The organism is Bacillus sp. FSL K6-3431 (assembly GCF_038002605.1).
Lineage (GTDB): Bacteria > Bacillota > Bacilli > Bacillales > Bacillaceae_C > Lederbergia.
Genome location: NZ_JBBOCT010000001.1, coordinates 57,672 through 115,342 on the forward strand (window position 1 = coordinate 57,672; position 57,671 = coordinate 115,342).

53 protein-coding genes and 2 riboswitches (2 of these 55 cut by a window edge) are annotated in these 57,671 nt (G+C 36.5%); of the genes, 49 read left to right on the forward strand and 4 right to left on the reverse strand.

Features of this window, described 5'->3' with window-relative positions:
- From MHB53_RS00280 to MHB53_RS00345, 14 genes are all read left to right on the forward strand, one after another.
- Positions 1–530 carry the final stretch of an endonuclease Q family protein gene (locus tag MHB53_RS00280; protein WP_340914878.1) on the forward strand. The gene continues 634 nt to the left of window position 1, outside the view, so only the last 530 of its 1,164 coding nucleotides appear in the window; its start codon lies off the left edge, out of view; it ends in the stop codon at positions 528–530.
- Between the two features lie 282 nt (positions 531–812).
- Positions 813–1,460 carry a stage II sporulation protein M gene (spoIIM, locus tag MHB53_RS00285; protein WP_340914880.1) on the forward strand — a complete coding sequence of 216 codons (648 nt, stop codon included), beginning with the start codon at positions 813–815 and terminating at the stop codon, positions 1,458–1,460.
- A 433-nt stretch (positions 1,461–1,893) separates the two neighbouring features.
- Complete coding sequence (fur, locus tag MHB53_RS00290) at positions 1,894–2,364, forward strand: ferric iron uptake transcriptional regulator (protein ID WP_340914882.1); 471 nt, start codon at positions 1,894–1,896, stop codon at positions 2,362–2,364.
- A 283-nt stretch (positions 2,365–2,647) separates the two neighbouring features.
- A complete protein-coding gene (locus tag MHB53_RS00295; protein ID WP_340914884.1) occupies positions 2,648–2,875 on the forward strand; it encodes a YqzK family protein in 228 nt (75 codons plus the stop codon).
- A gap of 6 nt (positions 2,876–2,881) precedes the next feature.
- Positions 2,882–3,775, forward strand: a complete 894-nt coding sequence (gene xerD, locus MHB53_RS00300; RefSeq protein ID WP_340914886.1) for a site-specific tyrosine recombinase XerD — start codon at positions 2,882–2,884, stop codon at positions 3,773–3,775.
- Between the two features lie 124 nt (positions 3,776–3,899).
- Positions 3,900–5,093 carry a phosphopentomutase gene (deoB, locus tag MHB53_RS00305; RefSeq protein WP_340914887.1) on the forward strand — a complete coding sequence of 398 codons (1,194 nt, stop codon included), beginning with the start codon at positions 3,900–3,902 and terminating at the stop codon, positions 5,091–5,093.
- A gap of 5 nt (positions 5,094–5,098) precedes the next feature.
- Positions 5,099–5,911, forward strand: a complete 813-nt coding sequence (locus MHB53_RS00310; protein ID WP_340914888.1) for a purine-nucleoside phosphorylase — start codon at positions 5,099–5,101, stop codon at positions 5,909–5,911.
- Positions 5,912–6,084: 173 nt separating this feature from the next.
- Entirely contained in the window at positions 6,085–7,248 is a 1,164-nt protein-coding gene (locus MHB53_RS00315) for a D-alanyl-D-alanine carboxypeptidase family protein (protein ID WP_340914891.1), read from the forward strand.
- Positions 7,249–7,637: 389 nt separating this feature from the next.
- Positions 7,638–7,988, forward strand: coding sequence for an anti-sigma F factor antagonist (gene spoIIAA / locus MHB53_RS00320; RefSeq protein WP_340914894.1), 351 nt, complete (start codon positions 7,638–7,640; stop codon positions 7,986–7,988).
- 3 nt (positions 7,989–7,991) lie between these two features.
- Positions 7,992–8,432: an anti-sigma F factor gene (spoIIAB, locus tag MHB53_RS00325; RefSeq protein WP_340914895.1), complete on the forward strand. Its 441-nt coding sequence runs from the start codon at positions 7,992–7,994 to the stop codon at positions 8,430–8,432.
- A gap of 12 nt (positions 8,433–8,444) precedes the next feature.
- Entirely contained in the window at positions 8,445–9,203 is a 759-nt protein-coding gene (gene sigF, locus MHB53_RS00330; protein WP_340914896.1) for an RNA polymerase sporulation sigma factor SigF, read from the forward strand.
- Between the two features lie 107 nt (positions 9,204–9,310).
- Positions 9,311–10,792 carry a spore germination protein gene (locus MHB53_RS00335; protein ID WP_340914898.1) on the forward strand — a complete coding sequence of 494 codons (1,482 nt, stop codon included), beginning with the start codon at positions 9,311–9,313 and terminating at the stop codon, positions 10,790–10,792.
- A 159-nt stretch (positions 10,793–10,951) separates the two neighbouring features.
- Complete coding sequence (gene lysA / locus MHB53_RS00340; RefSeq protein ID WP_340914900.1) at positions 10,952–12,271, forward strand: diaminopimelate decarboxylase; 1,320 nt, start codon at positions 10,952–10,954, stop codon at positions 12,269–12,271.
- A 289-nt stretch (positions 12,272–12,560) separates the two neighbouring features.
- Positions 12,561–12,929, forward strand: a complete 369-nt coding sequence (locus MHB53_RS00345) for a GNAT family N-acetyltransferase (protein ID WP_340914901.1) — start codon at positions 12,561–12,563, stop codon at positions 12,927–12,929.
- Between the two features lie 30 nt (positions 12,930–12,959).
- On the opposite strand, the gene MHB53_RS00350 is transcribed toward MHB53_RS00345, so the two are convergent.
- Positions 12,960–13,502, reverse strand: a complete 543-nt coding sequence (locus MHB53_RS00350; protein ID WP_340914902.1) for a DUF309 domain-containing protein — start codon at positions 13,500–13,502, stop codon at positions 12,960–12,962.
- 162 nt (positions 13,503–13,664) lie between these two features.
- On the opposite strand from MHB53_RS00350, the gene MHB53_RS00355 reads away from it, so the two are divergent.
- From MHB53_RS00355 to MHB53_RS00420, 14 genes are all read left to right on the forward strand, one after another.
- On the forward strand, positions 13,665–14,411 hold the full coding sequence (locus tag MHB53_RS00355; protein ID WP_340914904.1) for a segregation/condensation protein A: 747 nt from the start codon (positions 13,665–13,667) through the stop codon (positions 14,409–14,411).
- A gap of 1 nt (position 14,412) precedes the next feature.
- On the forward strand, positions 14,413–14,988 hold the full coding sequence (gene scpB / locus MHB53_RS00360) for an SMC-Scp complex subunit ScpB (protein ID WP_340914906.1): 576 nt from the start codon (positions 14,413–14,415) through the stop codon (positions 14,986–14,988).
- Between the two features lie 212 nt (positions 14,989–15,200).
- On the forward strand, positions 15,201–16,331 hold the full coding sequence (locus tag MHB53_RS00365) for a D-alanyl-D-alanine carboxypeptidase family protein (RefSeq protein WP_340914908.1): 1,131 nt from the start codon (positions 15,201–15,203) through the stop codon (positions 16,329–16,331).
- The gene (locus MHB53_RS00370; RefSeq protein WP_340914910.1) at positions 16,324–16,917 is read left to right on the forward strand and encodes a nucleoside recognition domain-containing protein; all 594 of its coding nucleotides are present in this window, start codon (positions 16,324–16,326) and stop codon (positions 16,915–16,917) included. Before MHB53_RS00365 ends, MHB53_RS00370 begins: the two co-directional genes overlap by 8 nt.
- Before the next feature lie 2 nt (positions 16,918–16,919).
- Positions 16,920–17,453 carry a spore maturation protein gene (locus tag MHB53_RS00375; protein ID WP_340914912.1) on the forward strand — a complete coding sequence of 178 codons (534 nt, stop codon included), beginning with the start codon at positions 16,920–16,922 and terminating at the stop codon, positions 17,451–17,453.
- Between the two features lie 116 nt (positions 17,454–17,569).
- A complete protein-coding gene (locus MHB53_RS00380; RefSeq protein ID WP_340914914.1) occupies positions 17,570–18,304 on the forward strand; it encodes a pseudouridine synthase in 735 nt (244 codons plus the stop codon).
- A gap of 111 nt (positions 18,305–18,415) precedes the next feature.
- Complete coding sequence (resA, locus tag MHB53_RS00385; RefSeq protein WP_340914915.1) at positions 18,416–18,955, forward strand: thiol-disulfide oxidoreductase ResA; 540 nt, start codon at positions 18,416–18,418, stop codon at positions 18,953–18,955.
- A gap of 15 nt (positions 18,956–18,970) precedes the next feature.
- Complete coding sequence (resB, locus tag MHB53_RS00390) at positions 18,971–20,647, forward strand: cytochrome c biogenesis protein ResB (RefSeq protein WP_340914916.1); 1,677 nt, start codon at positions 18,971–18,973, stop codon at positions 20,645–20,647.
- A complete protein-coding gene (gene ccsB / locus MHB53_RS00395) occupies positions 20,628–21,815 on the forward strand; it encodes a c-type cytochrome biogenesis protein CcsB (RefSeq protein WP_340924374.1) in 1,188 nt (395 codons plus the stop codon). Before resB ends, ccsB begins: the two co-directional genes overlap by 20 nt.
- Positions 21,816–21,900: 85 nt before the next feature.
- Positions 21,901–22,617, forward strand: coding sequence for a response regulator transcription factor (locus MHB53_RS00400; protein ID WP_340914918.1), 717 nt, complete (start codon positions 21,901–21,903; stop codon positions 22,615–22,617).
- Positions 22,614–24,392 (forward strand): ATP-binding protein, encoded by a 1,779-nt coding sequence (locus MHB53_RS00405; RefSeq protein WP_340914920.1) that lies wholly within the window; start codon positions 22,614–22,616, stop codon positions 24,390–24,392. The genes MHB53_RS00400 and MHB53_RS00405 overlap by 4 nt, the downstream gene beginning before the upstream one ends.
- 499 nt (positions 24,393–24,891) lie before the next feature.
- Entirely contained in the window at positions 24,892–25,431 is a 540-nt protein-coding gene (locus MHB53_RS00410) for an RNA polymerase sigma factor SigX (RefSeq protein ID WP_340914922.1), read from the forward strand.
- Positions 25,418–26,587: a hypothetical protein gene (locus MHB53_RS00415; protein ID WP_340914924.1), complete on the forward strand. Its 1,170-nt coding sequence runs from the start codon at positions 25,418–25,420 to the stop codon at positions 26,585–26,587. Before MHB53_RS00410 ends, MHB53_RS00415 begins: the two co-directional genes overlap by 14 nt.
- A gap of 76 nt (positions 26,588–26,663) precedes the next feature.
- Positions 26,664–26,800, forward strand: a riboswitch (FMN riboswitch).
- Between the two features lie 158 nt (positions 26,801–26,958).
- Entirely contained in the window at positions 26,959–27,540 is a 582-nt protein-coding gene (locus tag MHB53_RS00420; protein WP_340914925.1) for an ECF transporter S component, read from the forward strand.
- A gap of 70 nt (positions 27,541–27,610) precedes the next feature.
- Here the strand turns inward: MHB53_RS00420 and MHB53_RS00425 are convergent, their stop codons facing one another.
- Positions 27,611–27,859, reverse strand: coding sequence for a ferredoxin (locus MHB53_RS00425; protein WP_340914927.1), 249 nt, complete (start codon positions 27,857–27,859; stop codon positions 27,611–27,613).
- A 257-nt stretch (positions 27,860–28,116) separates the two neighbouring features.
- Between MHB53_RS00425 and MHB53_RS00430 the strand changes: the two genes are divergently transcribed.
- The 11 genes from MHB53_RS00430 (at position 28,117) to MHB53_RS00480 (ending at position 40,457) form a co-directional block, all read left to right on the forward strand.
- Positions 28,117–29,181 (forward strand): helix-turn-helix domain-containing protein, encoded by a 1,065-nt coding sequence (locus MHB53_RS00430; RefSeq protein ID WP_340914929.1) that lies wholly within the window; start codon positions 28,117–28,119, stop codon positions 29,179–29,181.
- Entirely contained in the window at positions 29,168–30,637 is a 1,470-nt protein-coding gene (locus MHB53_RS00435; protein WP_340914931.1) for a RecQ family ATP-dependent DNA helicase, read from the forward strand. The genes MHB53_RS00430 and MHB53_RS00435 overlap by 14 nt, the downstream gene beginning before the upstream one ends.
- Positions 30,624–31,202: a CPBP family intramembrane glutamic endopeptidase gene (locus MHB53_RS00440; RefSeq protein WP_340914933.1), complete on the forward strand. Its 579-nt coding sequence runs from the start codon at positions 30,624–30,626 to the stop codon at positions 31,200–31,202. The genes MHB53_RS00435 and MHB53_RS00440 overlap by 14 nt, the downstream gene beginning before the upstream one ends.
- A 25-nt stretch (positions 31,203–31,227) precedes the next feature.
- On the forward strand, positions 31,228–31,935 hold the full coding sequence (locus MHB53_RS00445; RefSeq protein ID WP_340914935.1) for a LysM peptidoglycan-binding domain-containing protein: 708 nt from the start codon (positions 31,228–31,230) through the stop codon (positions 31,933–31,935).
- A 119-nt stretch (positions 31,936–32,054) separates the two neighbouring features.
- A complete protein-coding gene (locus MHB53_RS00450; protein WP_340914937.1) occupies positions 32,055–32,510 on the forward strand; it encodes a DUF2663 family protein in 456 nt (151 codons plus the stop codon).
- 322 nt (positions 32,511–32,832) lie between these two features.
- Positions 32,833–34,128: a sugar ABC transporter substrate-binding protein gene (locus MHB53_RS00455; protein ID WP_340914938.1), complete on the forward strand. Its 1,296-nt coding sequence runs from the start codon at positions 32,833–32,835 to the stop codon at positions 34,126–34,128.
- A 179-nt stretch (positions 34,129–34,307) separates the two neighbouring features.
- Entirely contained in the window at positions 34,308–35,249 is a 942-nt protein-coding gene (locus tag MHB53_RS00460) for a carbohydrate ABC transporter permease (protein ID WP_340914940.1), read from the forward strand.
- Positions 35,250–35,264: 15 nt separating this feature from the next.
- Positions 35,265–36,086 carry a carbohydrate ABC transporter permease gene (locus tag MHB53_RS00465; RefSeq protein WP_340914941.1) on the forward strand — a complete coding sequence of 274 codons (822 nt, stop codon included), beginning with the start codon at positions 35,265–35,267 and terminating at the stop codon, positions 36,084–36,086.
- A gap of 28 nt (positions 36,087–36,114) precedes the next feature.
- Complete coding sequence (locus tag MHB53_RS00470) at positions 36,115–37,548, forward strand: extracellular solute-binding protein (RefSeq protein WP_340914943.1); 1,434 nt, start codon at positions 36,115–36,117, stop codon at positions 37,546–37,548.
- Positions 37,545–38,546: a zinc-dependent alcohol dehydrogenase gene (locus MHB53_RS00475; RefSeq protein ID WP_340914945.1), complete on the forward strand. Its 1,002-nt coding sequence runs from the start codon at positions 37,545–37,547 to the stop codon at positions 38,544–38,546. Before MHB53_RS00470 ends, MHB53_RS00475 begins: the two co-directional genes overlap by 4 nt.
- Positions 38,547–38,903: 357 nt before the next feature.
- Complete coding sequence (locus tag MHB53_RS00480) at positions 38,904–40,457, forward strand: FAD-dependent oxidoreductase (RefSeq protein WP_340914947.1); 1,554 nt, start codon at positions 38,904–38,906, stop codon at positions 40,455–40,457.
- 156 nt (positions 40,458–40,613) lie between these two features.
- On the opposite strand, the gene MHB53_RS00485 is transcribed toward MHB53_RS00480, so the two are convergent.
- Positions 40,614–41,330, reverse strand: a complete 717-nt coding sequence (locus MHB53_RS00485) for a 3-ketoacyl-ACP reductase (protein ID WP_340914949.1) — start codon at positions 41,328–41,330, stop codon at positions 40,614–40,616.
- 441 nt (positions 41,331–41,771) lie between these two features.
- Positions 41,772–43,028 (reverse strand): YeeE/YedE family protein, encoded by a 1,257-nt coding sequence (locus MHB53_RS00490; protein ID WP_340914951.1) that lies wholly within the window; start codon positions 43,026–43,028, stop codon positions 41,772–41,774.
- A gap of 152 nt (positions 43,029–43,180) precedes the next feature.
- Between MHB53_RS00490 and MHB53_RS00495 the strand changes: the two genes are divergently transcribed.
- The 10 genes from MHB53_RS00495 to MHB53_RS00540 form a co-directional block, all read left to right on the forward strand.
- Complete coding sequence (locus MHB53_RS00495) at positions 43,181–44,884, forward strand: PrpR N-terminal domain-containing protein (protein WP_340914952.1); 1,704 nt, start codon at positions 43,181–43,183, stop codon at positions 44,882–44,884.
- Between the two features lie 150 nt (positions 44,885–45,034).
- The gene (locus tag MHB53_RS00500) at positions 45,035–46,012 is read left to right on the forward strand and encodes a 2-keto-3-deoxygluconate permease (protein ID WP_340914954.1); all 978 of its coding nucleotides are present in this window, start codon (positions 45,035–45,037) and stop codon (positions 46,010–46,012) included.
- 74 nt (positions 46,013–46,086) lie between these two features.
- Positions 46,087–47,376: a four-carbon acid sugar kinase family protein gene (locus MHB53_RS00505; protein WP_340914955.1), complete on the forward strand. Its 1,290-nt coding sequence runs from the start codon at positions 46,087–46,089 to the stop codon at positions 47,374–47,376.
- A 2-nt stretch (positions 47,377–47,378) separates the two neighbouring features.
- Positions 47,379–48,398, forward strand: a complete 1,020-nt coding sequence (gene pdxA / locus MHB53_RS00510; RefSeq protein WP_340914956.1) for a 4-hydroxythreonine-4-phosphate dehydrogenase PdxA — start codon at positions 47,379–47,381, stop codon at positions 48,396–48,398.
- Between the two features lie 331 nt (positions 48,399–48,729).
- A riboswitch (SAM riboswitch) is annotated at positions 48,730–48,839 on the forward strand.
- A gap of 95 nt (positions 48,840–48,934) precedes the next feature.
- Complete coding sequence (gene metC, locus MHB53_RS00515) at positions 48,935–50,110, forward strand: cystathionine beta-lyase (protein WP_340914958.1); 1,176 nt, start codon at positions 48,935–48,937, stop codon at positions 50,108–50,110.
- Entirely contained in the window at positions 50,094–51,950 is a 1,857-nt protein-coding gene (locus MHB53_RS00520; RefSeq protein ID WP_340914960.1) for a bifunctional homocysteine S-methyltransferase/methylenetetrahydrofolate reductase, read from the forward strand. The genes metC and MHB53_RS00520 overlap by 17 nt, the downstream gene beginning before the upstream one ends.
- A gap of 47 nt (positions 51,951–51,997) precedes the next feature.
- A complete protein-coding gene (metE, locus tag MHB53_RS00525; RefSeq protein WP_340914961.1) occupies positions 51,998–54,286 on the forward strand; it encodes a 5-methyltetrahydropteroyltriglutamate--homocysteine S-methyltransferase in 2,289 nt (762 codons plus the stop codon).
- 200 nt (positions 54,287–54,486) lie between these two features.
- On the forward strand, positions 54,487–55,890 hold the full coding sequence (locus tag MHB53_RS00530; protein ID WP_340914964.1) for a DHA2 family efflux MFS transporter permease subunit: 1,404 nt from the start codon (positions 54,487–54,489) through the stop codon (positions 55,888–55,890).
- A gap of 304 nt (positions 55,891–56,194) precedes the next feature.
- Positions 56,195–56,977 (forward strand): ABC transporter ATP-binding protein, encoded by a 783-nt coding sequence (locus MHB53_RS00535; protein ID WP_340914965.1) that lies wholly within the window; start codon positions 56,195–56,197, stop codon positions 56,975–56,977.
- 14 nt (positions 56,978–56,991) lie between these two features.
- On the forward strand, positions 56,992–57,671 hold the 5' portion of the coding sequence (locus MHB53_RS00540) for an ABC transporter substrate-binding protein (protein WP_340914967.1). 280 nt of this gene lie beyond the right edge of the window; only the first 680 of its 960 coding nucleotides appear in the window; its start codon is at positions 56,992–56,994; its stop codon lies beyond the right edge, outside the window.

The following is a 57,671-nucleotide window of genomic DNA, read 5'->3' on the forward strand; positions in this document are numbered from 1 at the left end:
ATTCTGATGCTCATTCTTTAGCGAAAATTGCTAGAGAGTATCAGAAAATACAACTGGATTCACCTACTTTTCAATCATTGGCACGAGCGTTACAAAATGAAAATGGCAACTATATTGAAACGAATTACGGGCTTGATCCATTTTTAGGGAAATATTATCGAACAGCATGCGCTAAATGTTTTATGCTTAAGGATTCGGATGTTTGCAAAAATTGCGGATTAGATAAATTTACGAAAGGCGTATCTGAACGAATTCAAGAATTAGCGAAAGTAGCTGCAAACGATTTGCCCAAAAGACCACCGTACATTCATCAAGTGCCATTAGATTTTATACCGGGGCTTGGACCAAAGACTCTGGAAAAACTTTTTGATCATTTCGGAACGGAAATGAATATTTTACATCACGTCAGTGAGAAGGCTTTAATGGATACAGTAAATCCGGAATTGGCTAAGATGATAAGTAAAGCTCGTTCTGGTATTCTCCAAATCTCTGCTGGTGGTGGAGGGAAATATGGTAAGGTAAAGCGGTAAGTTTCTAAGGAATGCACTGTTTGCTATAGATTGTGGACAATGTAAATTTAAAATAGTCCTTAGGTTTAAGATAGATTGTTATTGCACTAAAAAACTGCCTAGGGGCCATAATGTGGCCAATCCCATTGTCTCCACTCGGACGAGGCTTTTTTGGATGTAGATCAGGTTAGTAGTGTATACCCTTTAGGAGCTCCCTATCGCGAGCTTTCGTATTTGTTTCTGTCATATCTCTTGCTTGTCCCACATAACATGTAATAATCGCTGAACAGGGGGAAGTAAAAGATGCGCAATCGACTCTCTTCTAATATTATTACTAACCATATCCGGGACTATTCTTCTATCTATGCATTTATTATGGTGTTATTTTTAATGGGGATTATCTTTGGAGCAATACTTGTAAATAGTTTATCGGCTCCTCAAAAAGATGATCTGTTTTATTATTTAAACCAATACTTTTCTAAGGTAGCGGATGGTAAGACTGTCCCTTCAGAGGAATTGTTTAAACTAAGTTTATTGCATAATATTAAATTTACCGTACTGATGTGGGTATTAGGTATATCGATAATTGGATTTCCACTTATCTTTATATTAATATTTATTAAAGGTATTGTGGTCGGTTTTTCGGTCGGATTCCTCGTGAATCAAATGGGGTGGAATGGACTACTTCTATCATTTGTATCACTGCTCCCACAAAATCTATTAATCATACCAGTAATTATGTTTATTGGTGCATGCTCTATTGGTCTATCAATAACGCTCATTAAAAAAATATTTTTCAGGAAAAACCTAACATTCCAACTTGCTCCTGTTTTCTCTAAATATATCTTGGTTTATATTACAGCGGTAGCAGTTTTAGTTGTTGCGGCATGCATTGAAGCATATATCGCGCCAGTTCTTATGAAATCGATCATCCTTTCTTTTAGCAAATGATGCTGAAATTAATGCTTAATAGAGGAAGTTCAAAAAGTCATCAAATGATAAACGGCGAATTTCTTCGTTGCGGATTAGGTGCTTCTACTAAGGAAAAGGATCCTCTGTTAAGATCGCTAAAGTCCTGTGAGCAACACAGAGGTCAGCACGTCGTGTGCAAGTCCGGTTCTCACAGCTATAGGAAGGATCTTCTGTTAAGTTCGCTCACGTCCTATGAGCAACACAGAAGTCAGCACATCCTGTGCAAGTCAGATCCTCAAAACCTTCTCGCCTCGAACTTCTTGTTTCTAATTTGGCACTTTTTTGAACACGCACTAATAGCCTTTCGATTACAATAATTATAACTTCCTATTTATAATCATTTTAGTTTGATTATGCCCTTGCATCTGCTATAATGTAGTGGATAGTGGCGGGCGAGGGAGGATACATACGTATGGAAAGTCGCATTGATCGAATAAAGAAACAACTACATTCTGCAAGCTATAAGCTTACTCCCCAGCGTGAAGCCACGGTTCGGGTGTTGCTTGAAAATGAAGAGGATCACTTAAGTGCGGAAGATGTATACCTATTAGTTAAAGAAAAGTCGCCAGAGATTGGTTTAGCAACAGTCTATCGGACATTAGAACTTTTAACTGAATTAAAGGTAGTTGATAAAATTAATTTTGGTGATGGTGTATCTCGATATGATCTTCGTCAGGAAGGTGCCGCACATTTTCATCATCATTTAGTTTGTATTGAATGCGGTTCTGTAGATGAAATTAAAGATGATTTATTAGGCGATGTCGAAAAAGTCGTAGAGCGTGACTGGAATTTTATAATTAAAGATCATAGGCTAACCTTCCATGGTATTTGTTGGCGATGTCATGATAAACCCAAAAATAAAAATGAAGAAGATCAAGAATAAAAGCCATTCCTCGAAAAAGGAAGGCTTTTTTATCTTGGTCTTTCTTTAGGGGTTTAAAACCCCTACCTGATTTCCCGATGTTTCAGTTTGCTGAAACGAGTTCACTTAGGTTCCGCATGTCGTGTTAGTCATTACTTTTTGATACTATTTTAATAAAATCATTCTACCGCCACAGGAATGCGCACGATTCTAAAGTTTATCCGTAAATAATTGAATAATATGAGTAGGACTGGGCATATGATGATAACAACTAAACTAGTATGATCATAAAGGAATGGTAAAAATGAAAAGAATGGTACAAGTTTTTTTTCAATCGATGCGGCTATTTTTGTTGTTTACAGGATGCACAGTCCTCTTTTATTATGGTATCATGTGGATAAATCAAGAGTATGAAAATTATCGGCGTTATGATGAGCCGGAAGGAGCTGCAGTAAAGGCTTTTCAGTCAATTGGAAATAAAGAAAATGGCTGGTTTGATCGTTTACTGCTTTTTTACCGAAATGGGGAGTAGTGTTCAATGCATGATCAGTTACAGGATTTTAGTCACTTTATGATTGTGGAAAAAGGATTGGCTAAAAATACGATTATTTCATATGAACGTGATTTAAAGCATTATCTTCAATATATGCAGCAAGTGGAACAGCTAAAATCCTTCAATGAAGTTTCGCGTGTTCATATCGTACATTTTTTAGGATATCTAAAAAAACAAGGGAAATCAGCGAAGACGCTTGCACGCCACATCGCATCAATCCGTTCTTTTCATCAATTTTTACTTCGGGAGAAAGCTGTGGAACAGGATCCTTCCGTTCATATCGAAACACCGCAATTAGAAAGAAACTTACCAAGGGTACTAAACTTTTCTGAAGTAGAATCTCTATTAGAAGCACCAAATACAGCAACGCCGATCGGTTTACGTGATCGTGCTATGCTTGAAGTGCTATATGCAACGGGGATGAGGGTCAGTGAGCTTATTAACCTTGATCTTGATTCTGTTCATTTGACGATGGGATTTATCCGTTGTATTGGTAAAGGAAATAAGGAAAGAATTATTCCGATTGGAACATATGCGACTGAGATCATTGAGGCGTATTTGCAGCAATCAAGACCAAAGCTAAGAAGTGCTAAATATAAAACCGAATCTCTTTTTCTTAACCACCATGGAAATAGATTAACGAGACAGGGGTATTGGAAGATTATTAAAAAGATTGCAACTGAAATAAAGATAGAAAAGGAATTGACACCTCATACGTTACGTCATTCATTTGCTACCCATTTGCTTGAAAATGGTGCGGATCTACGAGCAGTGCAAGAAATGTTAGGTCATGCTGATATATCCACAACGCAAATATATACGCATGTAACGAAAACAAGATTGAAAGATGTGTATACAAAATATCATCCACGTGCTTAAGTACAAGCATTGATCCACATCAATAGGAATAAAGGTAAATATAACCGCAAGCTGCGGTTTTTTTCTATGATAGGGATGGGTATGATAATAGATAGACGATCTTATTCAAGTAGGAGGCATTTTAATGCAAGATACAACTTTTAAAAGAATTCATTTAATCGTACTTGATTCGGTAGGTATAGGGGAGGCACCAGACGCTGAAAGCTTTGGTGATCTAGGTGCAGATACACTAGGGCATATTGCTGAAAAAATGAATGGATTAACTATGCCGAATATAGGTGAATTAGGCCTTTCAAATATTAGGGAAATCAAAGGAATTGAGAAAGCGGAACACCCACTTGCTTATTATACGAAAATGCAGGAAGCCTCCAATGGTAAAGATACAATGACTGGTCATTGGGAATTGATGGGCCTTATCACAAGTCAACCGTTTAAAGTATTTCCAGAAGGATTTCCAAACGAACTTATTAAACAACTTGAAGAAGCATCGGGCCGCTCTATTATTGGGAATATTCCCGCAAGTGGGACAGAAATTCTTGACAAGCTTGGCGAAGAGCATATGAAAACGGGTGCATTAATTGTCTATACTTCCGCTGATTCTGTATTACAAATAGCTGCGCACGAAGATATAGTACCGATTGAAGAGTTATATCAAATATGCGAGCAGGCCAGGGAATTGACAATGGCTGAAGAATATAAAGTAGGACGAGTCATAGCAAGACCGTTTATCGGAACGCCAGCCAATTTTACACGGACTGCAAATCGTCATGATTATGCGCTTAAACCATTTGATAATACGGTAATGAATGAGTTAATGAATAAGGGCTTAGATGTGATTGCAATTGGTAAAATTCATGATATTTATGACGGTGAGGGTATTACGGATTCCGTAAGAACAGTTTCAAATATGGATGGAATGGATAAATGGATCGATATACTGAATAAAGATTTTACTGGTCTCAGTTTCATTAATCTAGTTGATTTCGATGCTTTATTTGGACATCGACGGGATCCGATTGGATATGGGAAAGCGTTAGAAGAATTTGATGAACGAATGACTGAGTTAATGCCTAAATTACGCAAAGATGATCTCCTGATCATAACAGCAGATCACGGTAATGATCCTATCCATCACGGAACAGATCACACAAGAGAATATGTACCTTTACTCGTGTACTCGCCAAGCTTTGCTGGAGGTAAAGAGTTGCCGATTCGTAAAACATTTGCCGATGTAGGAGCGACGATTGCGGACAATTTTAATATAAAGTGGCAAGGGGCAGGAGAAAGCTTTCTAGAGAATTTAAAGGTTAAGGGGTAGTGTAGATGTATAAAAAAATAGAAGAAGCAACAACATTTATTCAAGAACAATATGCTGAAAGTCTTGATATCGGATTAATTCTAGGATCGGGACTTGGTATTCTTGCAGAAGAAATAGAGCAGGCGATAAAAATACCATATGAGCAAATACCTCACTTTCCTGTTTCGACGGTAGAAGGACATACGGGTCAACTTGTCATCGGAAGCCTCAACGGAAAAAAAGTAATGGCGATGCAAGGTCGATTTCACTTTTATGAAGGCTATCATTTTCATGAGGTAACATTCCCTGTACGTGTAATGAAAGCATTAGGGGTAGGACAGTTGATTGTCACAAATGCAGCTGGCGGTGTTAATAAAGAATTTCAACCAGGTGATTTAATGATCATTACAGACCATATAAATCATATGGGAGGAAATCCTTTAATTGGTTCAAACGATGCGCGCCTTGGTCCAAGGTTTCCGGATATGTCAGAGGCGTATAGTAAAAAGCTAATTGCTCTAGCAAAAGAAACTGCTGAAAATCTTCATCTATCTGTTCAGAATGGAGTATATTTTGGCAATACGGGTCCTTTGTACGAAACACCTGCAGAGGTGAGAATGATCCGACAACTTGGTGGGGATGCTGTTGGTATGTCAACAGTCCCTGAAGTGATTGTAGCCCGTCATGCAGGCATAGAAGTAATGGGTATTTCATGTATATCCAATCTTGCCGCGGGAATGTTAGACCAACCATTAACACATGACGAGGTTATCGAGACGACACAAAAAGTGCAATCTGATTTTTTACGGCTGATAAAAGCGTTAGTTGAAGCCATGTAAAATATAAAAATATGAAAAAAGCCGGGGATCTTGAATCTTCGGCTTTTTTTTCGTGATTTAACTTTAGATGCCTTGCGCTTTTTTCTATGAGCGGGTATAAAAAACGTCCGAACGGAGAGAATGGGTCTATGGAAAAGATTTCCGTTTAAAATGACATAATTGGAGGGGTTAAAATGAAAAAAATTGTCCGTAATATAATTTGTTTGGTGATAATATCCTCTTTGTTTTCTCAATCCGTACTTGCAGAAGAAAAACAAGCGGAGCTTTCGAATGATTCAAAATCTGCAATCCTAATTGAAAGAGATACAGGTTCCATTTTATATGATAAAAACAGCCACGAAAAGCTACCTCCTGCATCGATGACAAAAATAATGACCTTGCTCTTAATCATGGAAGCAATTGATAGTGGAAAATTGACCATGAATGATAAGGTTCGAACAAGTGAATATGCTGCGTCTATGGGTGGCTCCCAAATTTTCTTAGAGCCCGGGGAAGAGATGCAAGTGAAGGAGATGCTTCTAGCAATTTCTCTTGCTTCTGCCAATGATGCGTCTGTGGCGATGGCTGAAAAAATCGCTGGTAGTGAGGAAGCGTTTGTAGACATGATGAATAAACGAGTACAATCATTAGGTTTGAAAAACACTCATTTTATGAACACAACTGGCTTACCTGCTAGTGATCATTATAGTACTGCATACGATATGGCGATGATGGCAAAAGCATTATTAAGATATGAGGAAATAACAGAGTTTACAAAGCAGTATGAATCATATTTACGCGAAGATACCGATAGGAAATTTTGGCTCGTTAATACGAATAAACTCGTTAAGTTTTATCCCGGTGTAGATGGTCTTAAAACAGGTTTTACAAGTGAAGCTAAATATTGTCTTACAGCTACTGCAAAAAAAGATGGAATGCGTGTCATTGCAGTAGTTTTCGGTGCTCCTACAACTAAAAGCAGAAATGCCCAAGTTACGAAGATGTTAGATTTTTCATTTTCTCAATATGCTACACATTCGATTCATAAAAAAGGGAAGATGATTCAAGAAATTAATATTAGTAAAGGAGAGCAAAAATCAATAAATGCGGTGACAGGAGAGCAAGTTTCGGTCTTAACGAAAAAAGGCGAAAAAACAGAAGGTCTGACAACGGAAATAAAAATCAATAAGAACCTGAAGGCCCCAATAAATAAAGGGGAAAAAGTAGGTATGATCACGATTAAAAAAGAAGACAAAGAACTTGTTAAAACACCATTAGTTGCAGAAAAAAGTGTTCAAAAAGCTACATGGTGGCAATTATATAAACGCGCATTCGGGTTATTCACCCAATCGAGATAAAAATCGGACTTAAAAACTTTAGCGAATTACTTCTAGTTTTGTCATGCGGAAGGAATTAGCGTAGTCAATATAGAATTGACACACTATACCAAGAAAAGCGAAAGCACCTGTTTAGCGACAAATGGACTGGACTGACCTGTTCAAGATAAAGGAAAGCCAAAAGTGCTTTTCTTTTGAGCTTGACTTATCGAAGATAAGGGGAGGGAAGTCCACGAGTCGCTAGGCGCTGTAGCTAGACAACAAGAAAAGCGAAAGCACCTGTTTAGCGACGAATGGACTGGACTGACCTGTTAAATAAAGGGAGGAAAGTCCATGAGCTGCAGGCGCTGTAGCCACATCAATGCGTATGGTACTTGCGTTTGACAAAAAAAGAGGGAGGCTAAGGATAAGTGAGTCTTACAGTTGAATTAGAGGTAAAACAAGAGGCATTATGCATCCGTTTAGCTGGAGAGTTAGACCATCATACAGCTGAACAATTGAAGGAAAAAGTAACAACTACAATGGAGAAACACCAAATTATTCATCTTATCTTGAACTTAGAAAAACTTACATTCATGGATAGTTCAGGATTGGGGGTTATATTAGGAAGATATAAGCAAATTAAATTAAAACATGGAGAAATGGTAGTTTGCGCCATATCACCTCCAGTAAAACGCCTATTCGAAATGTCGGGTCTCTTTAAAATTGTTAAGTTGGAAACATCAGAACAATTTGCACTTGAACGATTGGGGGTTGCATAATCAATGAGAAATGAAATGCAGATTCAATTCAGTGCTCTCAGTGAAAATGAATCCTTTGCTCGCGTTACTGTCGCAGCTTTTATTGCTCAATTAGATCCTACATTAGATGAATTAACGGAAATTAAAACCGTAGTGTCGGAAGCGGTTACGAATGCAATTATTCATGGCTATGAACAAAATCCAACGGGGATTGTTTTTATTTCCGCGGCCATTGAAGATGGAATGATAGATTTAATCATCCGAGATAATGGGATTGGTATTGACAATATTGATGAAGCAAGACAACCATTATTTACAACTAAACCGGATTTGGAACGTTCGGGTATGGGTTTTACGATAATGGAAAATTTCATGGATCATTTAGAAGTGGAATCACACCAAGGTACAGGCACAACAATCCGCTTAATAAAATACTTGACGAAAAACAAAGCTTTATGCAATTAAGGAGCCGCGCCTATGGATGTGGAACTTAAGAAAGAGAAAAATCAGGTTTTTTTAAAAGATGCCGAGGTCAAGGAATATATCAAAAGAAGTCAAGCTGGAGACCAAAGTGCTAGAGATCTCCTTGTGGAAAGAAATGTAAGACTAGTATGGTCTGTTGTTCAGCGTTTTTTAAATCGGGGCTATGAACCTGACGATTTGTTTCAAATTGGTAGTATTGGACTATTAAAATCAGTTGATAAATTTGACCTTTCTTATGATGTAAAATTTTCAACGTATGCAGTTCCAATGATTATCGGGGAAATTCAACGATTCATTCGCGATGATGGTACAGTGAAGGTAAGCCGTTCGTTGAAAGAATTAGGAAATAAAATTAGAAGGGCAAAAGATGATCTTGCCAAAGAAAATGGAAAAGTACCTACCGTGAATGAAATTGCTGCATATTTAGAAGTTTCGCGTGAAGAGATTGTTATGGCGCAAGATGCCGGGCGATCTCCTGCATCTATTCATGAAACTGTCTATGAGAACGATGGTGATCCTATTACATTAATGGATCAAATTGCTGATCAAAACGAACAAAAGTGGTTTGATAATATCGCCCTTAAAGAGGCAATAAGAGAGCTCGGTGATCGGGAGCGTTTAATTGTTTATCTTAGGTATTATAAAGATCGAACCCAAACAGAGGTAGCTGAACGACTTGGCATATCCCAGGTCCAAGTCTCACGAATTGAAAAAAAAATACTAGAACAAATGAAAGAACACATGGATACGTAACAGTTATCCATGCGTTCTTTTTTTTGTATAAAAAATGCTATTCTGTCACATGTTAATTAAATACGATCAAAAATATTCCACTCCAATATGAACAGGAGCTGATATGAATGCGCAGACGCAATAGTAAAACGTCGGATGTTCTCGATCAAGGTTTAGATGAAATAGAACAATTTTTTAAAAATAGAGTAGGCTTGGGCACTAGTTTTGATCTAGGGATCAGAAAGTTAATCGTGTTAGAGAAAAAAGTACAGATATATTATGTGAATGGTTTATGTGACTCCCTTTATACAATTGAGATTATTAAGGAACTTGTAAATTTAAATGATCATGAACCACCAACTAAACATATTGGAAGCTTGATTGAAAATCGTCTGGTCCATTCTTCGGTTGAAGTTGTTCAAACGATAGATGAAATGGTTGACCAAGTTTTAGCCGGGTTGATTGCGATCGTAATTGAAGGAGAACATACTGCTTTGATCATTGACGTTCGTAGCTATCCAGGTAGGCAGCCTGAAGAGCCAGATACCGAAAAAGTTATCCGTGGTTCTAGGGATGGTTTTGTTGAAAATATTATTGTTAATACCGCGCTAACGAGAAGAAGGATTAGGGATGAACGTTTAAGATTTGAGATGTTTAAAATTGGCGAACGCTCCAAAACGGATGTTGCTATTGGTTATATAAAAGACGTAGCAAATCCGGATCTGATCGACACAATTAGAAATGAAATATCAAACATTGATGTGGATGGCATTACAATGGCAGATAAGACAGTGGAAGAATTTATAATGAAACAAGGGTATAATCCATATCCTCTCGTAAGGTACACAGAGAGGGTGGATGTCGGGTCGATACATTTACTTGAAGGGCATGTATTGATATATATTGATACATCTCCAAGTGTGATAGTGACTCCAACTACCTTCTTTCATCATATTCAGCATGCAGAGGAATATCGTCAATCGCCAGGAGTAGGTACGTTTGTACGTTGGACAAGGTTTTTAGGGATTTGGGCATCACTCTTTGTGTTGCCATTGTGGTATTTGTTTGTAATCGAGCCATCGCTGCTTCCAGCAACTTTATCTTTTATTGGGCCAAATGAGTCTTCAGAAATACCGATTATTATTCAATTGCTCATAGCGGACTTAGGAGTCGAATTTTTAAGGATCGCTGCTATCCACACCCCGACCCCACTTTCAACAGCGATGGGGCTCATTGCAGCAGTTTTAATCGGACAAATTGCAGTAGATGTTGGTTTATTTGGCCCTGAGATCATTCTGTACATATCAATTGCAGCAGTCGGCACATTTTCAACACCAAGTTACGAGTTAAGTGTAGCGAATAAAATGATCAGAATGTTGTTATTAATTTGTGTTGCCTTGTTTAAAGCTCCTGGTTTGATTATAGGAACCACTGTATATATTCTTTTCCTTGCACAATTGAAACCATTGAATGCTCCATATTTATGGCCTGTATTACCATTCAATCCATCTGCCTTTACTCATATAATACTTAGGAGACCAGTTCCTGGCTCGATATTTCGCCCAAGTATTGTTCATCCAAGAAATAAGGTGCGGCAGTCAACTAAATAGTGTTTCCTCCATTGCAGAAACACTAATAATGTGATAAAGTTTATGCTTAGTAAGTTTGTTAAATAGTCTCATTTTTCTGTATGAATTTAAATGTAAGCAATCGGTACCTTTCCGATTGCTTTATTGATATTTTTATTTTTAGATTTGGGAGGAAAAAAGATGCACCTTTATGGCACGGCAACAATTAATACTTCTGGAAATTTAGAAATTGGTGGAACGGATACGGTTGAATTAGTTAAAAAATATGGGACACCTTTATACGTGTATGATATTGCTTTGATTCGCCAACGAGCACGGGCCTTTAAACAAACCTTTGATAAGCTTGGTATTAAAGCGCAAGTAGCTTATGCAAGTAAAGCTTTTTCTACAGTTGCCATGTTGCAATTGATTAAAGAGGAAGGTTTATCACTTGATGTTGTATCGGGTGGAGAATTATATACAGCTATAAAAGCGGAATTCCCTGTAGAAAAAATCCATTTCCATGGGAATAATAAGAGTGAAGCAGAGTTAATAATGGCGTTGGATCATCAAGTTGGTTGCATTGTAGTTGATAATTTTTATGAGCTGGATATGTTGCGGAATCTTACAATAGAACGCAAACAACCTGTAAATATATTAATTAGAGTTACGCCTGGTATTGAAGCGCATACGCATGATTATATTTTGACAGGCCAAGAAGATTCTAAGTTTGGATTTGATCTACAAAATGGCCAGGCTGAAACTGCCCTTTTAAAAGCGTTAGACAATGAATATATAAATGTGCTTGGTTTACATTGTCATATTGGTTCTCAAATATTTGAAACAACAGGCTTCCTATTGGCTGCCAACAAAATATTGGAGAAAATGGCTGAATGGCATGCTTCATTTGGATATACCCCGTCAGTTTTGAATCTAGGCGGAGGGTTCGGGATACGATATACTGCTGATGATGAACCACTTGCTCCTGAAAACTATGTCAGGGAAATGATAAATGAGGTTCAGAAGGAAACAAAGCGACTCGAATTACCCATGCCCGAAATTTGGATAGAGCCAGGTAGATCGCTAGTAGGTGATGCAGGGACTACTTTATATTCATTAGGCTCTAGTAAGGATGTCCCTAATGTGAGAAAGTTTTTGGCGGTTGATGGAGGGATGACTGATAATTTGCGTCCTGCTCTGTATGATGCAAAATATGAAGCAATTCTTGCAAATAGAGCTAACGATGAGCCGACTGACTTGGTATCTATTGCAGGTAAATGCTGCGAGTCAGGTGATATGCTAATACGGGATTTGCAATTACCTATAGCTGAAAAAAATGATATCCTTGCCGTATTTTGTACCGGTGCATATGGTTATTCGATGGCCAATAATTACAATCGAATTCCTAGACCTCCTGTTGTATTTGTGGAAGAAGGGCAAGATAAACTGGTAGTTAAACGTGAAACATATGAAGATTTAGTCAGATTAGATATGCCATATATGGAAAAAACACGAGTGTAATTTTGAAAATGCGACTATATTCCGGGATAGTTGCGCTAATCTCTAATAATGTTACAATAATATATGAGTGAAATTTTTTATGATCGTTCTTGTCCAAGTATAAGGGGAGTCTGGAATTGAATAAAAAGAATCTAATATTATTTGCATTAATTTTCATCGTAGCGGTTGTTTGGGGAATTGGCTATTGGATTTTTATTGCACCAACTGTAAATCTTTGATCCAACAGTGTGACATGCCAAACAATGATTCGTTAAAGCTATGCATGAAAAAAGAATAACGAGGGATCACTATGCTAATTCGATATAAGAAAGCCTATGAAAAAATTGCTATGGGCCTTCTATCATTTATGCCCAATGAAAAAGACTTGAAAAAATTACAATCCTCCATGAAGATGTATGAGACAGTGGATGGGTGGCAACTTTTTTTGTGGAAAAAAGAGGATGACATTGTTGGAGTAATTGGTGTGATCATTTATGATGATAAAGTAGAGGTACAACATATTTCAGTTAATCCATCGCATCGTCATGAAGGAATTGGAAAATGTATGTTAAAAGCAGTAAAAGATCAGTATGAAAATAAAGGGATTTATCCAACGGAATATACTGCGTCGTTTTTTGAAAAATGTGATGCTAACGAAAAAAACAGTACGGATGCATAATGCCTCCGTACTGTTTTTTTTGTTATCTTATTATGAGATCATCATAAGTTGTTTACGACTAGCGTTCTTAATAGCAAGTGCTTGTTTTCGTTCTTCCTCTACTTGCGAGCGATTACGGGTTATATGTTTATTGATGATCGTATTTGGAATGTATTTAGGGGTCTTTCCCCACAAGTATCCTTCTTCCATACAACGAGTTTTACATAAATTTAAAAGCGCAGGATTGAAAATTGGCAAATCATAAGATTTATATGGTAAACCAGCTTTCATTCTAGAACGAATAACGGTTAGATCATCTATTAGTACAGAAGATTGTATTCCGAGTGAATACGTTTCTTCCTGTTTATTTATTAAATGGCGTAGCGCTTTATCCACCATTTTTACTGCCCCTTTTAAATTGCCACGACGGTAGTGATAAAAGGTTACAGCTACTTGGATAAGACCGACCCATATTGAATCGCGCTCCATTCCATTATCTTTCCAATGCTCTTCAAGTACTTCATGACATTCGAAATAATCCCTATCGCCATGAAAGTGAAACAAGAAATCTATATAACGTACAGGAAATTGCAAATAAACTACTCCTTTCTTTCTAAATATTATCTTCTGTAAGTATATCATAAAATGACTATTTAATTCAGACTTCATATGATATGAATGATTTTTCTTCAAATTCAAGCTCGGCTGTAATATGATAGATGATGGAATATATATTTAGTTAGAATTGGTGATGAGATGGAATACAAAGTGAAAATTGAGGCTTTCGAAGGCCCACTCGATTTATTGCTTCACTTAATAAATCGATTAGAGATTGATATTTATGATATACCTATGGCGGAAATAACGGATCAATATTTACTCTATATTCATGCCATGTCAGAGTTGAAATTAGATGATGCTAGTGAATACTTAGTGATGGCAGCTACGTTATTAGCAATAAAAAGCAAAATGCTTTTACCGAAGCATGAAGAAGAAGTGCATGATGAAATAATGTTTGAAGAAGATGACCCACGTGATGAACTTGTGGAGCGCTTAATTGAATATAAAAGATATAAAGAAGCAGCGTTGAATTTAAAGGAAAAGGAAAGAGAAAGAGGCGAAATTTTTATGAAACCGCCCAGCGACCTTTCATCATATGCCGAACACGCCAATCAAGAATATACTGATCATGGAGTAACTATTTTCGATTTGCTAGGTGCATATCATAAATTAATGAGAAGAAAAAAACTAAAGAAACCGTTAGCGACAAAAATTACTCATAAGGAAATATCTATAGAGGATAGAATGGCTGAGGTCCTGAGCGAGTTAACAAAGAGTTATAAAAGAAAACCCTTTTTCTCGTTTTTTCCCTCTGCTGATAAACAATATATTGTAGTAACTTTTTTAGCAATGTTAGAATTGATGAAGCGCAAAGAAATTACTGTTGATCAAGAAGGCAATTTTGGAGATATTTTTTTAGCAGCTAGAAAGGAGGCTTCTTAGAATGGAAGAATCCGTACTTAAAGGAATAATAGAAAGTTTATTGTTTGCAGCAGGTGATGCAGGTTTATCACTTACACAAATCTGTGAAACGATGGAGATTACAGAAGAGGATGCACAGCGGTTAATTGAGAGCCTTCAAACGGAATATAAAGATAATCATGATAGAGGGATTACCCTCATATACATTGCTAAAACATACCAGCTAACAACAAAACGGGAGCATGCAAAGTATTTACGTAAATTAGCTGAGACTCCTGTCAACACATCTATATCACAGGCTGGCTTAGAAACCCTCGCTATTATTGCTTATAAACAGCCTATAACGAGGATGGAGATTGAAGAGATTAGGGGAGTTAAAACAGAACGACCTCTACACACGTTAATGTCTAGGGGACTAATTAATGAAGCTGGGCGCATGGAAGGAACGGGAAGAGCTATTCTTTATACTACAACAAAAGAATTTCTCGATTATTTTGGACTGGAAGATCTTAAAGGACTTCCGGTACTCGGTGACCATACAGACGAAGACGGTATACAAGAAGAAACAGACCTTTTTTTCTCCAACTTTAATGAATGAAATAAGAAAGCTGTCCTGGATAATGGGCAGCTTTTTTATGTTTAAAATTAAATGTCGTTCTTAATTTTAAACATATCATTGATAAAATCGCATAGACTTGTACAAACGTGGATAGAGGGTGCTGGGATAAGAAGGACGAGGTTCCGCCAAATTACTCTTGCCTCAAGCATATAAAACTTAGAGCTAAAAACAAAAAAATGAGGGGCGAAACAATGAAAGCAATGAATAAGCTGGCAATTCTTAATTTTATTGCTGTTCTCTTACTAACATTATCGATGCCAACAAAAGCAGTAGCCTTTTCTGTAGGCTCCTCAGGCGCGGTGTTAATGGAGCAAAAGACTGGAAGAGTGTTATATGAACAAAATCCTCATGAAATTAGAAGAATTGCTTCTATTACCAAAATAATGACAGCCATTATCGCTATCGAATCGGGAAAAATGAATGAAAAGGTAAAGGTGAGTAAAAATGCCGTATATACGGAGGGATCATCAGTCTACTTAACACCGGGCGAATCGATTAAATTAGAGGACCTGGTTTATGGATTAATGCTTCGTTCAGGTAATGATGCGGCAAGTGCGATAGCTGAGCATGTAGGGGGCAGTCTAGAGGGCTTTGTTTTTCTTATGAATCAAAAAGCAGAAGAATTAGGTATGAAAAATACTGTATTTGCCAATCCACATGGATTAGATGATCATGAAAAACATTATTCTACACCATACGATATGGCGATATTAACGAGATATGCAATGGAAAACGAAATATATCAAACTATATCTGGTACAAAAGTCTATAAATTTACGAGAGAATCAGGTCCGCAGCAATGGAAGAACAAAAATAGATTATTAACGGAAAAATATTCGTATTGTACAGGCGGTAAGACTGGTTTTACAAAAAGAGCTGGTAGAACACTTGTAACAACAGCGGCAAAAGATGGCATAGATTTGATTGCGGTAACATTGGATGGACCCGATGATTGGGATGACCATATATCCATGTATGAGTATGGATTTAGGAATTTTGAATTAAAAGAAGTTTTAGAAGAAGGTCCATTGACAATTAAAGTGAAAGAGATGAAAAATAAAGAGTTGTTTTTAAAGGATAGTGTTTATTTCCCTTTAGCCGAAAAAGAAGAACTGGAAGTTAAAATTGAATATAAATTATTACATCATAAAGATTTAAAGAAAAAAACAAGTGGAGACGTTGGAATAGCAATTATTTACTTTAAAAATGATGTAGTTAGAAAGATCCCGATTTATGTTAAACAAACAGAAATACAAGAAAAGAGTTGGTGGGAAAAAATGAAATCTGTCTTTACACAAAGAAGTTTGATGCCAGATGATTAATTATATATGGGTAGGCATGACCATCATTGGATTAGTGTTTGCAACGATCAATGGAAAAATGAAGGATGTAAATGAAGCGATTTTTTCTTCAGCAAATGAAGCTGTCACTTTATGTATCGGACTGATAAGTATTCTTGTATTTTGGCTTGGAATGATGAGAATTGCCCAAGAATCTGGCCTTTTAAATAAGCTTTCAGACTTTTTTAAACCACTTATCTTAAAGTTATTTCCCGATGTACCGAGTGATCATCCAGCAGTAGGTTATATACTATCAAATATGATTGCTAATATGCTCGGATTAGGTAATGCTGCAACACCATTAGGAATAAAAGCGATGGAACAATTAAAGGATTTAAATGGTGGGAAATCATCGGCAAGTAGATCGATGGTTACCTTTCTTGCCTTGAATACATCAGGTTTGACTTTAATACCGACAACAGTGATTGCAATTAGAATGAGTTATAATTCCGCTTCTCCGACTGAAATCGTTGCTCCAACACTTTTGGCGACGGTTATAGCAACGATCGCTGCTATATTATTAGATAGATATTTTTATCATCGGAGATGGAGAAAGGATCTGAAATAACAATGCAATTAATCTCTGTTATTTCACTATGGATTGTCCCTATCATCATCGGTTTTATATTAATTTATGGTACGATGAAAAAGGTCCCTACATACGAACATTTCGTTGAAGGGGGAAAGGAAGGAATAAAGATTGCTGTGTCTATTATTCCTTTTCTAGTTGGCATGTTAGTAGCAATTGCTGTTTTTAGAGCTTCGGGTGCTTTGGACTTTTTTATTAATTTGATCCAGCCGTTACTTAATATTTTTGGTATCCCTGGGGAGATTGTCCCTTTGGCGCTTATTAGACCGATATCAGGAACAGCAGCATTAGGGTTAATGAGCGATATCCTCTCCGTTCATGGACCGGATTCATTTATAGGGAGATTAGCTTCGACGATTCAAGGGAGTACAGATACGACGTTTTATGTATTAACTGTATACTTTGGTGCTGTGGGAATTAAAAAGATGGGTGATGCTTTGAAAGTAGGGCTACTAGCTGATCTTGTTGGAATTTCAGCCGCGATCATTATTATATCTTTGATGTTCAGTTCTTAATCTGGACATCTTTTTGTTGTTTTATGGATAATGAAAGTGATCTTTCTTTGAATTTTGGTTTACATATGTAATAATTCATACAGTAAAAGCCTGTTAAATATGAAGAGGTGAAAGTTATGGAACGCTTACAAAAAGTAATCGCGCATGCTGGAGTTGCATCGCGAAGAAATGCTGAAGAATTGATTAAACAAGGTCGGGTATCTGTAAACGGAAAAGTGGTTAAGGAATTAGGAACTAAAGTATCTAATTCGGATAGAATTGAAGTGAACGGAATCCAGCTAGAACAGGAAGGTAAGAGATATTTTTTATTGTATAAGCCAAGAGGAGTTATTTCCGCTGTAAAAGATGATAAGGACAGAAAGGTAGTAACTGATTTCTTTCCGCATGTAAAAGAAAGAATTTATCCTATTGGAAGACTTGATTATGATACATCTGGCCTATTGCTACTTTCTAATGATGGGGAATTTACTAATTTACTTGCCCACCCCAGATATGAAGTCCAAAAGACATATATCGCGAAAGTGGAAGGTATTCCGTCCAGAGAAGCATTAAAGAAGTTAGAGCATGGGGTTAAACTTGATGATGGTAAAACTGCTCCAGCTAAAGTAAAGCTTAAATCATTAGATAAACGAAAAGGAAATTCAATTGTAGAAATTATGATCCATGAAGGGCGCAATCGCCAAGTACGTCGGATGATGGAAGCGATAGGTCATCCAGTTATAAAATTGAAGCGAGAACAATATGGTACGCTTAATTTATACGGCCTAAATTCTGGAGATAGTAGAGAGTTAACACCCCATGAGGTAAAACAGCTTCGGACACTAGCAGAAACAGGTAAGAGCTTAAGATAACGAAAATCTTTCACATAACCTTCAAAATCCATCTGCTCTGTTTCAATTAATGAAAGGTATAATTAAAACTGGGAAGTGGTCGAGTATTAGCAAGGAGGTAATAAATCAAAAATGGTAGAAAAGAAAAAGCGGCGTTTATATATTAGGACAATTATTTTGGCTATCATGGTGGCAGCAGTTGTATACACGCTCTATGCAAACTTTACAAAAGACAAGCATGAGGAATTAGTTATTGGTGATGAAGCACCCGATTTTGTCCTTACGGATATGGATGGAAATAAACATCAATTATCTGATTACAAAGGTCAAGGTGTCTTTTTGAACTTTTGGGGAACTTGGTGTCCGCCATGTAAAAAAGAAATGCCTGATATGGAAAGTCAGTATCAAGTATTTAAAGACCAGGGAGTGGAAATTCTGGCCGTGAATATCGGAGATACAGAGTTCCAAATAAATAAATTTGCTAAGCAACATGATTTAACATTTCCAATATTGAAAGACAAAACCAAAGATGTGAAAGATCTGTATCGAATTGATAAAATGCCTACTACACTTTTAATTGACCCAGACGGGAAAATAACACTAATTGAAATAGGCGAATTGACTGAAGCTAAAATTAAGGGAATGATGGAAGGTATTAAACCTAATAGTTAATAGGGGAGTATCGTTATGGAAGAAGTAAAATGTGTCTGTGGGCATGTAAATCCGATAGGCACGATATTATGTGAATCTTGTGGTCGTGCATTAACGGAAGGTGCAAAAAATGAAAAACTTCATGATATGCGCTATGAAGGAAGTGCACGAAGGTCTCAAACATACAATCGAACATTTATTGATAAAGTATGGAACTTCTTTTCGTCTGTCAAAGTTGGTATATGGCTGATCGTTATTACATTAATTGCATCATCACTTGGCACGTTTTTGCCTCAAGTGATGTATATTCCAGGTAATGCGGATCCGTCCGTTTATTATAGTGAAAAGTTCGGCATCGGTGGTACGATCTATTATATTTTGAGGCTACATGATATGTACAGCTCTTGGTGGTACTTATTACTTATTGCATCTATCGGCGTATCGCTAGTTATTTGTAGCATTGACAGGGTGTTTCCTTTGTATCGAGCTTTGAAGAATCAAAAAGTGAGTAGACATGAGGGCTTTTTAAAAAGGCAAAGGCTATTTACCCGAGTTGAATCAGATAGTCAAACTGACGCAGATTTTGAACAAGTAAAAGCTAATTTAGAAAAAAAGCGATATAAAGTACGTGAGGAAAATGGAAATATCTTAGCAGAAAAAGGTCGGTTTTCCCGTTGGGGTCCATATGTAAATCATATTGGTCTTATTATATTTTTAATTGGTGGAATGCTGAGATTTGTACCTGGGATGTATGTGGATGAAACATTGTGGCTTCGTGAAGGAGAAACAAAAACAATACCTGGGACACATAAAGAGTATGTGCTTGAAAATAAAAAGTTTACGATGGAGCTTTATGATAAAGAAGAGGACAAGGAAGTATATGGGGCAACACTCGATCGAGTAGGTTCAGTTGTAAAAAACTTTCAGTCAGATGTCGTACTTTATAAACGTGATCTTGAAAAGACATTAGGTGATGATAACGACTTAACGGAGCAAACAGAAGCAGAGATACGTGTTAATGAACCGTTAAAATTTGATCAATTTGCCTTGTATCAAACGGATTATAAATTGGATGAACTAAATACGATGACATTTAATTTAATGAATAAATCGAATGAAAAAGTAATTGCAGATTTAACGATAGATTTATTTGATCCGCAAGATGTATATGATCTCGGTAACGGGTATAAAGTGGAGTTAATTGGTTATTATCCAGACTTTTCTGGTTTTGCAGAAACTGGGGAACCAATTTCAGATTCACCAACACCCAATAACCCAGCATTTTTATTCAATATGGTTTCTCCCGAGCATCCAGAAGGAGAGAAAAGTTTAACTGCTATTAGACAAACAGTTGAACCGCTAGGTGAAACGGATTATAAAATGATCTTTAAAGAGGTTTCAACACGTAATATGACGATACTTACTGTTAGAAAAGATTTAACACTTTGGGTTCTAATCCTAGGTGGTTCAATATTTATGATTGGTGTTATTCAAGGAGCATATTGGAACCACCGCCGAGTGTGGTTGCAAAAAGACAAAGGCGATATTTTAATTGCCGGACATACGAATAAAAACTGGCATAGCTTAAGAAATGAAATTGCTCATATCGTTAAAGGTACCTCCATCCCTGAACCGATTGATCAGCAAGATGAGAAAAAAAATGAGAAAGAAAGTGGGGATACAGATGCCGGGTTTGATAGAGACAAGCAGTAATTTATTAGAAGCATCATTTATCTTATATTTAATTGCGACCCTGTTTTTTGGAGGCGGAATTCGCGAAAAAAGAGGTCGGGATAAACATGCAGGTCCTAATAAATGGTCGAAAATTGCTATTAGTCTAACGCTTATTGGCTTTGCATCCCAGCTTGGGTATTTTATTACCCGCTGGATTGCAGGAGGGCATGCACCAGTTAGCAATATGTTTGAATTTACAACGTTTTTTGGAATGATGGTCGTTGCTGCTTTTATTATTTTATATTTCATTTATAAATTAAATGCATTAGGATTATTTGCACTAACCCTTGCCATGTTGATGATTGCATTTGCGAGTATGTTCCCAAGCAATGTCAGTCCACTTATTCCTTCGCTACAAAGTCATTGGCTTTATATTCATGTAACTACGGTAGCAATAGGACAGGCGATCCTTATCATCAGCTTTGTTGCTGGGATAATGTACTTACTTAAAGCAGTAGATACAAAAGCGAAGGATAAACGAGCATTTTGGTTAGAAGCGATCATGTACACGATAGTCATTACTATTGGCTTTATTATTATCTCTGTAGCCTTTTCATTTGTGGACTATAAAGCAGATATTAGTTGGATCGATAAAGAAGGAAAAGAAAAAGTTGCAACATATCAACTACCAGCACTTGTTGGGCCACATGATGGCGAACTAGTAACCAAAGATAGAATGCAGCCATTTCTAAGTATGCCTGCTATAATTGATGCACAAAAGATGAATACAATGATTTGGAGTCTTTTCATTGGTAGTGTGCTATACGCACTCATTAGACTGATTTTCAGAAACCGGATTACTACTCTATTACAACCTCTCGTCAAAAAAGTGAATCTTGATTTAGTTGATGAGATTGGCTATCGTTCTGTATTAATCGGTTTTCCAGTCTATGCTTTAGGTGGGCTTATTTTTGCGATGATATGGGCTCAGATTGCTTGGACGCGTTTTTGGGGCTGGGATCCGAAAGAAGTCTGGGCGCTTATTACATTCCTATTTTATGCTGCATTCCTCCACTTAAGACTATCAAAAGGATGGCATGGGGAAAAATCAGCATGGCTTGCCGTCGTAGGTTTTATTATTATTATGTTTAACCTTGTGGCAGTAAACCTGATCCTTTTCGGTCTGCATTCCTACGCGGCAAATTGATCAAAACGGATATTAAGCCCTCACTCTTTAGGTGCGGGGCTTTTTCCTATACAATATAAGTAATAAGTTATGAGGGGGTTTACCAATGGAACCAGAATTGAAAATTTTAGTGGTAGATGATGAGGACCGTATTCGTAGATTGTTAAAAATGTATTTAGAAAGAGAAAATTATGTCATAGATGAAGCTGCAGATGGAGAGGAAGCACTAGAGCTAGCTTTAAAAAATGACTACAGCTGTATCCTGCTGGATTTAATGATGCCTGGTAAGGATGGTATTGAAGTGTGTAAAGAACTTCGTGAAGAAAAAACCACTCCAGTTATTATGCTTACGGCAAAAGGGGAAGAAACAAATAGAGTACAAGGCTTTGAAGTTGGGACAGATGATTATATCGTTAAACCATTTAGCCCTAGAGAAGTAGTGTTGCGAGTAAAGGCCTTATTAAGAAGAACGATGCAAACAAATTATATGCAAGCAGGTGCTACAGCGAGGGATATTATTGTTTTCCCGCATCTCTCAATTGACCATGACGCACATAGAGTTACAGCTGATGGGAAAGAGGTCAACTTAACACCTAAGGAATATGAACTACTCCATTTCCTCGCCAAATCACCCGATAAAGTATTTGATAGAGAGCATCTTTTGAAAGAGGTTTGGCAATATGAGTTTTTCGGCGATCTAAGAACAGTTGATACTCATGTGAAAAGACTTCGGGAAAAATTAAATCGGGTTTCGGACAAAGCGGCTGGGATGATTGTGACAGTTTGGGGAGTCGGTTATAAATTTGAGGCAGGACATGAATGAGACTGTGGCGTAGTGTAGTCGGAAAATTATGGATGACAATTTTGTTTCTTGTTTCATTTGTCTTGATCATTTTGACCATATTACTCCTTGAATTTTTTGAAAATTATCATGTAAGTCAAATTGAACAGACATTATCTGAGCAAGCGAAAAAAATGTCAAATATCATTGAAGCTCATGCAAATGACAATATGGGCGAGGAAATTGTGTTTGAAATTATTGATGAACCAGTAGGGGTTGCAATTGCTTACAGTCATGATCAATTTATGTTTTCTCCGAGGAGAAATACGGAAGGCTGGATACCAACGAATGTCTTTTTAGAAGACGAAGAATTATCAAAGGTTTTTACAGAAAGAACAACGGTCAAAAAAGAATTAACCCTCCCAGAAGAGCAAAGGCAAAGTAGTAGATATGAAAATTATATAGTGGCAGGGGTGCCATTAGAAATTGAAGGTAATGATACTGGCGCTGTATTCGCTTATCAATCACTCACTTTATTAAAAGAAACAACAAGACAGACGACAAGGCTTATTTTACTTGCAGCGGGAATCGCAATTATTTTAACTACATTCTTCGCTTTTTTTCTTTCAACTAGGATTACAGCTCCATTACGAAAAATGAAGGAAGCTGCATTTGAAGTATCTAAAGGTAAGTTTGATACAAAGGTTCCTTTTTTTGGTCATGATGAAATTGGCGAGTTAGCCATAGCATTTAATCAAATGGGTAAACGCCTGAAATTTAACATGAATGTATTGAGTCAGGAAAAAGAACAGCTTACTAGTATATTAAGCAGTATGGCTGATGGTGTGATGACGTTTAGCCGGGATGGATCTATATTAATTACAAATCCACCCGCGGAAAGGTTTTTGCAACAATGGCATTATGAGAGTGAAAATGAAAGCCCTGTTCCTCCAGAAATAGATGATCTATTAAAACAGGCAATAGGTACAGAAATGGAACAATCCGGGGAGTTAATGCTTCAAGGCAGATATTATGTAGTGATTGTAAGCCCACTTTACACGCAAAATCAAGAAAGTGTTCGTGGAGCGGTAGCAGTCATTCGAGATATGACGGAAGAACGTCGTCTCGATAAGCTTCGTATTGATTTTATTTCGAATGTTTCACATGAACTTAGGACACCTATTTCTATGTTACAAGGTTATAGTGAGGCAATAATAGATGATATCGCAGGGTCAGAGGAAGAAAATAAAGAACTTGCAAAGATTATTTATGATGAATCCTTGCGAATTGGAAGATTAGTTAATGAATTATTGGATCTTGCGAGGATGGAAGCAGGACATATTCATTTAAATGATGAAGATGTGGACGTTAATCAATATATAAATCGAATTATGTATAAATTTAAAGGTGTCGCTCGAGATAATAATGTTGTTCTAGACTCTAATCTAGATTCTAAAGGCCTAATGTTTAAGCTGGATCCCGATAGAATTGAACAAGTATTAACAAATCTAATTGATAATGCAATTAGGCATACGAATGAAACTGGGACAATAAAAATTATTCAAACAACACAGGATAAAGGTATTACTATATCTGTAGCAGATAACGGATCAGGAATTCCGGAAGAAGACCTTCCTTTTGTTTTTGAACGCTTTTATAAAGCAGACAAAGCTAGAACACGGGGGAGAGCTGGTACTGGACTCGGTCTTGCAATTGCCAAAAATATTATTGATGCACATAAAGGGCATATCTCCGTACAAAGTAAACTTGGACAAGGGACGACATTCAGCTTCTTTTTACCTTATCGATCGTTGTAAAGTGTTGAAATTTGACGCGAAATCTTGTTCCATGAGAAACATAAAAAATGTGGAGACGCCATTGAATTGCCGTATCTTATCAACCTATTCATAATTAAGATTAACGCTAGCAAGCTCTGTAGCGCCTCTTAGATTCATTGGTGAGTTAAGGAGTTACGGAACTAGCTAGAAAGCTTTGCTGCTATTGTGAGAGCGTCAGGGGGGGTATAAGTTGCTGTAATTATGTGCCGATGTTAAGACAGCCATGTATTATGATAACTTCAGAATCGATATAAAACCAATATATAATAAAAAGAATATGCGGATTGAACAATCTAAGAAAAGGTTGTTCAATCCGTTTTCTTATGGGAAAATTGAGGAACGTAGGGTAGAAAGGATTATAGTTATATAAATTTTTTACCATGGTATTCATATATAATTGATGTGACTTTATGAACATCCTCTTTATGTAACTTTTTTACCAATAAAACGACTAATACTATGACGGGGAGGGGAATGAATGGACTCCGTTTTTCAGGATATATATGAAAAGTATCATCAGGATTTGTTTCGCTTTTTATTTTATATGATAAAAAACCGTGAAGAAACAGAGGACTTAGTGCAAGAAGTATATATTAGGGTAATGAGGTACTATGATAGGTTTGAAGGAAAAAGCACGGAAAAAACATGGTTGTTTTCCATCGCAAAAAATGTCGCGATTGATCACTTTCGCAAACAAAAAGGTTGGAAAGAACGAATATATGAAAAGTTTGATTGGGAACTATATCAAATAAAGGATGATGGTGCACTCCCTGAAGATGAAGCGTTGAGGCATGAAGAAATTCGTTATCTATATTCATGTTTAGATAACTGCTCAACGAATCAGCGTCTCGTGCTCGTGATGCGCTATTTGAATGGATTCTCTATTGCAGAAACTGCTGAAGTATTGAAATGGTCAGAAAGTAAGGTGAAAACCACTCAACATAGAGCATTGAAATCCCTCAAAACGTTGATGGAAATTGCGCAAAGGAAGGAGGCCTTGGAAGATGAATCAATATGATGAAAACGATAAAAAGTTAATCAAACTAATGGAACAATTGCCAGATATAGAGGATAAGCGACCTAAGGATGAGATATTTCGAAATGTAAAATATGGATTGCAAAAAAAGAAAAAAAGAACAAGACTAATTCCCGTATTGTCTGCAATAGCTGCTGTCCTATTTTTGGCCATTGTTATACCGCTATTTTTTCAGCAGTCTGGGGGGAACTTTATGAGTATGGATAGTGCAAAACAAGAAAACCACTTGAATAGTTCTGAAGAAAAAACAGAAATGTCTATTCAGAGTAAAAGATCGATGGATTCAAACGAATCTGAGTTGATTCAATCATCTGATTCATACGAAATGGTTACTTCCGTGTATGATACGGGGCAGAATGCGGATGATATCGTTACATTTGGTGCTGTTACTACTGATGGGTTTGTTGTACCAATCAGTATGCGAGTGGAAGATGTGAAGCCGGACTGGCTATCTACGTTAAAACATACTGCAGCTTCGATCAATTTAGAAGCATCCGGTTTTGAAGAGGTTTCTCCATTAATAAAGGCAATGAGATATGGTGAGGATTCTAAGACCATAGATGTAGAAATAACAGATGATAATATAGCGTTTTTTACTAAAAATGAAAAACAGTTAATGCAGATGATAGAATATACTGTGCAGACACAAGGTATTGAGATTGTGAAATTTGTAAATGATCATCATGATCCGGTCGAACTTGGTGCATACGGTGTGCTTCAGGATCTAATAGTCAAAGATATTTCTAAAAAACCCTATTTTTTATATGAGTATGAAAATGGCGGAAAGTATATTATTCCTGCTGATCTAGCTTCAACTAATTTCACTGATGCCCTAAGCGATTTGAAAAATGTGCCTAATGATTTTTATCAAGCCTTAATTCCTGAAGAAGTTACATTATCATCTAAAGAAGGGGAGAATGGAGGAGTAATCATCCAGTTTAAAGAAGTGTTTATACTGGATAAAGGCGACTTACATGCAAATATCAGAATGATTGAAGGTATCTTATTAACGGCAAAAGCATTTGGGTATGACACTGTGAAATTTGAAAACATACTACCATTACACTTTGACAATTTTGATTTTAGTAATCCTATATCTGTCCCATATTCCGCTAATTTAATATATAAGGAAAAGTAGAACGTTAATTAGAACGTAATTTTTTCTTCACAATTGTAATGGAATAGTGTATAATTAATTCGTATAATAAAATACGGTTCATCTTCGGGGCGTGGTGAAATTCCCGACCGGCGGTAATGAAGCTTTTTGCTTATAAGCCCGCGAGCCTTTTTTAAGGCAGGATTTGGTGCGATTCCAAAGCCGACAGTAAAGTCTGGATGGGAGAAGATGAAGGTTGCCTAGTGTTCAAAATGCAGGTTTTGAACGCTTGTTAGAGCATGCCTGATAATTCTCCCTCAAAGAAACTTTCTTTGAGGGTTTTTATTTGGATATGTATTAGCTTAAGGTCAACCTTTCTTCAACAAGAGGTGAATCTCTAAGGAGAGAGGAAAATGAAGAAATTTAGTGTAAAAACGTTTGTTGCAATTGGCATGTTGAGTAGCTTATCTTTTATATTAATGCTAATCAAATTTCCAATACCGCCGTTTCCGGCATGGTTAACTGTGGACTTCAGTGATATACCTGCATTAATCGCTGCATTATTATTTGGTCCACTTGCTGCCATATTGGTTGAATTATTTAAAAATATTTTAGATTATTTATTGATGGGAAGTGAAGCCGGTTTGCCAATAGGTAATATGGCTAATTTCCTAGCAGGGATTACATTTGTTTTGCCAGTTTATTTTGTTTATAATCGTTTGAAAATGAAAAAGCGTTTAGCTTTGTCTATGGTTATTGGCACTGCTGCGATGGCTGTTATCATGAGTATTATGAATTATGTATGGGTGTTACCAGCATATACGATTTTACTAGGATGGGATCCGATGTCTACATCAGCAATGCGTCAAGTTGTTGTTGCAGCAATCTTACCCTTTAATATCATTAAGGGTCTCTTAGTTACAACGATTTTCCTACTGTTGTACAGCCGTCTTCAAGAATGGTTGAATAAACAGATAACATATAAAAACGTATAAAAGCAGCGCCATTGGCGCTGCTTTTTATCATAATAAAATCACTCGCCGTTCGAGCGATTTTCACTTTATGCTATTCGTATTTTAAAGGATCGCCTTCGAATGATTCATCAGCAACTTTAATAGAATCTGTTGGACACCCCTCAAAAGCATCAATCATGTCCTCTTCCAGAATATCGGGGATTTCTGCTGTACCTTGATTATCATCCAGTATGACATAGGCTATTCCTTCATCATCATAATCATATATGTCAGGTGCCGCAGCTCCACATGCTCCGCATGCAATGCAAGTATCTTTATCCACTATGGTGTATTTTGGCATGAACTTTCCTCCTACTTAAACTTCTCTAGAACTTATTCTATACGATCTCTGAAAATAAGCATACTAAAAGTATCTATATTTAATATTAATCCTACTACGTCAACATTTCAACCATATTCACCTGAAAACTTTGTCTGATACTATCTTGATAGAAACTTATTGCATGGCGATTTTTGGAGAAATTACATAGATGTAGTCGAAAGTGCAAATTCATGATAAGATTAATGCAATTAAACGTATGGGGGGACCCGATTGTCATGACTTTTTTGCAGGCTGTGATATTGGAATGTTTAAGACAAATAAATGGTGAGAGAACTATTTATTCTGTATATCATTTACTAAAAGGCAAAAAATCATCACAAACTATTCAAGATGCCCACCTATTCCGGTTGGGGCATTATTTTAAAACATTTCCTCAAATGGATCGAATGGAATACAACTTTACTATTAAATATCTAACACAAGAAGGTTTTATTTCACCCATAAATGATTCGCAAAAATATATAATGACAGAAAATGGTTCGGATAAGTGTAAGGCTTATTTCTATAAAACGCCTGTGCTTCATTCTTTAAATGGCTGGAAATATCAAGATACAGCTATTCTATTGTGGAAAAGGTTAACATTACTCGTTCAAACAATATCGCATCTTAATCATCGAGATAAACGGTATCAAGCTGTACAAAGAGATCCAGATGTTTATAAATGGATCAAGCAATTTTTGAAACAGTACAAAGGGGGAAGAGGGGATTTATCGAAAAGCATTTATGATGAATTGCATCATATTTTTTCAGGAGGCTTTCCGGAATCCCCATTAATGATTGTTTTGAAACTTACAGGGCGCAATTTAATCGGGTTGACTACTAAGCAAGTAGCAAATAAATTAGGCGTGGAAGAAACGGAATATCACTTTAGATTTTTAAATGCGCTTCATTATATGATTGATCAGATAATTAGTCAGGGAAGGCAATATCCACTCTTGCATACTATTATTTCAGATATTTTCCAATCCATACCTTATACGAAATCAACGCTAAAAACATACGAATTACTGCAAAAAAATATGACCATTGACCAAGTTGCACAAGTGCGTAAACTTAGAAAAAGCACGATTGAAGACCATGTCATTGAAATTGCGCTTACAGATCACCAATTTTCAATAGATCATTTGATCGATCAACACAAGATAGATGAAATTATTGATGCTGTAACTTTACTTGGGGAGAAAAAACTAAGACCAATCATGGAACATATTGAACATGTTTCATATTTTCAAATTCGACTAGTATTGGCTAGATTAGGAGGGAAATGTGAACAAATATGATGCTTTGCAAAATATGTTTGGTTTTTCTTATTTCAGAACGGGTCAGGAAGAAGTGATTGATGGTGTGCTTGCCGGAAACAATGTTTTAGCCATGTTACCTACTGGTACTGGAAAGTCATTATGTTATCAATTACCAGGCTATTTGCTTGAAGGCTCAGTACTTATTGTCTCTCCGCTTATTTCTCTCATGCAGGATCAAGTAGAGCAATTACGGATTATGGGTGAGCGTAAAGTAGTAGCTTTCAATTCTTTTTTGGATATGGAAGAGAAAAGAATGGTCCTGAGGCGGTTAAGAGATTATAGATTTATATTTATTTCACCTGAAATGCTCCGTTCTTCTCAATTAATAGAAAAATTAAAGGAAATAAAGATTTCATTATTTGTGATTGATGAAGCACATTGTATATCGCAATGGGGCCATGATTTTAGGCCTGATTATTTAAAATTAGGGAGTATTAGAGCACTGCTTGGTAATCCACCCGCATTGGCATTGACTGCAACGGCAGCAAAAGAGGTGCGAACAGATATTAACAATTTTTTAAAACTCGAACATACGAAGGAATTTATATATTCTGTTGACAGGGCTAATATTAGTCTAGTTGTTGAAAGAACCACGAGTTTTTATGAGAAAAAGCAAAGGCTTTTTACCTATGCCACATCACTAAAAAAGCCGGGAATCATTTACTTTTCAAGTAAACGTCTTGCGGAAGAGATGGCAGATTATTTAAGTGATATGGGAATGGATGGTGTCGCTGCATACCATGGAGGAATGGATCAAGAACAACGAATTTTGATACAGCAACAGTTTATCCATGGACAATTAGCTATCATTTGTGCAACGAGTGCATTTGGAATGGGGATTAACAAAGATAATATCCGTTTTATTATTCATTTTCATTTACCAAGCCAAATTGAATCTTATGTCCAAGAAATAGGTCGGGCTGGGAGAGATGGAGGCGCTAGTATTGCCATATTATTATACACTGTGAGCGATGAGCAACTGCATTACCAATTGATAGAGTATGAGCTTCCTAACGATAATCATATTGAGTCCTATGTTTCACTGGTTAATACGACAGGCAAACAAGAGTTAATGGAAAATATAAGCTTGACTGAAACGCAATTGCGCTTTTTGGATCATCATTATCAAACTGAAGCAAGTCAATTAGAACAAATAGAGAAGATAAAAAAAGCGAGAAATATTCGATTCGAACATAAAATAAAAAAATTACAGCAAATGAAAAATTGGATAGAAGAATTAACATGCAGAAGAAATCATATATTATCTTTATTCGATGAAAGTGGAAAAGAAAGATCAAACCAATGTTGTGATCTATGTGGTATAACGATAAACAAATATCAAGATACAACCAAAAAAACAGAAGACCAATCATCTTCGTGGGAAGAAATACTTCAGCGATTACTGCTAATAGATGCTAATAATGAATATGAATAGACAAGCTGAATTAATTCAAAAAATGACCGGAAAAGAACTTACTTTCCACTTATATATTTCGCAATGTGTATTAATATTGATTTCAATAATATTATGTTTTTTCACTTTTTCAAGTTTCTCTGACTTTTTACTCCTATTCCAATGGAATTCCTTTTGGATCTTAATAGGAGCAATTGCAGGTATAATTGTGGTTGGACTTGATTTACTACTAATGAAAATAGTACCTAAAGCCTATTATGATGATGGAGGAATAAATGCAAAGATTTTCTCGGACATGCCAGTTTGGAAAATTGCTCTAGTTGCACTATTCATTGCCTTAGCAGAAGAAATTCTCTTTAGGGGAGTACTACAAACCCAATTCGGGTTAATTGTGGCTAGTTTTGTTTTTGCGCTCATTCATTTTCGGTATTGGCGTCATTGGTATTTACTCATTAACGTTATCGTTTTAAGCTTTTTTCTAGGCCTCATTTATTTATGGTCAGGGCAACAATTGCTTCCGACGATTGCTATGCATTTCATGATTGATTTTTTTCTAGGCCTATATATTAGGCGAAGTAAATCCTAATACATTTAGGGAGAAGGGATTTTAGATGTCAAAAAATAGAATGAACAATGATAAGCAAGAATCAAAGAAAAACAATCCGTCTACTTCAACTACAAGGGTAGATCTTCATGGACACAAATATAAAAAGAAAAAGTCGGTAAAAACGGAAAATGCTGCACAGGCGAAAAAAAGAAGGATGAAAATATCTATCCCCTTTATCTTGTTGCTACTGTTAATAGCATTACCGTTCGCCATTTCTTCATATATTAAAAAGGACAATCCACCTAATTCCGAAAAGGTGAATGGGGTAGGTGAAGAAATTTCATTTTCGAATAATGATGTGCCTGATAAAAAGGATGATGAAGTTGATCAAGAACAAAATGATAAAGATAAAGAGTCAGATAAGAAGATAGAAGAAGAAAAAAAGGCTAAGGCAGAGGCAGATAAAAAGGCGGAAGAAGAAGCACGTAAAAAAGCCGAAGAAGAAGCTGATAAAAAAGCGATAGAGGAAGCTAACAAAAAAGCGGAGCAAAAAGAAGCGGAGAGAAAAGCGAAAGAAGAAGCAGATAAAAAGGCCGAAGAAGAAAATATAAATAACGAGGTAGTATATCATACGGTACAGCAAGGAGAAAATCTATATCGGATTTCAATGAAATACTTCCAAGATCAAAGTGGAGTAGAAAAGATTCAACAAGCAAATGGTCTGTCTGGAAATGAGATATCCGTAGGCCAAAAGCTAATTATTCCTAAATGATCATGATAGAACGAGAAAACATTTACTTAATGATCATGATAAACGATAGCGCGATCTATGAATAAAGCTCGTTTTTTGTTCATATGTATAGAAGAAACGAATTTGGGGGATCTAAATTCATGGACTCTTTTCTTATTAAACTGGACGGGCATACGGATCAAGCAACAAGGCAAATGCTACAAAGTTTAATTGACAAAAAAGTAAAGTTTACCCGCTATAAAAATACACATTTTATATTGCTCTTAATGGCTATGGCATATGCTTTCCTAGTACTTTATTTATTTTATTCACAAATAATTAAACCATATAGTTATACACTTTTAGATGTATTCTCCGTCTTATTTGCTAATCGGTTCACCATATTTTCGCTTTTTTGTGGATTTTTATTGTTTGGATCTGTCAAGATTATTTTCGATAAAAAAGAAAAAGTTGAGAAGGAATTTCATGATCTCAGATGCGAGATTATCGACAAAAGCAAAGATTTGTGGAAAGGAGATAGTTGGGGGCAAAGACATAAAATATTTGCTTATCTAAAATCAAAGTATGATATAAACTTATACCATGAAAGCAAGTAACTTTATAAGTTGCTTGCTTTTTGAAATGGGGAAAATAGTGAACTCGTTTCAGTAAGCTGAAACATCGGTGAATCAGGTGGGGGTCTTTAAACCCTAAAGAATAATAAAATCGCAAAAATATATTACATAAAGTGTATATACCAACCAGATGTGGACCAGACTCAAATAGAGCAAGAAAGGGATGTAATAAGGAGAGTAGGAGGTGAAATAATCAATAAACGTTTATACTATTTTAATAAAATAATAGTTGACAAAAATGTAAGCGATTGCGTAATATAGTGGTAAGAACCAGATATGAACCAAAAAATAGGAGGGGTTTTGAATGAGGGGGAAAAAGCTATTAGGTATCTTCACTGCTTTACTATTGGTGTTAGTATTAGCTGCATGTACTTCTAAAGATAGTGGCACAACACCGAAAGATAATAGTGATGGTGGAAAAAAGGATGACGGTAAATTTTCCGGAGAGCTAACAGTATGGGTTCATCCATTTGTTGGATCAGAGCTAGCAGATCAACAAAGTGAAGTGTTTGAAAAAATGGCTGCTGATTTTAAAGTGGAAAATCCAGACGCAAAAGTAAAATTTGAAGTTATTCCTTGGGCAAATCGTGAACAAAAAATCTTGACAGCGCTTGCTGCAAACCAAGGCCCTGATATTTTTTATCTGATTCCTGACATGATGGCACAATTTGCTGACAAAGGTGTACTTACGCCCATTACAGACTTGCTTGGAGATGATTGGGATAAAGAAGATTTTCCAGAAAGCTCGCTTGCTGCTGTAACGTATAAGGATGATCTTTTTGGATTACCAATCTTACATGAAGTGAGAGCAAACGTATATAATACAGATGTTCTTAAAGAAATTGGTGCAAGTGAAGAAGATGTGCCAACTACATGGGAAGAATTCGATGCATTGGCTAAAAAAGCTGTAGATAAAGGGTATTACGCCCGCGGTTTTGAAGGCGGAAATACGTTGAATGCAACACTTTATCCAGTTTTATGGCAAGCCGGTGGAGATGTTATCGATGAAAATGGAAAAGTTATTATCAATAATGAAAAAGGTTTAAAAACATTTGAAAGAATCAATGATTGGTATAAAGATGAATATATTCCTAAAGACTCCATTAATGCTCTTACACATTTCGAAGATTTCCTTGAAGGAACGCATCTATCTTCAGGTGCTACTGGACTAACGCTTAGCACGTTAAAAGAAAGAAAATTTGATCAATACGTATTAGGACCTCCGCTTAAAGGAGAGGAGCAGGCTACTTTCGGTACCACAGGAATGTTCGTTGTTCCATCAAACAGTAAAAATAAAGAAGCGGCAGCAGAATTAATTAAATATATGACCAATACAGATAACTCTATGGCATTTAATGAGTTAACAAAATATATACCACCACGTAAATCTGCTGCTGGAATTTATGACGATGATCCAGAAATGTTAAAAATGACTGAGTGGTTAGAATATACTAAACCAGGTGTTATTCACCCAGTTTCTCGTGATATTATTCCACTTGTCACTGCAGAGATACAGGCGATGTTGGAAGGTACAAAAACACCAAAACAAGCTGCAGATGACTCAGCAGCAGTGATACAAGGTGAAATTGATAAACAATAACAATTAGAACATAGGGGGAAGTCATTCTTCCTCTATGTTTTCTTTTATCTAGCTAGCATATTCGGGAATATGGGCATAGATAAGATACCTTTGATCATTTTTAGATTTACATGAAGACTCTTATTCTTTTCTATCTAATAGAAATAAGCCTTATACAATAAATTAAAGGAGGGTGTACAATGGTAAATGCAGAGGTTAGTCCTTCGCTTAAACCTCATAATAAAATATCCAGAAAAGAACGATTCAAAAAGAATTGGAATAAATATGGGCTTGTATATATGTTTTTAATACCAGTACTTATCCACTTTGCAATCTTCCAACTATTTCCGATTGTTTTTAGTTTTGTTCTGACATTTACAAACTGGCCATTAATTGGAGAGCCTAAATTTATCGGATTTAAAAACTGGACAGCATTATTAAATGATAAACTTGCCTGGCAATCCATTTGGGTAACAGTGAAATTTTCATTTTATTATATTGTGCCTACAATGGCATTAGGATTAATATTGGCATTATTAATTAATACAGGAAAATTAGGAGTCGGTTTTTTTAAAGCACTATTCTTTTTACCTGTAGTAACATCTTTCGTTGTAATCTCTGGTATATGGGGATGGCTTTTTAAAGGAACAGAGGCAGGCTTTGTAAATTCATTATTAAAAATTTTCAGCGTTGATCCGCAACTCTTTTTCTCAAATTCTAGTCAAGCTTTGATTGTTTTAGCGGGTTTGTCTATTTTCAAAGTGTGTGGGAGTACGATGATTTATTATTTCGCTGGGCTTCAATCAATTCCTAATGAGTTATACGAAGCTGCAAAAATAGATGGGGCGAATGCAACAAAAACATTTTGGAAAGTGACATTTCCGCTATTGCTTCCTATTCATTTTTATGTGGCTATCATCACGACAATTGGTTCTTTCCAAATTTTTGACTCAGCATTTCTTCTGACGAATGGCGGTCCTAATCATGCGACAACAACGATTGTGTATTACTTATATAATGAAGGATTCACATCATTAAGACTTGGCTATGCCAGTGTACTTGCGTATGTCCTATTCTTTATTATCTTCGCTATTTCATTAATACAACGAAAATTCATGGGCAAGGAAGTTAGCTATAATTAAAGGGAGAGGAACGACATGACCAAAATTATTAACCGTTCAAATTGGATTTATATACCACTAATTATTATTGGTTTACTTTTTCTTACTCCCTTTTTAATTATGGTCGGTGGAAGCTTTGTCAATATGCGTTCGCCAGTCGGGAGTCCGTTCGTATGGGTATTTAAAGAGGAATTAGCTCTGATTAATTTTAAATATATCTTTACTAATTCACCATATTTTAAATGGATCATTAACTCTGTCATCATTACTGTGATTCCTGTTTTTACGCAAATGTTTTTTGCCGCCGTTCTGGGATATATATTTGCAAGGAAACCATTTCCTTTTAGAGATGTGATATTCTGGATTATGATGGGTGTTATCATGCTTCCAGGACAATTATTAATTATTCCACGTTATATTATGTTTGCTAAATTTGAGTGGATTAACACATATTTACCGTTAATTGTACCGGAAATTTGGGGTATTATGGGCGTTTTCCTCGTACGACAATTTATGATGACGCTTCCGAAGGATTTAGAGGAAGCGGCGTATATAGATGGCGCAAATGATTTTACTGTTTTCTTTAAGATTTATTTACCTTTAGCAAAACCTGTTATTGCTACCGTTGGTACTTTTGCATTTATTGGTAACTGGAACGATTTATTAACACCGCTAATATTTACAACTAGTGAAGCAATGTATCCAATTACAGTTGGTTTAGCATCATTATTAACGAAAGAAGGGCATTTCGGGGTGGAAATGGCTGGATCAGTCCTGTCATTCATTCCAACTTTCCTCATTTTCTTGTTCTTTCAACGTTATTTTGTTAAAGGAATTGCATTATCAGGAATTAAATAATGTTTGACTAGAAAGGGAATGGATAGACATGAGTGGAAGGACGAATCGAGAAGAATTTAAATTTAAATTAAACAATATGCTGACTGATTTACGAAAAAAAATTATCAATGGAGAAATAGTAATAGGAGAATATCTTCCTTCTGAGCTCATATTGGCAAGACAGTATGAGCTTAGCAAGAACTCTGTCCGTAAAGGTTTGGAAGAATTAGTTAGTGAAGGCTTGATTGTAAAAAAATCACGAATCGGGAATGTAGTTGTAACAAACCGACCTTTTGATCAAATAATTCTAAGAGTCGGCTATTATCCATCTTTAGTAAAAGACGCGAAGTTTCCTGAGTTGATTAAAATGTTTGAAGAAAAACATCCGAATATAAAGATTCAAACGATTGCCCTACCTTATCAAAATTATAAGGAAACAGTAAATGACTTTTTTCAAAATGACATGATAGATGTTGTTACGCTAAATCAATGGGATTACACTGACTTTCTCAATAATAAAATAGATGTATTCGAACCAATGTCTAAAGATAAAAATGTGTATTCATTTTTGCAAAATCCATTTGTTGATGACATGCAATCGGAAAATATATATGTAAAACCATTTGTATTTTCTCCTATTGTCCTTTGCTATAATAAGGATCATTTTGACAATAAACAAATTCCGTATCCTGATAGTAGTTGGAAATGGGATGATGCATTGGAAGCGGCGAAGCAATTACTTGTGGATGATAGTCAAGACCGGACATGCGGATTATATTTTCATCCTCTTTCAATCAATAGATGGCCAATTTTTCTATTGCAAAATAAAGTTGCATTTCAATACAAGGAAAATGGTGAAATGAATTTTCCGATTACTGAATTAATAACGAGTGTCAATTTTATAAAAAAGTTATATGAAGAACAAGGAATTTTACAAACTTTTTTATCTGATGATGATAGGGATGCTGAAAAACTGTTTTTAGAACAAAAAGTTTCTATGATTGTTACATCTTACTTTAGTCTTAATGAAATTAAAAATCATGAAATATCTTATGATATTGCACCTATACCGTATTTAAAAGATGCAAAAACCTTATTGTTAATTATCGGTATGGCGATTAATAATCAGTCAACGAAAAAAGATGCTGCGAAAATGTTTGTCGACTTTATAGCCGATGTAGATGCACAAACGCTAATTCGGCAGGAAACATTGTCTATTCCAGCTTATAAGAAAATTGCAGAAAAAAATGGAACAGACCTAATAAAAAAGCCATCTAGATATCATCTATTCCGTGAGATTATTCCTAGTTTTGCATTATATAATGACTTGGGATTAAATGGTCAGGATTTAAGCGAACTTCGTAATGAATTGCGTATTTATCTCTCCGATTTAATGGATGATAAAATATTCATTCAAAGAATTTCAGCAAAGCTCTCGCGTAAAGAAAGCAAGACGAACGTATTGAGAGGAGAAGAGCTTTGAAAACAATAATTGCTAAAAATAATAAAGTAGAAATTGTAGAAAGAGAAGTTCCGGAGCTAAAGCCATCTTATTTATTAATTAGAACTATCTATTCGGTGATTAGTCCAGGAACAGAATTATTGGGTATTCATGTTAGTAATGATCGTGAAATTAACCTCGGTTATAGTGCTGTTGGCGTCATCGAAGAATGTGGTGAAAATACGCAGGAATATAAAAAAGGGGATATCGTAGCCTGCTACGGTGCCCCATATGTGCATCACGCCCAATATTTACACGTACCTAAAACACTTTGTAGCATCGTTCCAACAAATGTAGATTTAAAAGAAGCTGCATTGGCCGGAATAGGTGCCATAGCCATTCATGCTATTAGAATCGCCAATCTTTCATTTGGTGAAAAGGTTGTAGTAGCTGGACTAGGAATTATTGGGCAGATTATAGCACAAATATCAGATGCATCTGCTTATGATGTGTATGCGTATGATTTGTCTACTGAAAGAACAGATTTATTAAGTAATTATCCTAATATAAAACTATTTACGGAACGATCTCAAATGGAAAAAGAGATCGATGCTAAAGAAAAATATAAAGGAGCAGATGCAGTTCTGTTATGTGCGGGTGGAAAAAAGTCACCATTACCAGAACAAAGCCTATCATGGATTAGGGATAAAGGAAAAATAGTCATTGTTGGTGATATTGAACCAGTTTTTCCTAGAGAGAAAATGTTTAGCAAGGAAGCAAGTATTTTGATCTCTAGGGCAGGAGGTCCAGGTAGATATGATGATGTATATGAAAAGCAAGCAATAGACTATCATTATGGATTCATACGTTGGACTGAAGGTAGAAACTTGGGAGAGTATTTAAGACTTGTCAGTGAAAAAAGAATAAATGTTCATTCTTATCTATCTGAAGAAGTGGCGTTCAAGGATATTCGTACAGCATACGATGAATTAACGAACAAAGATTCCTCTATCCTTACAAAAGTTATTAAGTTTGAGTAAAGTGCTCTGAAAATTATATAGACATAACTTGATTATGGTTAACTAAATACAAGTAGAATGAAAGATAAACCGTTTTGCGCTTTGTGTATGAACAAGATAAATAAAACCTGCAAAACTATAGCTAGAAGTGCATTCGTTTCAGCAAGCTGAAACATCGGGGAATTAGGTGTGGATTCTGCCCCACCTACGCCTCACATGAAGGTGGGTGTCTTAATCCTAAAGAAAGATCAAAAGGCTAGTCTACAAAGAGAATGCTAGTCTTTGATGGTTTTTTATTTTTGGGTAAACTAGATTTATTAATGAAACCTGTTGAATACTACATTAGTGGATGTACTCGGAAAGGGGCATGCATAGGAAATGATAGATTTATTAATAGCTGGTGGTGGATTAGGTGGTTGTGCGGCTGCACTAGCTGCTTGTTCTAAAGGATTAACAGTTGTCATGACAGAAGAAACGGATTGGATTGGGGGTCAAGTTACCACACAAGCAGTGCCAGCGGATGAAAATCCGTGGATTGAACAATTCGGTTGTACTGGCCGCTATCGAGAATACAGAAAGAATATCAGAGATTATTACCGCAATCATATACCATTAAAAGAGTCAGTAAAACAAATGGAACAATTGAATCCAGGTAAAGCACTCGTTAGTAATATAGCACATGATCCACGTATTTCTGTACATGTGTTAACCGAAATGCTTAGCCCCTATCTACTAACGGGACAACTGACCATTCATTTCGATACGATTGTAAAGGATGTACAACGTGCCGGTAGGAAAATTTCATCCGTTACACTCCAACATTTATTAAACAGGCAACAACGAAAGATATCTGTCAAATATATTATTGATGCTACTGAAGCAGGTGATTTGTTACCACTAAGTGGACTGGATTATGTAATTGGTTCTGAATCTAAGGCAGAAACTGGTGAAGCACATGCAACAGAGGTGGCTGAATCGAACAATATTCAGGCATTTACATATGTGCTTGCAATGGAATACCGTCAAGGTGAAAACCATCTTATTCCAGAGCCGGATATGTACAGTTTTTGGAAAGAGTTTCATCCAGACATATGGCCAGATAAATATTTAAGTTTTTTTGCTCCTCATCCACATACATTAAAAAAACGTGAATATAGTCTTTTTGAGGAGGAAGGAAAATTTTCTCTATGGAATTATCGTAGAATATATGCCCAAGAATTGTATGATATTTCAACATCAGGTGATGTCACATTGTTGAATTGGCCCCAAAATGATTATTTTTTAGGGAATATTTATGATGTATCGGAGGAAGAGAAAAAAAAGCATTTAGATCAAGCGAAACAATTAAGTTTATCTTTATTTTATTGGCTACAAACAGAGGCTCCAAGACCAAATGGTAAAAAGGGGTATCCTGGCTTAAAACTTCGTGGTGATGTACTGGGGACAGAAGATGGGTTGGCAAAATCGGCTTATATTCGTGAATCAAGAAGGATTAAAGCCTTATACACGATTAAAGAAGAAGATGTATCTCCAAAAAGTAATATTGGAAAGACTGGGACGAAGTATGTTGATAGAGTTGGTATTGGCTCCTACAGCATGGATATGCACCCGAGTATGTCAGGGGAAAATTATATAGATATTCCGGCATTACCATTTCATATTCCACTAGGGGCGTTGATTCCTCAAGAGTTGGACAATATGTTAGCGGGAAATAAAAATATTGGAACGACGCATATTACAAATGGTTGCTATCGTTTACATCCAGTAGAATGGAATATTGGTGAGGCTTGTGGTGAACTAGTTGCGTTTGCCATTAAGAATAATAAACTACCGTCGGAAATCAGAGAATCGGAGGAAAATTTACATGACTTTCAAGATTTGTTAAGGGCTAATGGCTTTGAATTAGAGTGGCCTGAAGAATTTTATCAATAGTGTGATGAGGGCGCTTCCGGAATTTATTGTTATTCCTCTTTTAGATTAGTTTCAGTTCGATTCGTTTAGGATTTGCTTTTTTATATGAATCCCCCAAAAACGAACAGCCTTCTTGGGATTTTAAAGAAGGCTGTTTGTATAGATAACAGCATATCCCTATGGGTTTGTCGACCATAGTCCAGCAGACTTGACGAGAATGCGGGGATGAAGTTTTAACTGTGAAAGCATAACTTCTGCAAGATCTTCAGGTTGCATCACTTTGTCAGGATTACCATCTGTAAGATTTTCAGCGTAAGCTAAATCTGTAGCCACAGTACTTGGAGTTAGTGCACTTACACGTATATTATGTTTTCTAACTTCGAGCATGAGCGACTCAGTAAGGCCAAGAACCCCGAATTTTGAAGCACTGTATGCACTTGTTACAGGTGCACCTTTCTGTCCGGCAGTTGAGGAAATATTAATGATATCTCCTGAATTCCTGTCAATCATCTCTGGTAGTACAGCTCTTGTTACATAATAAACACCCATCAAATTGACATCGATAATATTTTTGAATTCCTCCGGTGACAGTTCAAGAAATTTACCGAATTTACCGATGCCAGCATTGTTGATAAGGATATCGATAGGTCCGAGTTCCGATTTAATATGATCCACTGCAGCGATGACAGATTCGTTATCCGACACATCTGCGACAGCAACAGTTACGTTGACTTCGTATGCTTCCAGTTCTTTGGCCACATTCTCAAGATTTTCGAATGTTCTTCCGATCAGGCCTATATTAATGCCTTCTTTAGCAAATGCAATGGCAGTAGCTCGGCCAATACCTTTTCCGCCTCCTGTAATCAAAGCGTTTTTTCCTTGGATATTTTGCATTTTATATTCTCCTTCTATAAACAAAATAATCTTGTATTACATAATTAGTATATCAAATTAGAAATTCGTATCCTAAATAAATGGCTTATCCATCATCCACCAAAATAAAAAGGGGGTGTCCTGAAATTCATATAATTGGCTTTTTAGAAGCCCCTCTCAATCTTATCCTCATCGAGAAAAAGGCACGACCTGGTCATTGGAAGCACTTCGATTGCCCCTCCAAAAAAGCGGGCCTAAGGTAAATCGAAGGTCTACCGATTGCCCCTCCCTGCAAAAAAAGTGCTCCCAAGGTAAATCGAACGCACCCCACTCCCTCAACTGACATTTTTTAAAAATCAGGGCAAGATGAAAAATTAGCAGAAAGCCGCTTTAATGATTTTCCTACTTATCGGACAGCTCCTTTCCATCAAAATCAGATTTTAAGTATACCTGGGAATTTAATTAACATATTGAATCTGTAGACTTTGGATTTTTAAGTCCAAAAAGAGGCCGAATAAACAAAGCAATAAAAGTTCCTAGCATTGCCATTATCATCCAAACCCAACCGTGCAGGCTAAAGGAGGAAATACCACCAAAATAAGCTCCGATGTTACATCCAAAAGCGAGACGAGCTCCGTACCCCATTAAGATTCCGCCAATAATAGAAGCGCCTGCAACCCCAGGTTTAATTTTTTTAGGTTTAAATGTTCCTTGGGCTGCTGCAGAAATAAATGCCCCTAATATAATTCCAAAATTCATTACACTTGTGGAGTCTGCTAAAACAGTAGTAGTAAGTGCTGTAGCATTTGCCCCCGAAAAATAACCCCAACTTGAAACATCAATTCCAACCGCCATAAGTGCTTTTCCACCCCAAAGGGCAAACGCAGAAGTGATTCCCCAAGGATTACCTCTAACAGTCAATGTTAAAGCATTTAAAACAGCTAAAACAATTGCAGCTGCAAATAATGGCCAAGATCCTCGAATGATCTTTTTAAAACCTTGTGTTGTCGGAAGTGGTTTCATCATCGGTGGATTTTTCTTTTTTGCAAATTGAACTGTAATCCAATAAATTGCGGCAAATAGGATCATTTGTACTAACCAAGCCCCGAAGTAACCAAGACCTGTGGATTCGGCAAGTGAAATCGGCGGTAGTGACGGAGTATCCTCCATCCAGAATGTGAAGTGGTAGGCTCCCAAAACCGATCCTGCAATAAAAGCGAGTAGAGTTAAAATCATTGATGATGCTCCACCGCCCACAGAATATAATGTCCCAGAGGCACAACCATTACCTAGCTGCATGCCTATTCCGAAAATAAATGAACCGAATAAAACACTCATGCCGACAGGCGAAACATACCCAGTAGGTGTAACTCCTGTAAAACTAAAGCCATTAGCGAGTATCAGTGCAAATAATGTTGATGCGACTGCGAGCATCAGCATGTGTGCTTGTAGCCCTTGGACGTTACCGACTGACATTAATCGTCTAAAAGCAGAGGTAAACCCAAAGCGTGCATGTAGTAAGGTCATTCCGAGTAAAAGCCCAATAATGAATAGTATGCCTTGAGTTAAGTTCGTGACTATAACTATGAAAGTAAATAAAATAATAGTTGCTAAAATACCGATTGCAACAAGTGGCTTTTGCACTGGTTTAAGCTCAGATGTAACAGTTGTTGGTGTTCGATTCCATTTAGTAGCTGGAGTTAAAACAGTTTGTGCCATGTAATCACCTTTTTCTTATTGAGTTAGTCGGAATTAAGTGTCCGAATATCATTATAATATGATTAAGCATAACTGTAAACAGTCCGATTATTGAAAGTAAATCCGCACTATGGTAAAAATGAAGTTAGGATCAAAAAAGATAGGTGAAGATGATGAAGATTAAAACATGTGTCATAACTCCGTATGCTGCAATGGTACCACTTGTTAGAGAATGTATTGACCAGTTTCCGGATTTGGACATACAAATTGAAATTGGTGATTTAGAAAAGGGAGTGGAGCTCGCTAAGAAGGCAGAAAAATCAGGTTATCAAGTAATTATTAGCCGCGGTGGTACAGCAAAATTGATTAGAAAAGCAGTTTCTATTTTAGTCATTGATGTCCATTTATCAGGGTATGATATGCTTCGTGCACTTACACTTGCTAAGGACTTTAAAGGGAAAAAGGCAATCGTGGGGTTCTCAAATGTGACTATGGGAGCACAGTCGATTATTGATTTATTAGAATTACCTATGAAAGCTTATACGATTGATACTGCAGAGGAAGTAGGCCCACTTATAATCAAATTGAAAAAAGAGGGTTATGAAAAAATTATCGGTGATGTGGTAACTGTTGAAACATCATTCAAATATGGAGTAGAAGGTTTATTAATACATTCTGGAAGGGAAGCTATTTATGGAGCATTCGAATCGGCTCTTTCAGACTATACTTTTATTAAGAAAGCACAGCACTTAATCCGTATCATGCGCCAGACTTTAACTGATTTTGACAAGGACTTTTGCATGATCAGTAAAAATGGGGAATGTATTTTCGAAGAATGGAATACTTTTGAATCCTGCCCGTTGAATAAAGAAGAATTAACTATGATAACAAATGAGTTATTTACTGACTCACAACCATTAACTAAAACAATTCAAAAAGAAAATGATCAATTGGAGATATTAGGGAAGGTAATTTCCGATAATGATCAAATAGTTGCTATTCTTTCTTTGAAAAAGAGAACAAAAGAGTGGAGCAGTTACTCATGGCTTCAAATAAAAAGCAATGAAAACTTAGAAAAAGTAGTACATCAAAGCGATGTGATGAATCATTTAATAAAAAACATGAGAAATCACGATATAATAAGCCAACCTATTTTTCTAGTAGGAGACAAAGGTACTGGTAAGTCGTTTATTGCACAACATTTGCATATGACACATGTAATGAAGGGGTATATTGTTTGTGTTGATTGCAGGTTCGCAGATGTTCATTCGCTTGCAAAGTCTATTTCTAATGATATAAAAACACTGTATCTCCACTCGATACACAGTCAAGATGAAGCCGTTTTAAAAAATGTCGAAAAAATTATTCGGTTGTGTAGGGAAAGAAATATATTTTTAGTTATGTCTTCTGATTCAATTCATGTCGATCAACTACCATATAATTTTCTTTCGCAAGTAAATATTATTAATATACCTTCATTATTGGAACGTAAAGCGGATATATCAGAACTAGTTACGCATTTTATTGCTTATTATCACCAAACTCTAGCAACTAAGCCTGTACGAATACAAAAAGAAGCCTTAGAATTATTGGAAAACCATCATTGGCAAGGAAATATCACTGAGTTAAAAGGATTTATTAAAAATGTTGCACTAAACGAACAAGGTTATGTTATTGAATTGGAAACCATTAGTAAACTATTAACATCAAAAGCTACTCATTCTGACATTCGGTATTCATTTACTAATGGCACTTTAAAAGAAATAGAGAAGCAAATTATTTTAGCTATGATGGAAGAAGAGCAACAAAACCAAACACGAGTAGCAAAACGTTTAGGAATAAATCGGGCAACTTTATGGCGCAAACTTAAAGAATAATTAAGTTTGCGTTTTTTATTTCGTTATAACTGTTGCAATATTAAACAGTTATACTTATTTATAAATATTATGTTGCAAATTTAATCTAATGATCGTACAATAACAAATGTAAGCATTATCAACTATTATGTACGAAAAGAGGAAAACAATATGAATATTAAAGCAACACTTGATCGTATCCCAGGAGGGATGATGGTAGTACCTTTACTGATAGCGGCTACCATTAATACAATAGCTCCTAATCTATTAAGAATAGGCAATTTCACGGAAGCACTGTTTGTAAACGGTGCCAGCACACTTATCGCTTTATTCCTATTTTGTGCAGGTGCACAAATAAATCTTAGGAATGTTGGGGTGTCTTTAGGGAAAGGAGCTACACTTTTAACGGTTAAATGGATTGTTGGGGCAGCAGTTGGTTTGCTTGCATATTCAGTGGCCGGTACACAAGGGTTATTTCTTGGTTTAGCACCAATTGCAATTATAGCAGCTATGACTAATAGTAATGGTGGTCTATATGTAGCCTTAGTAGGGCAATATGGTAAATCAGATGATAAGGCTGCATACTCGATTTTAGCTTTAAATGATGGTCCTTTTCTTACAATGATTGCATTATCAATCTTCGGTGCAATGGGATTTGTTGATGGTCTTTTTTCAATTACGTCTTTCATATCGGTTTTACTACCAATTGTCATTGGTATGGTTATTGGTAATTTAGATAGAGATATGGAAGCCTTTTTCAGCAAAGGCAGTGATATGCTTATTCCATTCTTTGCTTTTGCGCTAGGAATGAATATCGATTTTCAAGCTATTCTATCGGGTGGGCTTTCTGGAGTGCTTTTGGGAATTGCTACAGTATTATTAACGGGTACGGCAGGTTATTTTGTGTTTAAAATGTTTAAATGGAATCCAATTGTTGGGGCATCAGAAGGTTCCACTGCAGGAAACGCAGTTGCAACACCGGCGGTTATTGCTGCCGCAAGTCCAGCATTTGCTGCAAATGTAGAATTAGCAACAGTTCAGGTAGCGGCCAGTGTTGTGACAACAGCTATATTATTACCTCTTTTCATAGGATTCTTAGTGAAGAGATTAGAGAAAAAGGGAAAAAAAGCAGAATCAAATTTCCTCTAAGCTGATAAAAAGTAGGAAAAGCGGATTGATGAATCTGCTTTTCTGCTATTTTTTTTGAATAAGGAGTGACTAAGATGAAGTTAGCAATTATCGCTGATGACTTGACTGGGGCCAATGATAGTGGTGTACAACTAGCTAAATATGGATTAAAAACATCGGTATTTTTAGGATTAGACAAAGATGCAGTAATGACATCTGAAGCAGTTGTATTTGATACGAATAGCCGCTCTATTACTAAATTGGATGCCTATAATAAAGTAAAAGCAGTAACTGAATTCTTTACAAATCAAGGATTTAATTATATTTACAAAAAAATCGATTCTACGATGAGGGGAAATATTGCTTCTGAAATAGAGGCGTTTCACGATGTTGTAAAAACTGATTTCGTGTTTATCGTGCCAGGTTATCCTAAAAATGGACGGACTGTTATAAATGGCCATCATTACTTAAATGGTACCCGATTAAATGAAACTGAAATCGCACATGATCCTAAAACGCCGGTAACCGAATCACATATCCCTACGCTCATAGGCACAGAGATACATAAAGAAGTAGGGCTTATTGGGCTTGATACGATTAGGAATGAAGAAAAAGACTTAAAGAAAAGGTTAGAAAAATATGAAGAAATGAACATTTCTTATATTGTGGTTGATTCTGAAACGGAAGGGGACCTGGAGTCGATATTACGTTTGACAAAAGCGTTGGACTATACAATCGCATGGGTAGGTTCCGCCGGTTTGGCTAATTATCTTCCAGCGTACTATGGAATGAAAGAAAGAAATCAGGTATTAAAGATTCCACAACATCACGATCCGATCCTAACGGTTGTTGGGAGCGTGAATGTAAATTCTCGAAAACAGTTAAACTTACTTTTACAAGAGCCTAATATTGTCGGTATTGAAATGACATCCTATTATGCTGTCATGGATCAAGAAAAGCGAAAACTAGAAATGTCGAGCGTATTTTCACAAGCGATGGAAGCAGCAAAAAAAGGTTTCGATGTAGTCATATATACTTCCGGTAATCCAAAAGATATTGAATATGCTAGAAAAGTGGGAGAATCTAAAGGGTTTAACCATACTGAAACTAGCAATGAAATTGTGAATATGCTAGGTGGTATAATTTCTGTCTTAATTGAAGAAAAGATATTCAAAGGTATTGTCATGACAGGCGGGGACACAGCTAAACAAGTATGTGAATTATGGGATGTAAAAGGATTTCATTTATACGACGAACTAGAAACTGGCGTACCAATCTCAAGCTTCATTGGCATCGACGATATATTTGTTATTACTAAGGCCGGAGGATTTGGTAAAGAGACAGTTTTTATAGATGCTATAAAAAAACTAAAAGGAGATTTCTAAATATGAGCATAAATAATTATGTAAAACCGGTTATCGGTATTACCATGGGGGATGCCGCGGGTATTGGTCCTGAAATTATAGTTAAGTCTTTAATGGATCCTGTTATTTATAATAAATGCCAACCAGTTGTTATCGGCGATGCAAAAATACTTGAACGAGTAAAACCAATTGTAGGTGCAGATCTGGAAATCCATATTATTGACCATATATCAAAAGCAAAGAATCAGTATGGGACGATCGATGTGTTTGACTTAAACTTATTATCGATTGATCTACCTTTTGGGAGCGTATCTAGTGAAGCTGGAAATGCTGCGTATCAATATTTGGCAAAAGCAGTTGAGCTAGCAAAAGATCATATGATTGATTCTATTTGTACTGCACCATTGAATAAAGAAGCAATGCATAAAGGAGGTCATCTATATCCAGGCCATACTGAAATCTTAGCAGCCTTAACGGATACAGAAGACTTTTCGATGATGTTAACAACGCCCAATTTAAGAGTTATCCACTTGACAACTCATATGGGCTTGATCGATGCAATCCAGAGTATTACTCCGGAACGAACATATAAGGTAATTAAATTAGCTCATGATACCCTAACTAAAGCAGGTATTGACAATCCGAGCATAGCTGTTTGTGGGATTAATCCTCATGCAGGGGAAAATGGCCTATTCGGTAATGGTGAGGAAGAAGAAAAACTGATGCCTGGTATTGAAAGAGCATTACTAGAAGGAATTAATGCATCTGGACCACATCCTGCTGATACATTATTTTTCCGTGCTGGAAGAGGGGATTTTGATATGGTTGTCGCTTGTTATCACGACCAAGGACATGCTCCAATAAAAGTAATGGGTATTGAAGAAGGTGTTAATATTACGGTTGGTCTAAAAGGTGGCATTATTAGAACATCTGTAGATCATGGCACAGCTTTTGATATTGCTGGAAAAAATATTGCTGATTCAAAAAGCATGAAGGCTGCTATATATTCAGCCATTGAATTATCACCCAAAAAGCTTCGTTGATAGCATTTTTTTATTAAAAGCCTAGAATATATAAGTAATGATTCAGAATCTCATTCATTGTATTATATTTTTTGTTTTTCACTATTGACATTCGAAAAACAACTGTTTATAATACAAATTAACTTAACAAACGAAAATTTAATTAATCACATATACAGTACTGACCGGACAACCGGAAATACTTCCTTTTAAAAAAGAGATGTATTTCGGTTGTTTTTTATTTTTTTTAAACCATCCGTCTTTTTACTGGGAAATTTATTTTTTCACTGTTAAGTAATTGTGTGACTTTTTAAATATCGTCTAATACCACAACTAAATATGTACGTTTTAATTCTTATCGAGAGAGGTTGAGGGAATGGCCCTATGACACCTCAGCAACCACCGTTTATTTACGGAAAGGTGCTAAATCCAGCAAGTTGGAAACAACTTGAGAGATAAGAAGAAACCTTGTATTTTAGGGTCTTCTTCTTATTGAGAGGGCTCTTTTTTGTTGGGGAAAATCCTTCTCATAAATTAGAAATGAAGGAGATGGAAAGGTGACAACATTACAAACGAAGATCATTCAAGATTCGACGAGCATTGATCCAACAACAGGATCGGTAAATGTACCACTTTATTTATCATCTACTTTTCACCAGTTTGATTTTGATCAATATGGAAAATACGACTATAGCCGTTCACAAAATCCTACTCGTGAAGTGCTAGAAAATGCGATTGCTTCTCTTGAGAATGGTGTACAGGGATTTGCTTTTGCATCAGGAATGGCTGCTATATCTACTGCATTTTTACTATTATCACAAAATGATCATGTGCTAGTCTCAGAAGATGTGTATGGAGGAACATATAGAGTAGTATCACAGATATTGGATCGATATGGTATTGAGCATACATTTGTTGATACGACGGATCTTGATAAAGTTGCTGCGGCGATTCAATCAAATACAAAAGTGATTTATATTGAAACACCATCGAATCCTACGCTGAAAATTACTGATATTCAAGGTATAGCAAAGTTAGCAAAAGCAAATAATTGTTTCACTTTCGTCGATAACACATTTATGACACCTGTATTCCAACGTCCGCTTGAACTTGGTGCTGATCTAGTTCTTCATAGTGCAACGAAATTTCTATCTGGACATAGTGATGTCCTTGCAGGTCTAGCTGTTGCGAAGGATAAAGGATTGGCAGAACAATTGGCTTTTTTACAAAACTCATTCGGGGGAATCTTAGGCGCATATGATTCATGGTTACTTTTACGAGGGATCAAAACTTTACATGTGAGAATGGAAGCATCATCTCAATCAGCAGCAAAGATTGCGGAGTATTTAAATAGTCAAGAAGAGATACAGCATGTCTATTATCCAGGGATATCAGCCCATACAGGATATGAGATTCATAAATATCAATCGTCTTCGGCAGGAGCCGTTCTCTCCTTTCGTCTAGAAAGCGATGATGCAGTACGACAGTTTAAAGATAATATTAAACTTCCTTTATTTGCGGTAAGTCTTGGTGGTGTCGAGTCCATACTATCATATCCAGCTAAAATGTCGCATGCAGCAATGCCGAAAAAAGTAAGAGAAAAACGTGGCATTACCGATGGATTACTACGATTGTCGGTGGGTTTAGAAGATCCCGATGATTTGATTAGAGATATCGAACAGGCACTTTCAAAAATAAAGAAGGGAGGTAAACTCGTTGACGCTATTAGCTAGTTTGCAAGAGCGGATTTTAATCGGTGATGGTGCGATGGGAACGCTGCTTTACTCACATGGAATTGATCGCTGCTTTGAAGAGTTAAATCTCACGCATCCGGAAGAAGTAGCGCGAGTCCATAAAGCATATCTTGATGCTGGCGCCGATTTGATTCAAACGAACACATATGGTGCGAATTATATTAAGCTATCAAGATATGGTTTAGAAGAAAGTGTGAAAAGGATCAATAGTGAAGCGGTTCGCATTGCTAGGGAGACAGCAGGAGATAACGCGTATGTCGTTGGAACGATTGGTGGTATACATGGTTCTGGCTTGCGTTTTGGTAAGACAGTGGAGATAAAACGGAGCTTTAGAGAACAGCTTTACTGTCTACTACTTGGGGGTGTCGACGGTCTTCTATTAGAAACATATTACGACTTGGATGAATTGACAACTGTATTGAAAATTGCCCGTGAAGAAACGGATCTGCCGATTATTACAAATGTGTCGATGCATGAGCCAGGAGTGTTGGAAAATGGGATTCATTTATCAGATGCAATAGAGCGCTTAGAAGATCTAGGTGCAGATATTATCGGAGTCAATTGTAGATTAGGCCCGTACCATATGCTAAAAGCGTTGGAATCTATTCCGATTCCTAAAAAAGCATTTCTATCGGCATATCCGAACTCAAGTTCACCTGAATATCGCGATGGAAAGCTTCTATATAAAACAGAACCTGATTATTTTGAAAAATTTGCGCTTCATTTTCGCAACGAAGGTGTCCGCTTAATTGGGGGATGCTGTGGCACAACGCCAGAACATATAAAAGCGTTGGCTGAAGGAATCAAGGGCTTGATACCACTACAGAAAAAGGAAGTGAAAAAGCGAAAAAACATCGAAGTACCAGAAATAAAACAGCAAGATGGACTGACGTTATTCGAGAAAGTGAAATCAAAGCGTTCCATTATCGTCGAGTTGGATACACCAAAACATTTGGATACGAAGAAATTCTTTGAAGGAGCAAAAGCTCTAAAAGAAGTAGGAATAGATGGTTTAACGCTTGCGGATAATTCACTTGCTTCACCACGTGTCTGTAATATGACGATGGCTTCACTTGTAAACAGAGAAATAGATTTGCCTGCGCTCGTCCATATTACATGCAGAGACAGGAATTTAATTGGATTACAATCCCACTTAATGGGTCTCCATACTTTAGGTATACGTGACTTATTAGCAATTACAGGTGATCCAACAAAGATTGGTGATTTTCCAGGAGCAACATCCGTCTATGATGTCACTTCATTTGAGTTAATAAAGTTAATCAAGCAATTTAATGAAGGAATTTCATTATCAGGAAAATCACTGAAACAAAAGACAAATTTCCATATCGCAACTGCATTTAACCCGAATGTTCGGAATGTTGGGAGAGCGGTTGAACGATTAGAGAAAAAGATTGGCTTCGGGGCAGACTATGTCGTTTCACAACCTGTATTTAGTAGAGAAAAAATAATTGAAGTGGCTGAAGCGACAAAACATATAACAGCTCCAATTTATATCGGAATAATGCCATTAGTTTCAACCAGGAATGCCGAATACCTTCATAATGAAGTGCCTGGTATCAAATTGCCGGATGATATTCGCGCACGGATGGCTGCGACTTCAGACTCTCCAGATCTAGCAATACAAGAGGGTTTATCGATTGCAAAAGAGTTAATTGATACCGCGATGGAACATTTTAATGGGATCTATTTAATCACTCCATTTATCCGCTACGATTTAACTGTTGAATTATCTAAATATATTCAACAGAAGGATAACAAATTAACTGAAAAAGAAAAATCGGAAATTGTAATAAAATAGTTCTTCTCTTTATCATATAATAAAAATTTGAAGTTGGAGGAAATAAAATGACAAAAGTAATTAGTTCGAACCTAGGATATCCAAGAATTGGTGAGCTTCGTGAATGGAAAAAGGAATTAGAAAAGTTTTGGAGTGGTAAAATTTCTGAAGAAGAACTATTAAAAGAAACAAAAGCATTACGATTGCATGGATTAAAGAAACAACAAGATAAAGGAATCGATCTTGTACCTGTTGGTGATTTCTCCTTGTATGACCATGTATTGGATACGTCGATCATGTTTGGAGTTGTACCAACAAGATTTCAAAATAGCGGTGCAAAATCAGCTTTGGAAACGTATTTTGCGATTGCACGTGGTACAAAAGATGCTGTCGCATCAGAAATGACAAAATGGTTTAATACAAACTATCATTATATTGTTCCAGAATTTAATAATGTAAGACCAATTTTAACAGAAAACCGTCCTTTAACTTTTTATAAAGAAGCAAAAGAGGAATTGGGTATTGAAGGTAAGCCGGTATTATTAGGTCCTATCACATTTTTAAAATTAGGAAAGGGCTATGAAGCAGATAAATTCCCAGAACTATTAAAAACATTTTTACCTTTGTATATTCAAGTATTGCAAGAACTAAAGGAAGCAGGTGTTAAATGGGTTCAGATAGATGAGCCTATCTTAGGAACGAATGTAACTGGGGCGGATATTGATCAATTTAAGCAAGCATATGAGGCGATCTCCGAGGCAGTTCCAGGACTAAATATTATTATCCAGACATATTTTGAGTCCGTTGATTTCTATGAGGAAATTGTAAACTTGCCAGTTGCTGGAATTGGGCTAGACTTTGTTCATGGGGACGCACTGGAAGCGATACGTCAACATGGATTCCCGAAGGAAAAAGTACTTGCTGCGGGTGTAATTGATGGCAGAAATGTCTGGCGTTCAAACTTGGAAACACGGCTTGGTCTATTGGAGACGATTCAACAATTAGTTAATAAAGACCGGATTATTGTCCAACCGTCATCTTCTTTACTTCACGTACCTGTGACGATAGAAACGGAGCAAGCGTTGGATCCAATTATTAAAGATGCGTTATCTTTTGCAGATCAAAAGCTTGAAGAAGTCGTTGCTTTAGCACAAGGTTTAGAGAATGGGAAAGCAAATATTGCTAAAGAATTGGAAGGTAGCGTGCGGGCGATTGATGTGTTAAATAACTCAGCATATCGTAAAAAAACAGCTGGTCAAGTGAATGCAAGTGAACTAAGTGCTGATCGAGCATTACCGTTTGCGGAAAGAATTAAGATTCAAGATGAATTATTTCAGCTTCCGCTATTACCTACAACAACTATTGGTAGTTTGCCACAAACGACTGAAGTAAGAAAACAACGTTTGAAATGGCGTAAGGGTGACATTACTGATCGTGAATATGAACAATATATTGAAACTGAAACGAAAAAGTGGATTGAAATTCAAGAAGATATCGGTATTGATGTTCTAGTCCACGGTGAATTCGAGCGTACAGATATGGTTGAATACTTTGGTGAAAAATTAAACGGCTTCCTTGTGACGAAATTCGGATGGGTCCAATCATATGGTTCCCGCTGTGTAAAACCACCGCTTATTTTCGGTGAAGTTTCCTTAAATGAACCAATGACTGTGAAGGAAAGTGTCTATGCCCAATCGTTAACAGACAAACGTGTAAAGGGAATGTTAACTGGTCCTGTGACTATTTTAAATTGGTCATTTGAGAGAGATGATATTTCTAAATATGATGTTTTAAATCAAATTGCTGTTGCATTGCGCAGTGAAATTGAAGAACTAGAAAAAAATAATATTAAAATTATCCAGGTGGATGAACCAGCACTTCGTGAAGGTCTACCGCTTAAGCGTAGTAAATGGGATGAGTACTTAAACGCTGCAGTCCATGCATTTAAATTATCAACGGCATCAGTGGAAAATAGTACCCAAATTCACACGCATATGTGTTATTCGAGCTTCGGTGATATTTTCGATGCGATCAGTGGATTGGATGCAGATGTGATTTCAATTGAAACATCAAGAAGCCATGGTGAACTAATATCAACATTCGAAGAAAACACATATGACAAAGAAATTGGCCTTGGTGTATATGATATTCATAGTCCACGAGTTCCTAGTAAAGAGGAAATAAAAGAAAATATTAACCGGGCATTAAAGACAATTCCGGCCAATCAATTTTGGATAAACCCAGATTGCGGCTTAAAAACAAGACAAGAAACAGAGACGATCGCTGCATTAAAACTGATGGTAGAAGCTGCGGTTGAAGTAAGAAATAATCGACTTGCTACAGTTCAAGACAAATAATTAAAATGCGAAGTTAATAGGTGAATCCAGTCCCTTTGAATGCTCAATGATAGCATTCAAAGGTTTTTTTTAGTTTCATTCCGGATTTTCTCAAATTAGCCGTAACATAAAAGTGACATATTTGTGAAGCTGATATTTAGCATAGAAAAAAGTTTTTTGATACACTAATACAATCAATTATACGGAAATCGGGTGACGATGTGGCAACAGAGGCTAAAGTCAGTGGAAAAGCATTTTGGTCGATTATTTTTGCTGTTTTTTTCGGCAACTTTTTAGCGGTAATGAATACATCAACGGTGAATGTTGCGGTGCCTTCTTTAATGGCACAATTTTCAGCGGATCTGCCCAGTGCTCAATGGACTGTCACAGGATTTATGCTTGCTGCAGGTGCAGCTGCTCCTTCTGCCGGCTGGTTCGGAACACGATTTGGCTATAAAAAAGTATATATCGGAGCTTTGTGTGGCTTTTTTGTTTTTTCAATTGCGTGCATTTCCTCTTGGACGATCGAAATGTTAATTATTGCGAGGATGTTGCAAGGTGTGTGTAGCGGTATTTTAATGCCAACGACGATGACACTTGTGTATCAGACAATCGAAAAAAGCAGGCAAGCATTTGGTCTTAGCCTATGGAGCTTGTCAGCGGTACTTGCACCAGCGGTTGGTCCAGTATTAGCCGGATTTCTAATAGACCTATTTGATTGGCGCGCATTGTTTTATTTGAATTTACCAATTGCAGTTGCAGCGATTATTGCTGCTTTGAAATTTCTCCCGAATACAGCGGTTGGTGGAAAAACGCCGTTTGATTTCCCAGGACTTCTATTTTCATTCGGTGGTAGTATTTTATTGTTAACGGCTTTCGCAGAAGCGGGATCATGGGGATGGTTAAATTGGAAAACATTACTTACCGTATCAACGGGCATATTACTATTATTCTTATTTATCAATCGCGAGCTCAAAATAGAATTTCCATTATTAAATTTTAATGTTTTGTCGCATCGTCTTTACACTTATAGTCTGTTCCTAAACGCGGTATTATCGATTGGCTTATATGCTGGTGCCTTTTTAGTACCGATCTTTCTGCAAAACTCTCTACATCTTGGTGCGTTTGAAACAGGGATGATTATGATGCCTGGAGCTTTTATGATGGCAGTCTTTACTCCGATTACTGGTAAACTATACGATAAAACCGGACCGGTGCCGCTAATCTTCTCAGGAATTCTGGTTATGATAATAGGCACCTATATGATGGGGAGCTTATCGATTGAAACAACTACAATGTATATTGTTATCTGGACATCTGTTCGATATGTAGGGATTGCTCTTTGTAACATGCCAATCACCAACGCTGGCATGTCTTCTATTCCACTGGATATCACAGGCTACGCATCTGCCCTGAACAACTGGGCCCGCCAGTGTATTGCGTCACTTTCAATTGCTCTTTTTTCGGCACTACTTGCTTCACAGTCATCAGCATATATCCGGAGCGGAGATGGTGCTGCAGCCGCGTCTGCTTTAGCCGCTGGAGATGTTTTTCTTTACTCGTTAATCCCACTCATACTGGCACTTCCAATTACATTCTTCCTGAGAGGGAAAGATAGAAAATAACGCGAATAGTAAAAGACGGTTTTTTCATTGTGAAAATCGTCTTTTGTTTTTTAAAAAAGTAAGAAAGTCCCTAGTTTCGACATACAGAATATACTAGTGCAGCAGATCACGATCTAAGAAGTCATTTATTATCGTATTAAAAAGCAGTACAGTTAAGTCTATTTACTTTGGGTATCGGAGTTTCTAATAGGTGATAATAAAAAACAGAATATTAAGGTTGTTTTTTTGAATGTAGTATTATAAAATAACTTAAAACCAACTAAACAAATAGGAATTTAAGATTTTGTAAAAAGGAGAGTAGCTCGTGCATAAAAAAATCATTGAAGTTAGTAATGTAAATAAATCATTTCGTAATGGAAAGAAAGCAGTTCATGTACTGGAAGATGTTTCTTTTCATGTGAAGAAAGGTGAAATCGTCACATTGTTAGGGAAAAGTGGATGTGGAAAAAGTACGCTACTAAATATGGTTGGAGGATTCGATAAAGCAGATGAAGGAAGTGTGAAACTTGACGGACATGTAGTCCAATCTCCGTCGAAAAAATGTGTGATGCTGTTCCAGCAAAATAATCTGCTTCCATGGCGATCTGTCATAAAAAATGTGGAGCTAGGCCTTGAGGGAGATAAGCTTTCGACTAAGGAAAAGAGTGAACGTGTAAAGGACTCATTAAAGCTTGTCGGACTTGAGGGGCATCTTCAACAATTCCCTCTTGAATTATCGGGCGGGATGCAGCAGCGTGTCGCGATCGCAAGAGCGCTCGCAATGCAACCTGAGGTTATCTTGATGGATGAGCCATTCGCAGCATTAGATACTTTTAATCGCTATCATTTACAGGAAGAGCTTCTTCGTATTCAAGATAAAATGAGAACAACTATTTTGCTTGTTACCCATGACATTGATGAGGCCGTCTATTTATCTGACAGAATTTTGATTATGGGTTCACACCCAGGCAGAATATTTAAGGATATAGCAATTAAACTTGTAAAACCACGTGACCGAGCTTTTGAGGACTTTCAATATTTTCGAAAAAGTATCTTACAAGAGTTCGAGGTCAGTGGCGAACGGCCGGTACCCGAGTATAACATTTAGGGGGAAGATGAACGTTGAGGAAACAAAGAAAATGGATGTTCTCGTTATTATTGATACTCTTACTATTTTTTACTGTGTCATGTGGGCAGTCAACACAGAAAACCATTGGCAGACCAATAATTAAAATAGGCTATCTTCCCATTACACATGCAGGCCCGCTTTATTTAGATGCACATATTCATGGAGGACAATTCGATGATTATAGTATAGAACTTGTTAAATTTAGCTCTTGGCCTGATTTGATGGACGCTCTAAATACAGGACGTGTGGATGGTGCATCCGTTTTGATCGAACTTGCCATGAAAGCGAAAGAAAAAGGGATAGATTTAAAAGCTGTGGCACTTGGACATAAAGATGGAAATGTATTAATCTCTTCAAAAAATATTGATAGAACAAGTGATTTAATAGGAAAAACATTTGCGATTCCACATAAGTATTCAACCCAAAATATTTTGTTAAATGAAATGTTGAAAAAAGATGGTTTGACATATGAGGATGTCAATATTGTTGAGATGCCACCGGCCGAAATGCCGGCGGCGTTATCAGAGAATAGAATTGCCGGTTATGCAGTAGCAGAACCATTCGGTGCAATGGCGGTAAAGCTAGATAAAGGAAAAGTATTACACCATTCAGATGAAATATGGCCAAATTCGTATTGCTGCGTACTTGTTTTGCGAAATGATTTTATTCAAAG

Excerpts from the sequence above, each read along its gene's own strand:
- spoIIM (WP_340914880.1), top strand. The coding sequence starts at position 813 with ATGCGCAATCGACTCTCTTCTAATATTATTACTAACCATATCCGGGAC.
- fur (WP_340914882.1), top strand. The coding sequence starts at position 1,894 with ATGGAAAGTCGCATTGATCGAATAAAGAAACAACTACATTCTGCAAGC.
- MHB53_RS00295 (WP_340914884.1), top strand. The coding sequence starts at position 2,648 with ATGAAAAGAATGGTACAAGTTTTTTTTCAATCGATGCGGCTATTTTTG.
- xerD (WP_340914886.1), top strand. The coding sequence starts at position 2,882 with ATGCATGATCAGTTACAGGATTTTAGTCACTTTATGATTGTGGAAAAA.
- deoB (WP_340914887.1), top strand. The coding sequence starts at position 3,900 with ATGCAAGATACAACTTTTAAAAGAATTCATTTAATCGTACTTGATTCG.
- MHB53_RS00310 (WP_340914888.1), top strand. The coding sequence starts at position 5,099 with ATGTATAAAAAAATAGAAGAAGCAACAACATTTATTCAAGAACAATAT.
- MHB53_RS00315 (WP_340914891.1), top strand. The coding sequence starts at position 6,085 with ATGAAAAAAATTGTCCGTAATATAATTTGTTTGGTGATAATATCCTCT.
- spoIIAB (WP_340914895.1), top strand. The coding sequence starts at position 7,992 with ATGAGAAATGAAATGCAGATTCAATTCAGTGCTCTCAGTGAAAATGAA.
- sigF (WP_340914896.1), top strand. The coding sequence starts at position 8,445 with ATGGATGTGGAACTTAAGAAAGAGAAAAATCAGGTTTTTTTAAAAGAT.
- MHB53_RS00335 (WP_340914898.1), top strand. The coding sequence starts at position 9,311 with ATGCGCAGACGCAATAGTAAAACGTCGGATGTTCTCGATCAAGGTTTA.
- lysA (WP_340914900.1), top strand. The coding sequence starts at position 10,952 with ATGCACCTTTATGGCACGGCAACAATTAATACTTCTGGAAATTTAGAA.
- MHB53_RS00345 (WP_340914901.1), top strand. The coding sequence starts at position 12,561 with ATGCTAATTCGATATAAGAAAGCCTATGAAAAAATTGCTATGGGCCTT.
- MHB53_RS00355 (WP_340914904.1), top strand. The coding sequence starts at position 13,665 with ATGGAATACAAAGTGAAAATTGAGGCTTTCGAAGGCCCACTCGATTTA.
- scpB (WP_340914906.1), top strand. The coding sequence starts at position 14,413 with ATGGAAGAATCCGTACTTAAAGGAATAATAGAAAGTTTATTGTTTGCA.
- MHB53_RS00365 (WP_340914908.1), top strand. The coding sequence starts at position 15,201 with ATGAAAGCAATGAATAAGCTGGCAATTCTTAATTTTATTGCTGTTCTC.
- MHB53_RS00370 (WP_340914910.1), top strand. The coding sequence starts at position 16,324 with ATGATTAATTATATATGGGTAGGCATGACCATCATTGGATTAGTGTTT.
- MHB53_RS00375 (WP_340914912.1), top strand. The coding sequence starts at position 16,920 with ATGCAATTAATCTCTGTTATTTCACTATGGATTGTCCCTATCATCATC.
- MHB53_RS00380 (WP_340914914.1), top strand. The coding sequence starts at position 17,570 with ATGGAACGCTTACAAAAAGTAATCGCGCATGCTGGAGTTGCATCGCGA.
- resA (WP_340914915.1), top strand. The coding sequence starts at position 18,416 with ATGGTAGAAAAGAAAAAGCGGCGTTTATATATTAGGACAATTATTTTG.
- resB (WP_340914916.1), top strand. The coding sequence starts at position 18,971 with ATGGAAGAAGTAAAATGTGTCTGTGGGCATGTAAATCCGATAGGCACG.
- MHB53_RS00400 (WP_340914918.1), top strand. The coding sequence starts at position 21,901 with ATGGAACCAGAATTGAAAATTTTAGTGGTAGATGATGAGGACCGTATT.
- MHB53_RS00405 (WP_340914920.1), top strand. The coding sequence starts at position 22,614 with ATGAGACTGTGGCGTAGTGTAGTCGGAAAATTATGGATGACAATTTTG.
- MHB53_RS00410 (WP_340914922.1), top strand. The coding sequence starts at position 24,892 with ATGGACTCCGTTTTTCAGGATATATATGAAAAGTATCATCAGGATTTG.
- MHB53_RS00415 (WP_340914924.1), top strand. The coding sequence starts at position 25,418 with ATGAATCAATATGATGAAAACGATAAAAAGTTAATCAAACTAATGGAA.
- MHB53_RS00420 (WP_340914925.1), top strand. The coding sequence starts at position 26,959 with ATGAAGAAATTTAGTGTAAAAACGTTTGTTGCAATTGGCATGTTGAGT.
- MHB53_RS00425 (WP_340914927.1), bottom strand. The coding sequence starts at position 27,859 with ATGCCAAAATACACCATAGTGGATAAAGATACTTGCATTGCATGCGGA.
- MHB53_RS00430 (WP_340914929.1), top strand. The coding sequence starts at position 28,117 with ATGACTTTTTTGCAGGCTGTGATATTGGAATGTTTAAGACAAATAAAT.
- MHB53_RS00440 (WP_340914933.1), top strand. The coding sequence starts at position 30,624 with ATGAATATGAATAGACAAGCTGAATTAATTCAAAAAATGACCGGAAAA.
- MHB53_RS00445 (WP_340914935.1), top strand. The coding sequence starts at position 31,228 with ATGTCAAAAAATAGAATGAACAATGATAAGCAAGAATCAAAGAAAAAC.
- MHB53_RS00450 (WP_340914937.1), top strand. The coding sequence starts at position 32,055 with ATGGACTCTTTTCTTATTAAACTGGACGGGCATACGGATCAAGCAACA.
- MHB53_RS00455 (WP_340914938.1), top strand. The coding sequence starts at position 32,833 with ATGAGGGGGAAAAAGCTATTAGGTATCTTCACTGCTTTACTATTGGTG.
- MHB53_RS00460 (WP_340914940.1), top strand. The coding sequence starts at position 34,308 with ATGGTAAATGCAGAGGTTAGTCCTTCGCTTAAACCTCATAATAAAATA.
- MHB53_RS00465 (WP_340914941.1), top strand. The coding sequence starts at position 35,265 with ATGACCAAAATTATTAACCGTTCAAATTGGATTTATATACCACTAATT.
- MHB53_RS00470 (WP_340914943.1), top strand. The coding sequence starts at position 36,115 with ATGAGTGGAAGGACGAATCGAGAAGAATTTAAATTTAAATTAAACAAT.
- MHB53_RS00480 (WP_340914947.1), top strand. The coding sequence starts at position 38,904 with ATGATAGATTTATTAATAGCTGGTGGTGGATTAGGTGGTTGTGCGGCT.
- MHB53_RS00485 (WP_340914949.1), bottom strand. The coding sequence starts at position 41,330 with ATGCAAAATATCCAAGGAAAAAACGCTTTGATTACAGGAGGCGGAAAA.
- MHB53_RS00490 (WP_340914951.1), bottom strand. The coding sequence starts at position 43,028 with ATGGCACAAACTGTTTTAACTCCAGCTACTAAATGGAATCGAACACCA.
- MHB53_RS00495 (WP_340914952.1), top strand. The coding sequence starts at position 43,181 with ATGAAGATTAAAACATGTGTCATAACTCCGTATGCTGCAATGGTACCA.
- MHB53_RS00500 (WP_340914954.1), top strand. The coding sequence starts at position 45,035 with ATGAATATTAAAGCAACACTTGATCGTATCCCAGGAGGGATGATGGTA.
- MHB53_RS00505 (WP_340914955.1), top strand. The coding sequence starts at position 46,087 with ATGAAGTTAGCAATTATCGCTGATGACTTGACTGGGGCCAATGATAGT.
- pdxA (WP_340914956.1), top strand. The coding sequence starts at position 47,379 with ATGAGCATAAATAATTATGTAAAACCGGTTATCGGTATTACCATGGGG.
- metE (WP_340914961.1), top strand. The coding sequence starts at position 51,998 with ATGACAAAAGTAATTAGTTCGAACCTAGGATATCCAAGAATTGGTGAG.